At 71.4% G+C, this 55,256-nt stretch carries 51 protein-coding genes, 1 tRNA gene and 1 pseudogene (1 of these 53 running past the window's edge); 29 read left to right on the top strand and 24 right to left on the bottom strand.

From position 1 onward, the window contains the following. Positions 1 to 48 precede the first annotated feature (48 nt). The 3 genes and pseudogenes from ACZ32T_RS10195 to ACZ32T_RS10185 form a co-directional block, all read right to left on the bottom strand. A pseudogene (locus tag ACZ32T_RS10195) lies at positions 49 to 221 on the bottom strand (VOC family protein); the annotation flags it as partial. Positions 222 to 1,415: 1,194 nt separating this feature from the next. Then, on the bottom strand, positions 1,416 to 1,574 hold the full coding sequence (locus ACZ32T_RS10190) for a hypothetical protein (protein ID WP_467366202.1): 159 nt from the start codon (positions 1,572 to 1,574) through the stop codon (positions 1,416 to 1,418). Between the two features lie 185 nt (positions 1,575 to 1,759). Further along, positions 1,760 to 2,521, bottom strand: coding sequence for a phosphoglyceromutase (locus ACZ32T_RS10185; RefSeq protein WP_356707992.1), 762 nt, complete (start codon positions 2,519 to 2,521; stop codon positions 1,760 to 1,762). 216 nt (positions 2,522 to 2,737) lie between these two features. On the opposite strand from ACZ32T_RS10185, the gene ACZ32T_RS10180 reads away from it, so the two are divergent. After that, a complete protein-coding gene (locus tag ACZ32T_RS10180) occupies positions 2,738 to 4,009 on the top strand; it encodes an MDR family MFS transporter (protein ID WP_467366200.1) in 1,272 nt (423 codons plus the stop codon). Positions 4,010 to 4,141: 132 nt separating this feature from the next. On the opposite strand, the gene ACZ32T_RS10175 is transcribed toward ACZ32T_RS10180, so the two are convergent. Then, positions 4,142 to 4,285 carry a hypothetical protein gene (locus ACZ32T_RS10175; RefSeq protein ID WP_467272695.1) on the bottom strand — a complete coding sequence of 48 codons (144 nt, stop codon included), beginning with the start codon at positions 4,283 to 4,285 and terminating at the stop codon, positions 4,142 to 4,144. Between the two features lie 182 nt (positions 4,286 to 4,467). Further along, complete coding sequence (gene phoU, locus ACZ32T_RS10170) at positions 4,468 to 5,145, bottom strand: phosphate signaling complex protein PhoU (RefSeq protein ID WP_467272693.1); 678 nt, start codon at positions 5,143 to 5,145, stop codon at positions 4,468 to 4,470. 195 nt (positions 5,146 to 5,340) lie between these two features. Here phoU and phoR point away from each other — a divergent pair, with 195 nt between their 5' ends. Together phoR and phoP are read left to right on the top strand one after the other, a co-directional pair. Continuing rightward, positions 5,341 to 6,609, top strand: a complete 1,269-nt coding sequence (gene phoR, locus ACZ32T_RS10165) for a two-component system sensor histidine kinase PhoR (protein WP_467272691.1) — start codon at positions 5,341 to 5,343, stop codon at positions 6,607 to 6,609. A 5-nt stretch (positions 6,610 to 6,614) separates the two neighbouring features. Then, positions 6,615 to 7,286 (top strand): two-component system response regulator PhoP, encoded by a 672-nt coding sequence (gene phoP, locus ACZ32T_RS10160; RefSeq protein ID WP_465269737.1) that lies wholly within the window; start codon positions 6,615 to 6,617, stop codon positions 7,284 to 7,286. 60 nt (positions 7,287 to 7,346) lie between these two features. On the opposite strand, the gene ACZ32T_RS10155 is transcribed toward phoP, so the two are convergent. Beyond that, positions 7,347 to 8,033: a DUF461 domain-containing protein gene (locus ACZ32T_RS10155; protein WP_467273001.1), complete on the bottom strand. Its 687-nt coding sequence runs from the start codon at positions 8,031 to 8,033 to the stop codon at positions 7,347 to 7,349. Between the two features lie 661 nt (positions 8,034 to 8,694). Between ACZ32T_RS10155 and ACZ32T_RS10150 the strand changes: the two genes are divergently transcribed. The 10 genes from ACZ32T_RS10150 (at position 8,695) to ACZ32T_RS10105 (ending at position 20,524) form a co-directional block, all read left to right on the top strand. Next, positions 8,695 to 9,177: a CarD family transcriptional regulator gene (locus ACZ32T_RS10150; protein ID WP_006380568.1), complete on the top strand. Its 483-nt coding sequence runs from the start codon at positions 8,695 to 8,697 to the stop codon at positions 9,175 to 9,177. Positions 9,178 to 9,645: 468 nt separating this feature from the next. Continuing rightward, positions 9,646 to 10,410: a 2-C-methyl-D-erythritol 4-phosphate cytidylyltransferase gene (ispD, locus tag ACZ32T_RS10145; RefSeq protein WP_467273002.1), complete on the top strand. Its 765-nt coding sequence runs from the start codon at positions 9,646 to 9,648 to the stop codon at positions 10,408 to 10,410. Further along, entirely contained in the window at positions 10,400 to 10,915 is a 516-nt protein-coding gene (gene ispF / locus ACZ32T_RS10140; RefSeq protein ID WP_467273003.1) for a 2-C-methyl-D-erythritol 2,4-cyclodiphosphate synthase, read from the top strand. Before ispD ends, ispF begins: the two co-directional genes overlap by 11 nt. Before the next feature lie 124 nt (positions 10,916 to 11,039). Continuing rightward, entirely contained in the window at positions 11,040 to 11,639 is a 600-nt protein-coding gene (locus ACZ32T_RS10135; RefSeq protein WP_467366313.1) for a GNAT family N-acetyltransferase, read from the top strand. 27 nt (positions 11,640 to 11,666) lie between these two features. Then, positions 11,667 to 13,184: an ABC transporter substrate-binding protein gene (locus tag ACZ32T_RS10130; RefSeq protein ID WP_467366198.1), complete on the top strand. Its 1,518-nt coding sequence runs from the start codon at positions 11,667 to 11,669 to the stop codon at positions 13,182 to 13,184. Between the two features lie 4 nt (positions 13,185 to 13,188). Then, a complete protein-coding gene (locus ACZ32T_RS10125; protein WP_467366197.1) occupies positions 13,189 to 14,901 on the top strand; it encodes an ABC transporter permease subunit in 1,713 nt (570 codons plus the stop codon). Continuing rightward, the gene (locus ACZ32T_RS10120; protein WP_467366196.1) at positions 14,898 to 16,178 is read left to right on the top strand and encodes an MDR family MFS transporter; all 1,281 of its coding nucleotides are present in this window, start codon (positions 14,898 to 14,900) and stop codon (positions 16,176 to 16,178) included. Before ACZ32T_RS10125 ends, ACZ32T_RS10120 begins: the two co-directional genes overlap by 4 nt. 60 nt (positions 16,179 to 16,238) lie before the next feature. After that, entirely contained in the window at positions 16,239 to 17,636 is a 1,398-nt protein-coding gene (gene cysS, locus ACZ32T_RS10115; protein ID WP_467366194.1) for a cysteine--tRNA ligase, read from the top strand. Positions 17,637 to 17,741: 105 nt separating this feature from the next. Then, a complete protein-coding gene (gene rlmB / locus ACZ32T_RS10110) occupies positions 17,742 to 18,698 on the top strand; it encodes a 23S rRNA (guanosine(2251)-2'-O)-methyltransferase RlmB (RefSeq protein ID WP_401512485.1) in 957 nt (318 codons plus the stop codon). A 206-nt stretch (positions 18,699 to 18,904) separates the two neighbouring features. Next, a complete protein-coding gene (locus tag ACZ32T_RS10105) occupies positions 18,905 to 20,524 on the top strand; it encodes a DoxX family membrane protein (RefSeq protein WP_467366192.1) in 1,620 nt (539 codons plus the stop codon). A 95-nt stretch (positions 20,525 to 20,619) separates the two neighbouring features. On the opposite strand, the gene ACZ32T_RS10100 is transcribed toward ACZ32T_RS10105, so the two are convergent. The 4 genes from ACZ32T_RS10100 to ACZ32T_RS10085 all read right to left on the bottom strand — a co-directional run bounded on the left by ACZ32T_RS10100 (position 20,620) and on the right by ACZ32T_RS10085 (position 24,888). Then, on the bottom strand, positions 20,620 to 21,339 hold the full coding sequence (locus ACZ32T_RS10100; RefSeq protein WP_467273009.1) for a nucleotidyltransferase family protein: 720 nt from the start codon (positions 21,337 to 21,339) through the stop codon (positions 20,620 to 20,622). 36 nt (positions 21,340 to 21,375) lie between these two features. Beyond that, positions 21,376 to 21,789 (bottom strand): hypothetical protein, encoded by a 414-nt coding sequence (locus tag ACZ32T_RS10095; protein WP_356707977.1) that lies wholly within the window; start codon positions 21,787 to 21,789, stop codon positions 21,376 to 21,378. 225 nt (positions 21,790 to 22,014) lie between these two features. Beyond that, complete coding sequence (locus ACZ32T_RS10090) at positions 22,015 to 23,151, bottom strand: ABC transporter ATP-binding protein (RefSeq protein ID WP_467273010.1); 1,137 nt, start codon at positions 23,149 to 23,151, stop codon at positions 22,015 to 22,017. A 336-nt stretch (positions 23,152 to 23,487) separates the two neighbouring features. Then, on the bottom strand, positions 23,488 to 24,888 hold the full coding sequence (locus ACZ32T_RS10085; RefSeq protein WP_467366190.1) for an RNA-guided endonuclease InsQ/TnpB family protein: 1,401 nt from the start codon (positions 24,886 to 24,888) through the stop codon (positions 23,488 to 23,490). A 157-nt stretch (positions 24,889 to 25,045) separates the two neighbouring features. On the opposite strand from ACZ32T_RS10085, the gene ACZ32T_RS10080 reads away from it, so the two are divergent. Then, a tRNA-Thr gene (locus ACZ32T_RS10080) sits at positions 25,046 to 25,119 on the top strand. 289 nt (positions 25,120 to 25,408) lie between these two features. Beyond that, positions 25,409 to 27,367 (top strand): restriction endonuclease, encoded by a 1,959-nt coding sequence (locus ACZ32T_RS10075; RefSeq protein WP_467366188.1) that lies wholly within the window; start codon positions 25,409 to 25,411, stop codon positions 27,365 to 27,367. 28 nt (positions 27,368 to 27,395) lie between these two features. Here ACZ32T_RS10075 and ACZ32T_RS10070 read toward each other — a convergent pair whose 3' ends face one another. Then, complete coding sequence (locus tag ACZ32T_RS10070) at positions 27,396 to 27,983, bottom strand: TetR/AcrR family transcriptional regulator (protein ID WP_467273013.1); 588 nt, start codon at positions 27,981 to 27,983, stop codon at positions 27,396 to 27,398. A 237-nt stretch (positions 27,984 to 28,220) separates the two neighbouring features. Here ACZ32T_RS10070 and ACZ32T_RS10065 point away from each other — a divergent pair, with 237 nt between their 5' ends. Genes ACZ32T_RS10065 through ACZ32T_RS10050 form a run of 4 tightly spaced genes read left to right on the top strand, consistent with a single transcriptional unit; the run spans position 28,221 to position 33,073 of the window. Continuing rightward, positions 28,221 to 28,820, top strand: a complete 600-nt coding sequence (locus ACZ32T_RS10065; RefSeq protein WP_467273014.1) for a 2Fe-2S iron-sulfur cluster-binding protein — start codon at positions 28,221 to 28,223, stop codon at positions 28,818 to 28,820. After that, positions 28,817 to 29,809: an FAD binding domain-containing protein gene (locus ACZ32T_RS10060; RefSeq protein WP_467366186.1), complete on the top strand. Its 993-nt coding sequence runs from the start codon at positions 28,817 to 28,819 to the stop codon at positions 29,807 to 29,809. Before ACZ32T_RS10065 ends, ACZ32T_RS10060 begins: the two co-directional genes overlap by 4 nt. Beyond that, positions 29,806 to 31,935 carry a xanthine dehydrogenase family protein molybdopterin-binding subunit gene (locus ACZ32T_RS10055; protein WP_467366184.1) on the top strand — a complete coding sequence of 710 codons (2,130 nt, stop codon included), beginning with the start codon at positions 29,806 to 29,808 and terminating at the stop codon, positions 31,933 to 31,935. Before ACZ32T_RS10060 ends, ACZ32T_RS10055 begins: the two co-directional genes overlap by 4 nt. Next, positions 31,928 to 33,073, top strand: coding sequence for an XdhC family protein (locus tag ACZ32T_RS10050; protein ID WP_467366182.1), 1,146 nt, complete (start codon positions 31,928 to 31,930; stop codon positions 33,071 to 33,073). Before ACZ32T_RS10055 ends, ACZ32T_RS10050 begins: the two co-directional genes overlap by 8 nt. 30 nt (positions 33,074 to 33,103) lie before the next feature. Here the strand turns inward: ACZ32T_RS10050 and ACZ32T_RS10045 are convergent, their stop codons facing one another. After that, positions 33,104 to 34,504 carry an NAD(P)/FAD-dependent oxidoreductase gene (locus ACZ32T_RS10045; protein WP_467273018.1) on the bottom strand — a complete coding sequence of 467 codons (1,401 nt, stop codon included), beginning with the start codon at positions 34,502 to 34,504 and terminating at the stop codon, positions 33,104 to 33,106. A 74-nt stretch (positions 34,505 to 34,578) separates the two neighbouring features. Here ACZ32T_RS10045 and ACZ32T_RS10040 point away from each other — a divergent pair, with 74 nt between their 5' ends. Together ACZ32T_RS10040 and ACZ32T_RS10035 are read left to right on the top strand one after the other, a co-directional pair. Next, a complete protein-coding gene (locus ACZ32T_RS10040) occupies positions 34,579 to 35,490 on the top strand; it encodes an aminoglycoside phosphotransferase family protein (RefSeq protein ID WP_467366180.1) in 912 nt (303 codons plus the stop codon). Positions 35,491 to 35,527: 37 nt separating this feature from the next. Further along, complete coding sequence (locus ACZ32T_RS10035) at positions 35,528 to 36,004, top strand: GNAT family N-acetyltransferase (RefSeq protein WP_467273020.1); 477 nt, start codon at positions 35,528 to 35,530, stop codon at positions 36,002 to 36,004. Positions 36,005 to 36,067: 63 nt separating this feature from the next. Here the strand turns inward: ACZ32T_RS10035 and ACZ32T_RS10030 are convergent, their stop codons facing one another. After that, complete coding sequence (locus tag ACZ32T_RS10030) at positions 36,068 to 37,264, bottom strand: NAD(P)-binding protein (protein WP_467366178.1); 1,197 nt, start codon at positions 37,262 to 37,264, stop codon at positions 36,068 to 36,070. A 100-nt stretch (positions 37,265 to 37,364) separates the two neighbouring features. Here ACZ32T_RS10030 and ACZ32T_RS10025 point away from each other — a divergent pair, with 100 nt between their 5' ends. Continuing rightward, on the top strand, positions 37,365 to 38,072 hold the full coding sequence (locus ACZ32T_RS10025) for a pentapeptide repeat-containing protein (RefSeq protein ID WP_467273022.1): 708 nt from the start codon (positions 37,365 to 37,367) through the stop codon (positions 38,070 to 38,072). A gap of 16 nt (positions 38,073 to 38,088) precedes the next feature. On the opposite strand, the gene ACZ32T_RS10020 is transcribed toward ACZ32T_RS10025, so the two are convergent. The 3 genes from ACZ32T_RS10020 to ACZ32T_RS10010 are packed head-to-tail and all read right to left on the bottom strand — an operon-like array spanning position 38,089 to position 40,666. Next, complete coding sequence (locus tag ACZ32T_RS10020; protein WP_033297163.1) at positions 38,089 to 38,586, bottom strand: hypothetical protein; 498 nt, start codon at positions 38,584 to 38,586, stop codon at positions 38,089 to 38,091. 53 nt (positions 38,587 to 38,639) lie between these two features. Next, positions 38,640 to 39,368 carry a response regulator gene (locus ACZ32T_RS10015; RefSeq protein WP_467366176.1) on the bottom strand — a complete coding sequence of 243 codons (729 nt, stop codon included), beginning with the start codon at positions 39,366 to 39,368 and terminating at the stop codon, positions 38,640 to 38,642. After that, entirely contained in the window at positions 39,365 to 40,666 is a 1,302-nt protein-coding gene (locus tag ACZ32T_RS10010) for a sensor histidine kinase (protein ID WP_467273024.1), read from the bottom strand. Before ACZ32T_RS10010 ends, ACZ32T_RS10015 begins: the two co-directional genes overlap by 4 nt. A 249-nt stretch (positions 40,667 to 40,915) precedes the next feature. Between ACZ32T_RS10010 and ACZ32T_RS10005 the strand changes: the two genes are divergently transcribed. After that, positions 40,916 to 41,473 (top strand): GlcG/HbpS family heme-binding protein, encoded by a 558-nt coding sequence (locus tag ACZ32T_RS10005; RefSeq protein WP_467273025.1) that lies wholly within the window; start codon positions 40,916 to 40,918, stop codon positions 41,471 to 41,473. A 33-nt stretch (positions 41,474 to 41,506) separates the two neighbouring features. On the opposite strand, the gene ACZ32T_RS10000 is transcribed toward ACZ32T_RS10005, so the two are convergent. Beyond that, positions 41,507 to 42,523, bottom strand: coding sequence for a hypothetical protein (locus ACZ32T_RS10000; protein ID WP_467366174.1), 1,017 nt, complete (start codon positions 42,521 to 42,523; stop codon positions 41,507 to 41,509). A 345-nt stretch (positions 42,524 to 42,868) separates the two neighbouring features. Next, positions 42,869 to 43,444, bottom strand: coding sequence for a TerD family protein (locus ACZ32T_RS09995; RefSeq protein WP_467273027.1), 576 nt, complete (start codon positions 43,442 to 43,444; stop codon positions 42,869 to 42,871). Positions 43,445 to 43,625: 181 nt separating this feature from the next. On the opposite strand from ACZ32T_RS09995, the gene arfB reads away from it, so the two are divergent. Then, on the top strand, positions 43,626 to 44,051 hold the full coding sequence (gene arfB, locus ACZ32T_RS09990) for an alternative ribosome rescue aminoacyl-tRNA hydrolase ArfB (protein WP_467273028.1): 426 nt from the start codon (positions 43,626 to 43,628) through the stop codon (positions 44,049 to 44,051). 31 nt (positions 44,052 to 44,082) lie between these two features. Here arfB and ACZ32T_RS09985 read toward each other — a convergent pair whose 3' ends face one another. Further along, positions 44,083 to 44,589 (bottom strand): flavin reductase family protein, encoded by a 507-nt coding sequence (locus ACZ32T_RS09985; protein ID WP_467273029.1) that lies wholly within the window; start codon positions 44,587 to 44,589, stop codon positions 44,083 to 44,085. A gap of 347 nt (positions 44,590 to 44,936) precedes the next feature. Here ACZ32T_RS09985 and cdgB point away from each other — a divergent pair, with 347 nt between their 5' ends. Together cdgB and ACZ32T_RS09975 are read left to right on the top strand one after the other, a co-directional pair. Continuing rightward, positions 44,937 to 46,589 carry a diguanylate cyclase CdgB gene (gene cdgB / locus ACZ32T_RS09980; RefSeq protein ID WP_356707957.1) on the top strand — a complete coding sequence of 551 codons (1,653 nt, stop codon included), beginning with the start codon at positions 44,937 to 44,939 and terminating at the stop codon, positions 46,587 to 46,589. 132 nt (positions 46,590 to 46,721) lie between these two features. Beyond that, positions 46,722 to 47,702, top strand: coding sequence for a carbohydrate-binding protein (locus tag ACZ32T_RS09975; RefSeq protein ID WP_467366172.1), 981 nt, complete (start codon positions 46,722 to 46,724; stop codon positions 47,700 to 47,702). 81 nt (positions 47,703 to 47,783) lie between these two features. On the opposite strand, the gene ACZ32T_RS09970 is transcribed toward ACZ32T_RS09975, so the two are convergent. The 3 genes from ACZ32T_RS09970 to ACZ32T_RS09960 form a co-directional block, all read right to left on the bottom strand. Further along, positions 47,784 to 48,716, bottom strand: a complete 933-nt coding sequence (locus ACZ32T_RS09970; protein ID WP_467273031.1) for a 1-phosphofructokinase family hexose kinase — start codon at positions 48,714 to 48,716, stop codon at positions 47,784 to 47,786. Between the two features lie 145 nt (positions 48,717 to 48,861). Further along, the gene (nagA, locus tag ACZ32T_RS09965) at positions 48,862 to 50,016 is read right to left on the bottom strand and encodes an N-acetylglucosamine-6-phosphate deacetylase (RefSeq protein ID WP_467273032.1); all 1,155 of its coding nucleotides are present in this window, start codon (positions 50,014 to 50,016) and stop codon (positions 48,862 to 48,864) included. Next, on the bottom strand, positions 50,016 to 50,909 hold the full coding sequence (locus tag ACZ32T_RS09960) for an ROK family protein (RefSeq protein ID WP_467366311.1): 894 nt from the start codon (positions 50,907 to 50,909) through the stop codon (positions 50,016 to 50,018). Before ACZ32T_RS09960 ends, nagA begins: the two co-directional genes overlap by 1 nt. A gap of 228 nt (positions 50,910 to 51,137) precedes the next feature. Between ACZ32T_RS09960 and ACZ32T_RS09955 the strand changes: the two genes are divergently transcribed. The 3 genes from ACZ32T_RS09955 to otsB all read left to right on the top strand — a co-directional run bounded on the left by ACZ32T_RS09955 (position 51,138) and on the right by otsB (position 53,696). Then, a complete protein-coding gene (locus ACZ32T_RS09955) occupies positions 51,138 to 52,415 on the top strand; it encodes an ABC transporter substrate-binding protein (RefSeq protein WP_467273033.1) in 1,278 nt (425 codons plus the stop codon). A 14-nt stretch (positions 52,416 to 52,429) separates the two neighbouring features. Continuing rightward, positions 52,430 to 52,690, top strand: coding sequence for a DUF3263 domain-containing protein (locus tag ACZ32T_RS09950; RefSeq protein WP_467273034.1), 261 nt, complete (start codon positions 52,430 to 52,432; stop codon positions 52,688 to 52,690). A gap of 160 nt (positions 52,691 to 52,850) precedes the next feature. Continuing rightward, positions 52,851 to 53,696 (top strand): trehalose-phosphatase, encoded by an 846-nt coding sequence (gene otsB / locus ACZ32T_RS09945; RefSeq protein ID WP_467273035.1) that lies wholly within the window; start codon positions 52,851 to 52,853, stop codon positions 53,694 to 53,696. A gap of 73 nt (positions 53,697 to 53,769) precedes the next feature. On the opposite strand, the gene ACZ32T_RS09940 is transcribed toward otsB, so the two are convergent. Continuing rightward, positions 53,770 to 55,146, bottom strand: a complete 1,377-nt coding sequence (locus ACZ32T_RS09940; RefSeq protein WP_467273036.1) for an alpha,alpha-trehalose-phosphate synthase (UDP-forming) — start codon at positions 55,144 to 55,146, stop codon at positions 53,770 to 53,772. A 70-nt stretch (positions 55,147 to 55,216) separates the two neighbouring features. Further along, positions 55,217 to 55,256, bottom strand: the end of a protein-coding gene (locus ACZ32T_RS09935) for a glucosyl-3-phosphoglycerate synthase (RefSeq protein ID WP_467366309.1). Its footprint extends 911 nt past the window's final position; 40 of the gene's 951 nt are visible here — the last part of the coding sequence; its start codon lies beyond the right edge, outside the window; its stop codon occupies positions 55,217 to 55,219.

Here is a 55,256-nt window from a genome sequence, read left to right as displayed (position 1 = left end):
GCCTCGGTGCCGGGCAGGTGCTCAAGCAACCGGCTGGCCGATGCCCGGCATGGCGAACTCGGAATCACCGCACCGGTACAGCAGCCCGCCGGGCCGCTCGTCGACCCGGCTCCAGGCCGAGCTCCTTTGAGGAGAAACGCCGCGCCCGCCCAAGGTCGCGCGCGGGCAGGCGGTCGCGGCTCTGCGCACCCGGCCAGAAGGTTCCTGCCGTCTGCGTCCATGCCTTCACTCTGCCGTGGGCGGGACGTGGTCCTGGTAAACGGCCCGGGCGGGGTGTTCCGTCGTTGGCGGTCTGGCACCGGCGTTGTCAGAACGGGGCGGTAAAGTACCTCCGCTCAGCGGCGCCATGCACGACGAACGAGAGCATGTGCATGTGAAATTGCGACAAAAGTCGCTTACCTCGCACCCGAGCGTGTGTACGCACCGTCACCCTTGCGTGTGATTTGCGTCACTCGTTTAATGTTGGATTAGGCTTGTGAGCTGCCCCCATGCGGGTTCTGCCGGGAAATCCGCGCAGATCAACATGTGGGCGACGGTCGCCATCCGGGTCTATGGCAGGCAAGATGGGCAGCGTCGCACAACGGGGAGCGTGACGCGTGTCACATAGCGACATTCAGCTTGCGTACGCGACAGTAACAAGCAACGGACATGGCGAAGGCCTCACCCACCGCTCGCGAGGCTTGGGGCAAGGCCTTCTTTCACACCGTCTGCAGCGTGGCCCCGGCCTTTAGGTCGGGGCTTTCGCGTTGTCAGCCCAGCGCGTCCCATCCGAGTTTGATGAGCGAGCCGATCGGGCCGAGCCAGCGAATCCACCTGTAGTGGCGATCCGCCTTCGTGCTGCAGCAGCATTTCCCGTCAGGCCGGTGAGCCATGGGATATCCCCTTCTGGGTCCACGGACTTCGCGAACTCCGCGGAGGCCAACGACGACTTGGACCCCAGGGGTAGGCGACAGAGTACCCGCGCGCAGACCCCGTCGACGCTGCCGCCGGGCGCCGACGCACACCCATGGGCTCGGCACTGAGTGCCACTCTGGGTGATCGCCCAAGATCATCTGAGTGACCGGGTAGGCGTACCAACGCCCCGGCCTGGCTCGTTGCCTGAGGTGCCGTCGGGAACGCCGTGCCGGTTCCTGGGTGACGAGTTACCTATCTCACACCATCACGCTCGAACTCCACGCAATTGCAGCCCGTGGAGTAGGGGCGAAAACCCGTCAGGACGCCTCTGACAAAGGGCGGTTACCCGTGCGTACGGCGCGCGCGGTGCGGCCACACCGGGACACCGCGGACGCAGAAACGGGCGGCCCGGGAGGGCCCCGGACACGGGCCTGGCCGCCCGGGCATACGCCATCGCCGCGGCCGGGCCGGCACGAGGCGGGGGGAGCGGGGGGAACAGCGCGATCGTCCTCCGCGAAGTGTCAGACTGAGGACTGGCTGCCGCGGTCGTTCCAGGCCAGTCGGTGTGCGCCGCTCACCGTCACCGGCACTATCCCGGCGAGTTCGTCCACGACGGCCGCGCGGCGCCGCACTTCCAAGAGGGGCGCCGCTGCCAGGGCATCCCACATCGAGTTACTCATCCCCGAAGGCACTCCACCGCCTAGACAAACCCGTCGCCACTGTGACGCCGCCACCTGCCTATGGCCGGCACGGGGGCAGGAACCATGGGCTCGGCGTATGAATCCTCCAGGCCCGGCGGCCGACCGCACGGAGAAGCCCCCCACCACGCGGAGAACCCGCAGATGGGGGGCTTGTTCAGCTCTGCTTACTTCTTCTTGCCCTGGTTCTTCACAGCCTCGATCGCGGCCTTCGCCGCCTCCGGGTCGAGGTACGTGCCGCCCGGGTTCAGGGGGCGGAAGTCGGCGTCCAGTTCGTATGTGAGCGGGATGCCGGTCGGGATGTTCAGGCCCGCGATGTCGGCGTCGGAGATGCCGTCGAGGTGCTTGACCAGGGCGCGCAGGCTGTTGCCGTGGGCGGCGACCAGGACCGTGCGGCCCGTCAGCAGGTCCGGGACGATGGCGTCGTACCAGTACGGCATCATGCGGATGACGACGTCCTTGAGGCACTCCGTGCGCGGGCGCAGCTCCGGCGGGATCGTCGCGTAGCGGGCGTCGTCGCTCTGCGAGAACTCGGTGCCGTCCTCGAGGGCGGGCGGCGGGGTGTCGTACGAGCGGCGCCAGAGCATGAACTGCTCCTCGCCGAACTCGGCGAGGGTCTGGGCCTTGTCCTTGCCCTGGAGGGCGCCGTAGTGGCGCTCGTTCAGGCGCCAGGAGCGGTGCACGGGGATCCAGTGGCGGTCCGCGGCCTCCAGCCCGAGCTGGGCGGTGCGGATCGCGCGCTTCTGGAGGGAGGTGTGTACGACGTCGGGGAGCAGGCCGGCGTCCTTGAGCAGCTCACCGCCGCGGACCGCCTCCTTCTCGCCCTTGTCGGTGAGGTCTACGTCCACCCATCCGGTGAACAGGTTCTTCGCGTTCCATTCGCTCTCGCCGTGGCGGAGGAGGATCAGCTTGTACGGTGCGTCGGCCATGGGTCCGAGCGTAATCGAACCCGCGCGCCCCACGCGCGCGCGGCCGAAGGGCGGACCGGGGGAGGTCCGGAGCGTGGGCCGGGGAGCGACTGTTGACGGGCGGCGTCAATCGAGTGGCAGGCGGGGACTCCGCTTTCGTAATGTTCGGACAGCCGTCGGGCCGCTTACACAGGCCGGCGGATGATCCGTACACGCACGTCCCGGGGGAGTGGCCCTATGTCTGTCGCTGGTCTCAGAAAGGCGGCACACGAGACGGTCGCCGGTCTCCCCAGGGAGTTCTGGTGGTTGTGGACCAGCACGCTGGTCAACCGCCTCGGGGCGTTCGTCGCCACGTTCATGGCGCTCTATCTGACCCTGGACCGCGGCTACTCGGCCTCGTACGCCGGTCTCGTCGCCTCCCTCCACGGGCTCGGCGGGGTCGTGTCGTCCCTGGGTGCCGGGGTGATGACGGACCGGCTCGGGCGCCGCCCGACCATGCTGATCGCGCAGCTCTCGACCGCCGTGTCCGTGGCCGTGCTCGGCTTCATGGTCCATCCGGTGGCGATCGCCGGTGTGGCCTTCGTCGTGGGTATGGCCAGCAACGCGTCCCGGCCGGCCGTGCAGGCGATGATGGCCGACATCGTCCGGCCCGAGGACCGGGTGCGGGCCTTCTCGTTGAACTACTGGGCCATCAACCTGGGGTTCGCCGTCTCGTCGGCCGGGGCGGGGTTCATCGCCGAGTACAGCTATCTGGCCGGGTTCCTGGGTGAGGCGGCTCTGACCCTGCTCTGCGCCGTCGTCGTCTTCCTCCGGGTGCCGGAATCCCGCCCCGAGGCGGCGCCCCGGGCCGCCGGGACGCGGGCACCGGATGACGTGAGGCTGGGTACGGTCCTGCGCGACGGGCGGTACATGGGTGTCGTCGGGTTGTCGTTCCTGGTCGCGCTGATCTTCCAGCAGGGTTACGTGGGCCTGCCGGTGGCCATGGGCACGGACGGGCTGTCCAGCTCCGACTTCGGCACGGCCATCGCCGTCAACGGCGTGCTGATCGTCGCCCTGCAGATCCCCGTCACCCGGTTCATCCAGCATCGCGACCCGCGCCGGCTGCTGATCCTCTCGTCCCTGATCGCGGGCTACGGATTCGGGCTGACCGCCTTCGCGGGATCGGTCGGAGTGTACGCCCTGACGGTGTGTGTCTGGACCCTGGCCGAGATCGTCAACGCGCCGACGCAGACGGGCATCGTCGTGCAGTTGTCACCGGCCCACGGCCGGGGCCGCTACCAGGGCATGTACACGATGTCGTGGTCGGTGGCGGCGCTCGTCGCCCCGCTGATGTCCGGCTTCGTGATCGACCACTACGGCGCCGCCTGGCTGTGGGGGACGTGCGCGGTCCTGGGGACGGTGGCCGCGTTCGGCTACTGGCTGCTGATGCGGAACCTGGACCTGCCGGAGCCCATGGTCGCCGCCTCGCCGGTGCCCGAGGGCCGGGCGGTCACCGAGCCCGCGGCCTGAGGGACGGAAGCCGGCCTGAGGAACAGAAGCCCGCTGCCCGAGGAACGGGAGCCCCGGGTATGCGGAACGCGGCGCCGCTGCCCCGCGACGGACACGTCCGTCGCGGGGCAGCGGCGCCGGATTCGGCCGGACTCAGCCGCCGCACTGGCACGGCGCGCCGGACTGGCAGCCGCACCCGCAGCCCGATCCGCAGCCGCAGGCTCCCAGCAACGGCAGACGCACCACTTCGGTCGGGGGCTCCTGCTGCTGGGGTTCGGTCATGGGGGAATCGGCCATGGTCCCTCCTCAGGGAGTACGACTCGACGGCGTACGGCACATGTACGGGGCACACATGCCGACGGCGGGGGCCGCAGGCATGCCGCGCCGCCCCCGCACCCCTTGCATGCCCAGCCCGGAGGGCGCATCAACGGCGCACGAGCGCGGGAACGGATGTGCGGCCGCCGGGAGGGCCGCGCCCCCTACGCCCCCTCGACCGGCGTCGCAGCCTGGATCTCGTCGGCGTGCTCGCCCGTGACCAGGTAGACGACCCGCTTGGCGACCGAGACGGCGTGGTCGGCGAAGCGCTCGTAGTAGCGGCCGAGCAGGGTGACGTCGACGGCGGTCTCGATGCCGTGCTTCCAGCGGTCGTCCATCAGGTGCTGGAACAGCGTGCGGTGCAGCAGGTCCATCTCGTCGTCGTCCTGCTCCAGCTGGAGCGCCAGGTCGACGTCCTTCGTGATGATCACCTCGGCGGCCTTCGCCATCAGCCGCTGGGCGAGCTGGCCCATCTCCAGGATGGTGGCGTGCAGGTCGTGCGGTACCGCCGACTGGGGGAAGCGCAGCCGCGCCAGCTTGGCGACGTGCTGGGCGAGGTCGCCCGAGCGCTCCAGGTCGGCGCTCATCCGCAGCGAGGTGACGACTATCCGCAGATCGGTCGCGACCGGCTGCTGGCGGGCCAGCAGCGCGATGGCACGGGCCTCCAGGTTGTGCTGGAGGTCGTCCACCTTCTGGTCCGCGGCGATCACGCTCTCGGCGAGCTTGAGATCGGCGTCGAGCATGGACGTCGTGGCCCGGCCGATCGCCGAGCCGACGAGCCTGGCCATCTCGACCAGGTCCTCGCCGATCGAATCGAGTTCCTCGTGATAAGCGTCGCGCATGGAAGTCCCTCTCCAGATCCTGAGGCCGGGGTCTTGGGGCCGACCCCCACGTTGCCACGGTGCGGGGCCAACGCGTCGGGATCCGTCCCCCGAAGTGAACCGTCACTATCCCCTTGGTGAACTCTGGGCGACGAGTGTTCGAGATGGCACCCGGATGGCTGGGAGAGTGTCGGCGCGCCCGCATAACCTTGAGGCATGGACGTGAACGCGGCGGTCGCCGCAGCTGCCGCGATCGCCGGTCTCTGTACCGGTGTGATCGCGATGCTGGCGTTCCGCTGGAGCGAGCGCGAGCAGAAGCGGCCCACGCGTACGTCCCTGCGGCCCGACGGCAATGCCGCGCTGCCCCCGGGGGTGGACACGGTCCTCTCCGTGCTCAGCTCGTCGGCCGTCGTGCTCGACGAGAGCGACAGCGTCGTCAAGGCCAGCTCCGCCGCTTACGCGCTGGGCCTGGTCAGGGGCGGGCGCCTGGCGGTCGAGCCGATGCTCCACATGGCCAGGGACACCCGGCGCGACGGTGAGATACGGCAGGTCGAGCTGGACCTGCCCCGTCGTGGCACGGGCAGGGGCGAGGCGCTCGCCGTGTCGGCCCGCGTCGCCCCGCTGGGCTCACGCCTGGTCCTCCTGCTGGTCGAGGACCTCACGGAGGCCCGTCGCATAGAAGCGGTGCGGCGTGACTTCGTCGCCAACGTCAGTCATGAGCTGAAGACGCCGGTCGGAGCGCTCTCGCTGCTCTCCGAAGCCGTCATGGACGCCTCCGACGACCCGGAGGCGGTGGAGCGGTTCGCCGGCCGCATGGAGATCGAGGCGACCCGGCTGACCAACCTGGTGCAGGAGCTGATCGACCTCTCCCGCGTGCAGAACGACGACCCGCTGGAGGACGCCGAACCCGTACGGGTGGAGGATCTGGTCGACGAGGCGATCGACCGGTGCCGTCAGCAGGCCGGTTCGAAGCAGATCACCATGGCCTCGGGCGGCACCGCGGACCTCTTCGTCTGGGGCAACCGGAGCCAGCTCGCGGCCGCACTCGGCAATCTCGTGGAGAATGCCGTCAACTACAGCCCCGCCCGCACACGCGTCGGCATCGCCGCCCGGAAGCTGTCCGCGCCCGGCGGGGATCTGATCGAGATAGCCGTGACCGACCAGGGCATCGGCATCTCCGAGAAGGACCGTGAACGCGTCTTCGAGCGGTTCTACCGCGTCGACCCGGCCCGCTCTCGGGCCACCGGTGGCACCGGTCTCGGCCTCGCCATCGTCAAGCATGTGGCCGCCTCGCACGGCGGGGAGGTCACCGTATGGAGCTCGGAGGGACAGGGCTCCACGTTCACCCTGCGACTGCCCGAGTCGGGCGTCGTACGGGGTCGTACCACCGGCGGACCCCTCGTCGTCAACGGTGCTGTTGACGACGACGGGCCGTACGAGACCGATTCTTTTGAACCATTTCCTGCCCCGGAGGCCCTTCCGTGACCCGAGTGCTTGTCGTCGAGGATGAGGAATCCTTCAGCGACGCCCTGTCGTACATGCTCCGTAAGGAAGGCTTCGAGGTGGCCATCGCGGCCACCGGCCCGGACGGCCTCGACGAGTTCGAGCGCAACGGCGCCGATCTCGTGCTGCTCGACCTGATGCTGCCGGGTCTGCCCGGCACGGAGGTCTGCCGGCAGCTGCGCGTCCGGTCCAACGTCCCGGTGATCATGGTCACTGCCAAGGACAGCGAGATCGACAAGGTCGTGGGCCTGGAAATAGGAGCCGACGACTATGTGACCAAGCCCTTCTCCTCGCGGGAGCTCGTGGCCCGCATCCGCGCGGTCCTGCGCCGCCGTGGGGAGCCGGAGGAGGTCACCCCGGCGGCTCTGGAGGCCGGTCCGGTCCGGATGGACGTGGACCGCCACGTCGTCACGGTCTCCGGAGGCAAGGTCGACCTCCCGTTGAAGGAGTTCGACCTCCTCGAGATGCTCCTGCGCAACGCCGGGCGCGTGCTGACGCGTATGCAGCTGATCGACCGGGTCTGGGGCGCGGACTACGTGGGCGACACCAAGACCCTGGACGTCCACGTCAAGCGGTTGCGCGCCAAGATCGAGCCCGACCCGGGGGCGCCGCGCTACCTGGTGACGGTGCGGGGCCTGGGTTACAAGTTCGAGCCGTAAACCGGGGGCCGCGGGCTGCGTGGGGGGTGTCTCCGGCGGAGACACCCCCCACGCACGCGATCAGTGCTCGGCGGCCGCGTCGTCGGCCGGCGGGACCGTGTCGGCCGTCTCGCCCGCGGAGCTTCCGGACTGCTCGCCCTCCTGGGCACCCGGCGTCTCGGAGGCACCGGGCGTCTCGGACGCACCGGGCGTCCCGGACGCGGAGTCCGAGGGGGTGGGCTTCGCCGACGGCAGTGTGCTCGGGCCGAAGTCCTTGAAGAAGCCGGTCGCCGGGACGACGGACGCGCCCAGCGAGATCTCGCCGGTCTCGCTGAACGTGAAGGCGACGTTCTGCACGTTGCCGGCCGCCCCTGCCTGGCGTCCGTTCTCGATCACGGCCGAGGCGTTGTTCTTCCCGCCGATGATGAGCCGTCCGCCGGCCGGGACCACGAGCGGTCCCTTGCCCTTGGCGGGCTTCAGTTCCACCGTCGCGTCGGTGCCCGGCAGGGCGATCGTCTCCACGACCTCGCGCTTCGGTCCGTCGTTGAAGAGGGTGGCGGCGATGACCGCGGGGCCCTCGGCGTCCGGTTCGGGCTGGGTGATGACGTTCAGGTTCTGGATCTTGATGGAGTCGACAGCGGTGGCTGCGTTGTCCGGCCTGACCTGAAGCGTCTGCGCGTTGTTGCCGGCACCGCACGCGGACAGGGCGGCGATCGAGAACACGAGGGCAGTGGCGGCGAAGGCGCCGTGTCGAAGGCTGCGGCTCACGGCGGCGGCAACTCCTTGAACGTTCGGACTGCGGACTTCGGACTCTGCGGACAGGAAGGCCCGAGCGGCCGTAAAGCCGCCCTAAGTGTGTGTCAGCGGGCTCAGGTTACCGAGCCGCCGTCCTGGGCCCGCACCCGACCCGCCCCTGAGGACGTCCGGGCTGCGGACCGGGGCCGTTCGGCGGGTGTCCGGCATCACCCGGTCGCGTCGTGGCCGTCTCCCCGGGCACGACGATTCGCACGGAGTTCACAAAACGCGGGTGAGCGGCGCGCTGATGCGCCGATGATCGATTTCCGGCGGTGGCGCATTTCCCGCGCATAATCCGCCCGGTCCCACGTTGTTGATCAATTTCAATGACCACGGACGCTAAGAGCCGTACGGGTGATCGAGGGCCGAACGGAGTAGAGAAAGTTCACCATCCGGAATCCGGCAAAACGGGACGTTCGGCCCCTTCTGGAGGGCTTCCGGCACCTGTGACGCGCGTGTTTCGGCTCGGTCGTATGCCCGCTCCGACCTGCGAAAATCGCCTCCCGGAAGGCTTCCGCAGCACGTTCCTGTCTCAGTTGTCAAGCCCCGAGATATGCCCTGACCTGCGAAAACGCCATTCAGGAGAAGCCGTTCTCGTGTTACTCTGGATAGCCACGGAAGGGGTACCTGTCACATGACGTTCAAGGTTGGCGACACCGTGGTCTATCCCCATCACGGGGCCGCGCTGATCGAGGCTATCGAAACTCGCCAGATCAAAGGCGTGGACAAGACCTACTTGGTGCTCAAGGTCGCCCAGGGCGACTTGACGGTTCGTGTACCGGCGGACAATGCGGAGTTCGTCGGTGTGCGTGACGTAGTCGGGCAGGAGGGCCTGGACCGGGTCTTCGAGGTGCTGCGCGCGCCGTACGCCGAAGAACCGACGAACTGGTCCCGACGCTACAAGGCAAATCTCGAGAAGCTCGCCTCAGGCGATGTCATCAAGGTCGCCGAAGTGGTGCGTGACCTGTGGCGTCGCGAGCGCGAGCGTGGACTCTCCGCAGGTGAGAAGCGCATGCTCGCCAAGGCCCGCCAGATCCTGGTGAGCGAGCTCGCTCTCGCGGAGAACACGAACGAGGACAAGGCCGAGGCCCTGCTCGACGAGGTCCTCGCGTCCTGAACGGGACGACACCGGTGACCAAGGTGACCGGACACCGGTAACCGGACCTCGCCGGCGACCGGATGGCGCCGACCAGCCGTATCCGGCGTCGACAAATTATGCAGCGGTGCCCGCTGACCAGCCGTTTTCACGGCAGTCGTCGGGCGCTGCTGCATGTTCGGGCGCTGCGGCGCGCCCGACCCGAGCGGCGTGTGCCCGGCGGTGTGTTCCGGATCCCGGGAAACGGACCCGAGAAGAAGATCCGTCCGGGAAGATCCGTCCGGAAAGCCGCCGACGCACCCGGTGCCGTCCCCTCGGCAGCCTCCACCGGGCCCCGCTGCGGCTCGGCCGACCGGGGGTCACGGAAGGGGTCCCGGTCAAGTCGAGGCGTCGCGCCCGGCTCGTCCCCCGGCCTACGGTCGGGGCACGCCCAGGCCATACCCATGTGGGCCGTGGAAACAAACCTGCCGAAGCTTCGGAGTGCAACCGATGTCACCGATGTCACCGATGCCCGCTGAACCGAGTCCGTCCCGCACCGCCGCCGTGATCCCCGCGGCGGGCCGTGGGGTCCGGCTGGGCCCCGGCGCCCCTAAGGCGCTGCGCGCGCTCGGCGGTACCCCCATGCTGATCCACGCCGTACGGGCCATGGCCGCTTCCCGGGCCGTCAGCCTCGTCGTCGTGGTCGCGCCCCCGGACGGGGCGCCCGAGGTCAAGAACCTCATCGACGGGCACGCGCTGCCCGAGCGCACCGACTACGTCGTCGTCCCCGGCGGTGCGACACGCCAGGAGTCGGTGAAGCTCGGCCTCGACGCCCTGCCGGACGACGTCTCCGTCGTCCTGGTCCATGACGCCGCCCGGCCCCTCGTGCCGGTCGACACCGTGGACGCCGTCATCGAGGCCGTTCGGGACGGGGCTCCGGCCGTCGTTCCCGCGCTGCCCCTCGCCGACACGGTCAAGGAGGTCGAGCCGGGGGAGCCGGGTGCTCCGGAGCCGGTCCTCTCGACCCCCGTGCGGGCGCGGCTGCGGGCCGTACAGACGCCCCAGGGCTTCGACCGGTCCACGCTCGCCGAGGCGCACAGGAGTGTGGCCGTCGACGGCGAGGGTGCGACCGATGACGCGGGCATGGTCGAGCGGCTGGGCTCGCCGGTCGTCGTGGTGCCCGGGCACGAGGAAGCGTTCAAGGTGACCCGCCCCCTGGACCTGGTCCTCGCGGAGGCCGTTCTCGCACGCCGGAGGGCGAACGATGGATTCTGAGACACCGATGCGACAGCCCGCTCCCCTGATCCCGCGCGTCGGTATCGGGACCGACATCCACGCCTTCGAGGAGGGCCGCGAACTCTGGTGCGCGGGCCTGCTGTGGGAGGGCGAGGGGCCTGGCCTCGCCGGCCACTCCGACGCCGACGTGGTCGCGCACGCCGCCTGCAACGCCCTGTTCTCGGCCGCCGGACTCGGTGACCTGGGGCAGCACTTCGGGACCGGGCGCCCCGAGTGGTCGGGCGCCTCCGGTGTCACCCTGCTCACCGAGGCCGCCCGGATCGTCCGCGCCGAGGGCTTCGCGATCGGCAACGTCGCGGTGCAGGTCGTCGGCCTCCGGCCGAAGATCGGCAAGCGGCGCGACGAGGCCCAGAAGGTGCTCTCCGACGCGGTCGGCGCCCCCGTCTCGCTCTCGGCCGCCACCTCCGACGGCCTCGGCTTCACCGGCCGCGGCGAGGGCATCGCGGGCATCGCCACCGCCTTGGTCTACCGCGCCGCCGGCTGAGCTCCCGACCCCGCCCGCCTTATTGCGCATCGCTTGCACGTACGCTGGTACGGCAAGTGATGTGCCGTACGGCCGAGAGCGAGGGTGAGCGTCAGTGGTGAGCGCGACCGCCGGGGCGACAACGATGCCGGAAGCGCCGGCCGGAGCGGACGGATACGTCCTGCGGACCGCCACGGGCCAGGACATCGGCGGCGCGCGTGCCGTCATGCTGGACACCGTCTACCACGACCTGCGCTCGGGCTACGTACCCCGCTGGCACGCCGACATCATCGACCTCGAAGGCGTCTATCTGCGCCCCGCACGCTGCACCCTCCTGGTCGTGGCGCGCGGCGACGAGGTCGTGGCGACGGGAGCGGTACGCGACCGGGGGCCGCAGGCGCCGCCCAATCCGCAGTGGGTCGCGGACCGCTTCCCCTCCGGGTCGACGGCGCAGCTGTGCCGGATCTACGTACGCCCCGACCACCGCAGGCACGGGCTCGCCCGCAGGCTGGTGCGGGAGCTCGGGGACTTCGCCGCCCGGGCGGGTGGCTACACCTCGCTCTATCTGCACACCGATCCGGCCGTGCCGGGCGCCGAGCCCTTCTGGCGGTCGCTCGCCCACGAGGTCTGCGACGAGCGCGCCCTGCCGGGCGGCGGACAGGGCATCATCCACTTCGAGCTGCCGATGCCCGCACCTCTGGGGCCCGCGGGGTCGGTCCGGATGGCCACCCCGAATATCAGATGACAATCGTTTTCACATAGGGTCTCCGTCATGCCAACGTCCCGAAGCCGCCGCTTCCCGCTGCCGGTCATAGCCGCCACGGCCGCCCTGCTGCTCCCGCTCGCCGCCTGCTCCTCGTCGAACGGCTCAGGAGCGACCGGCGACGCGCAGCGGCTCAGGGTCGTCATGGCCTTCCCGCCCGCCCAGGCCATGTCCCCGTACGGCGACGACGCCGTCACCCTCAGCCGGCTCGCCGTCATCGAGGGCCTCACCACCCTGGACGGGAACGGCGCCGCCAAGCCCGCCCTCGCCACGTCGTGGAAGCAGGACAACCCCACCACCTGGACGTTCACCCTCCGCGACGCCGTCTTCCAGGACGGCGCGAAGGTCGACGCCAACGCGGTCGCCCGGTCCCTCACCGCCGCGGCCAAGGCATCCCCGCTGCCCCGGGTCCTCTCCGACACCACCCTGAAGGCCACCGCCGCGGGCAAGGACACCGTACGGATCGTCACCGACGAGACCGACCCCCTGCTTCCGCAGCGGCTCGCCAACCCGTCCCTCACGATCCTGTCCGCCGGCGCCTACGAGAACGGCAAGGTGAACCCCGCCGGGCACGCCACCGGCCCGTTCACCCTGACCGACGTCAAGGGCGCCGTGGCCGCCACACTCGAACGCAACGCCGACTACTGGGGCGACAAGGCCGAGGCCCCGGGAGTCGACGTCACCTTCGCCGCGGACGGCACCGCACGCGCCAACGCACTGCGCACCAAGACCGTCGACGTGGCCGAATACGTACCGATCGCCCAGGCCTCCCTGCTCGGCGACGCGTACGTCCACGAATTCCCATCGGCCCGGACCAACGGCCTCTCGCTCAACACCGAGCGCGGTGTCTTCGCCGACCCGGCCATGCGCGCCGCCGCCCGCGAGGCCATCGACTCCAAGGCCCTGGTCGACGGGGTGTACGAAGGCCGCGCCGACACCGCACAGGGTCTCCTCGGCCCCGGCATCCCCTGGGCCGCCGAGAAGCGCACCCCGCCCACCGGCCGCACCCCGGCGGCGACCCGCGCCGAGGTGGCGAAGACGAAGGAGATCGTCCTCGCCACCTACACCAACCGGCCCGAACTCCCCGAGGTCGCGACGCTCGTCCAGCAGCAGCTGGAGAAGCGCGGTTTCACCGTCGAGCAGGTCGTCCGCGACTACGCCCAGATGGAGGCCGACGCGCTCGCCGGGAAATACGACGCCTTCATCCAGGCCCGCAACACCCTCCTGGACACCGCCGACCCCCTCTCCTACCTGGCCTCCGACTTCACCTGCGACGGCAGCTTCAACATCTCCCAGCTGTGCGACGAGCGGGTCGACAGCGCGGTCGGCAAGGCCGCCTCGCTGACCGGCACCGACGCCCGGCACACCGCCGAGATGACCGCCGAGGCCGCCGTCCTCGGCGCCGACGCCCTCGTACCGCTCGTCCACGAACGCTTCGTCCAGGGCTACGACGACGCCCGCGTCGAAGGCGTCGCACTCGACCCCATGGAACGCACCCTCATCACCGCCGACACCCGCGTCGGGTGACCGCGTGAAGTACCTGGCCGGACGGCTGGGCGCACTCCTGGCCGTCCTCGCCGTCATCGGTCTGCTGCCCAGGCTGACCCGCACCGATCCGGCGCTGACCATCCTGCACGCCCGCTACGCGGACCGACCGCCCACACCGGCCGTGCTCGACGCCATCCGCGCCGAGACCGGCCTCGGCGGCGGCCCCCTGCACGTACTCGGCGACTGGGCGTCCGGAGTGCTCCGCGGCGACCTGGGGGAGTCCTGGGTCTCCGGACAGCCGGTCGGCCCCGACGTGACCTCCGCGCTCGGTGTCTCCCTCACCCTCATGGGCGCCTCGCTCGCCGTCGCCGTGCTCCTGGCACTCGCGCTCGTCACCGGAACGCTCCGGCGGGGCGCCCGCCGCCGGCTCGTCACCACCCGGGCGGGCGTCGGCGCGGCCGTGCTCGCCGCACTGCCGGAATTCCTCCTCGCCGCCGTCCTGGCCACCGTCCTCGCCGTACAGCTGGGCTGGTTCCCCGCCCTCGGCTGGGGCGGGCCCGAACAGCTCGTCCTGCCCGCCCTCGCCATGGGCGTCCCCGCCGGCGCGCTCCTCGGACGGCTGCTCGACGACGCGCTGCCCGCCGCCTTCGCCGAACCCTGGGCACGCGCCGCCACCGCCCACGGGATGCCCGCCCGCCGGATCGCCGCCCACGCCCTGCGCCGCACCCTGCCCGCACTGCTGCCCCAACTCGGCCTCGTCGTCGTCGGACTCACCGGTGGGGCGGTCACCGTCGAGACTCTCTACGCCATTCCCGGCCTCGGCGGTACGGCCCTGGCCGCCGCCCTGGCCCAGGACCTGCCCGTCCTCCAGGCCTGCGTGATGCTCCTGCTCCTCCTGGGCGTCGCGGCCGGGCTCACGGCCCGGCTCGCCTCCAGGGCCCTGCTCGGCCCCGCCCGGGCCGACGGTGCCCTCCCCCCGCTCGTCGCGCCGCCCCTCCCCGCCCGCCGCACGGTGGCCGCCGGAGCAGCGGTCCTGGGAGCCCTCCTCGTCGCCGTCGTCCTCACGGGCCTCCTGCGCGACCCCCTGTACGCCGACACCGCCGCCCGCCTCGCGCCCCCCTCGGCCGCCCACCCGCTGGGCACCGACTCCCTGGGCCGCGACGTCCTCGCCCGCCTCGGGCACGGGGCGGCCCGCACCGTGCTCACCGCGATCGCCGTCGGCGCCGCCACGCTCCTCCTGGGACTGCTCGCCGGGGCAATGCGCGCCGGAGCCCTCACCGAGACCGCCAACGCCCTGCCCGCGATCCTGGCCGGCCTCGTCGTCGCCGGGATCGCGGGACCCGGCCCCTGGGGCGCGGCCGCCGCCGTCGCCGCCGTCGCCTGGGCACCGCTCGCCGCCCACACCTCCGCGCTGTACGCCCAGGAACGCGCCGCCCCGCACATCGCCGTCGCCCGCGCACTCGGCGCCGGACCCTGGCACCGGCTGCGCCGCCACATCCTGCCCGGCGTGCTGCCACCCGTCGTACGCCACGCCGTCCTGCGGATCCCCGCCATCGCCCTGGCACTCGCCTCCCTCGGCTTCCTGGGCCTCGGCACCCCGGCCCCCGCGCCGGAGTGGGGCCGCATGCTCTCCGAGAACATGCCCTACGCCGAACGCGCCCCCTGGGCCGTCCTCGCCCCCGCCGCCGCCCTCGCCGCCCTCGGCGCACTCGCGGTGCTGACCTCGGCGGCCGTACGCGGCAGGCGCCACCGATGACGACCTCCGAGGGCCGTGTGCTGACGACCTCCAAGGCCCGTGTCCGGACCGGCACCGCCCGGGGGCTCACGCCCTACCTCCGGCTCCTGACCGCCACCCAGTTCGCCTTCAACACCGGCTTCTACGCCGTCCTGCCCTACCTCGCCGCACACCTCGGCGACGGCCTCGGCATGGCCGGGTGGCTCGTCGGCCTCGTGCTCGGCCTGCGCACCTTCAGCCAGCAGGGTCTCTTCGTCGTCGGAGGCGCCCTCACCGACCGCTACGGCCCCCGGCCCGTCGTCCTCACCGGCTGCGTCCTGCGCATCGCCGGATTCTGCTGGCTCGCCCAGGCCGGCACCACCGCCACCGTCATCGGCGCCGTCCTCCTCATCGGCTTCGCCGCCGCCCTCTTCTCACCCGCCGTCGAATCCGAGACCGCACGGGCCGCCGTCGCCCACGAGACCAGGACCGGGACGCCACGCGCCCAGGTGCTGGCCGTCTTCTCCGCCGCCGGCCAGGCCGGAGCATTCCTCGGCCCCCTCCTCGGCAGCCTGCTGCTGCTCCTGGGCGGAGACTTCCGGACGGCGTGCCTGGCCGGGGCCGTCGTCTTCGTCGGCGTACTCGCCGGACACGCCCGCCTCATGCCCCGCCGGCCCCGCAGCGCCCGCACCGAACGGACGGGCGCAGTCCCCCTGCGCCACGTCTTCGCCAACCGGCCCTTCCTCGTACTCTGCCTCGCCTACAGCACCTATCTCGTCTCCTACAACCAGCTCTACCTCGCCCTGCCGTTGGAGGTGGAGCGGGCCACCGGCTCCCAGAGCGCGCTCGGCGCACTCTTCGCGCTCTCCTCCCTGCTCGTCGTCGCCGCCCAGCTGCCCCTGACCCGCTGGTCCGCCCGCCGCGTCGCGCCCCGGACGGCGCTCGTCGCGGGGCTCGCCGTCGTCGCCGCCGGATTCGCCGCACTGCCCCTCGCACCGGACGGGCCCGCCGGGCTCCTCCCCGGGGCCGTCCTCGTCGTCCTGCTCACGCTCGGCCAGATGCTGCTGGTCCCCGCCGCCCGCGGCCTCGTACCCGACCTGGTCGACGACCGGCGGCTCGGGCTCGCCACCGGCGCCCTGTCCTCCGTGTCGGGCCTCGCCGTCCTCGTGGGCAGCGCCGCCACCGGAACGCTCCTCGACGCCCCCGGACCCGTCCTCTGGACGGTGCTCGCCGCCGTCCCCCTCGCCGGCGCCGCGCTCTCCCTGACCCTGCCCACCGGACAGCGAACGCCGGAGCCCGTCACCACCGTCACCGATTAGTTGTGACACGTTTTCCACAGGGGGCGCTGGGCACGGGTGCGGGCCCACTACCCTTGAGGGGTGACTATTCGCCTGCATGACACCAACGCCCGGCAGATTCGTGACTTCGTCCCGCTCACAGCGGGCTGTGTCTCGATCTACCTCTGTGGCGCGACTGTCCAGGCCGCCCCGCACATCGGGCACATCAGGTCCGGGCTGAACTTCGACATCATGCGCCGCTGGTTCGAATACCGCGGGTACGACGTGACGTTCGTCCGGAATGTCACCGACATCGACGACAAGATCATCAAGAAGTCCGCCGAGCAGGGCCGCCCCTGGTGGTCCATCGGCTACGAGAACGAGCGCGCGTTCAACACCGGCTACGACGCCCTGGGCTGCCTCCCGCCCACGTACGAGCCGCGGGCCACCGGACACATCACCGAGATGGTCGAGATGATGCGCGGCCTCATCGAGCGCGGCCACGCCTACGAGGCCGACGGCAACGTCTACTTCGACGTCCGCTCGTACGAGGGATACCTCGAGCTCTCCAACCAGGACCTCGACGACCTGCGGCAGCCCTCCGGCGACAACGAGACCGGCAAGCGGGACAAGCGCGACTTCGCCATGTGGAAGGCCGCCAAGCCCGGCGAGCCGAGCTGGGAGACGCCCTGGGGCCGCGGCCGGCCCGGGTGGCACCTGGAGTGCTCCGCCATGGCGCACAAATACCTCGGCACCGCCTTCGACATCCACGGCGGCGGCATCGACCTGATCTTCCCGCACCACGAGAACGAGATCGCCCAGGCCAAGGCCTTCGGCGACGAGTTCGCGAAGTACTGGGTGCACAACGGCTGGGTCACCCTCGCCGGCGAGAAGATGTCGAAGTCCCTCGGCAACTCCGTGCTGGTCAGCGAGATGGTCAAGCAGTGGCGTCCCATCGTCCTGCGCTACTACCTCGGAACCCCGCACTACCGCTCCATGATCGAGTACAGCGAGGAGTCGCTGCGCGACGCCGAGTCCGCGTTCGCGCGGATCGAGGGCTTCGTCCAGCGGGTGGTCGAGAAGGCCGGACCCGTCGAGGCCGCCCCGGAGGTGCCGCCCGCCTTCGCCGAGGCCATGGACGACGACCTCGGAGTCCCGCAGGCACTCGCGATCGTCCACACCACCGTCCGGCAGGGCAATTCCGCCCTCGCCGCCGACGACAAGGAAGCCGCCGTCGCCCGCCTCGCAGAGGTCCGCGCGATGCTCGGCGTCCTCGGACTCGACCCCCTCGACCCCCACTGGGCCGGCGAGAGCGACCGCGGCGAGGACCTCCACGGCGTCGTCGACACGCTCGTACGCCTCGTCCTCGACCAGCGCCAGTCCGCGCGCGAACGCAAGGACTGGCCCGCCGCCGACGCCATCCGCGACCAGCTCAACCAGTCCGGCCTCGTCATCGAGGACAGCCCCAGCGGCCCCCGGTGGACACTCGGACCGCGCTGAGCGGACAGCGCACCATGCGTGAGCAGCGCAAATGTGCCGCCCGGCCGTCCGGGCGGCACACTTTCACTTGACGACGTCTTTCTGAAGCAACGAAACAGGTAGGTCATGGCCGGGAACAGCCAGCGCAGGAACCGCCGCACGTCCAACAAGAAGGGCATGCAGGTCGGCAGCGGTGGGCAGCGTCGCCGTGGCCTCGAAGGCCGGGGACCGACGCCGCCCGCCGAGGAGCGCAAGAAGCACAAGAAGAACCGCATGGCCACCGCCAAGGCCAAGCAGGCCGCCAACCGCCGCCCCGCCCCCCGGCGCGGTGGCGTCAAGGGCACCTCGGAGATGGTCGTCGGCCGTAACCCCGTCTTCGAGGCCCTCCGCGACGGCGTGCCCGCCACCACCCTCTACGTCCAGCAGTACATCGACAACGACGAGCGGGTCCGCGAGGCCCTCCAGCTCGCCGGTGAGCGCGGCAACATCCACCTCATGGAGGCCCCGCGCCCCGAGCTCGACCGGATGACGAACGGCCTGAACCACCAGGGCCTCGTCCTCCAGGTCCCGCCCTACGAGTACGCGGACCCCCAGGACCTCACGGCCGCCGCCTACGACAACGGCGAGGACCCCCTCATCGTCGCCCTCGACGGTGTCACCGATCCCCGCAACCTCGGCGCCATCGTCCGCTCCGTCTCCGCCTTCGGCGGCCACGGCGTCGTCGTGCCCGAACGCCGCGCCGCCGGCATGACCGCCGGAGCCTGGAAGTCCTCCGCCGGCACCGCCGCCCGCACGCCCGTCTCCCGGGTCACCAACCTGACCCGCGCGCTCGAGGCGTACAAGAAGGAAGGCATCGCGATCGTCGGCCTTGCCGCCGACGGCGAGCACACAGTCGAGGACCTCGAAGCCCTCGGCGGCCCCGTCGTCGTCGTCATCGGCAGCGAGGGCAAGGGCCTCGGCCGCCTCGTCGGCGAGACCTGCGACTACCGGGTCCGCATCTCCATGCCGGGCGGCGCCGAATCCCTCAACGCCGGCGTCGCCGCCGGCATCGTGATGTACGAGGTCGCACGCCGCCGGGCGTGACCCCCGCCGTACGGGACCGGGCCCCGCGGCCGGAGACGCCACGCGGGGCACCCCGGCCGGGCCGGGTACGCCCGCCGGCGGACCCACGTCCCCACCCCAGGGACGTGCGGGAGTACGCGGACCCACGTACCGGTGAGGACTGTTGACGGGTCTCGGACACTTCGGACGCGTCAAGGCAGTGTCCTAATCACACATCACTCGGTTAGATGAGTGTGGACACCAGAACGCCTCGGTTCGACGACCAACCCGCCCTGAGCATGACGAAGGTGGACAGCGACCCCGCGCAGGTCATCGTCAGCCACGCCAGCTTCCGGGTGCAGCTCGCCCCGGGCCAGCGCACCCGTCTGCGCCCCGTGGGCCCCGCCGGACCGGCCAGGATCCCCGCCATGAGCGGCGCGGGCGGCCGCAGGCGGGCCCCCGTCGTCTGGAGCGGCAGGTCCCAACCGGGCGACCCCGGAGCGACCGGACTCCTGCAGGCCGTACGGAACTCCACCGCCGGCCACCTCGACTCCCGCACCGGCGGCGACTTCGGCGCGGGCCACGACGACGCGGGCGGCGGGACACAGGTCATCCCCCGCCTCGACGAGACCCAGCCCAACCCCGTGCTCCGGCCCGGCGGACGCACCGGCCCGCTGCTGCCGCCCATGCGGCAGGCCGTCGGAGCGTACGACACCGTCGACACCCCGGCCCGCGACGCGTACGACATCACCTACGACGAGCCCGACACCGAGGACCAGGACGGCACCTCGGCCGGGGAACGACGCCACGCCGGCGACACCGTCCGCCACGCCTACTACCCCGGCCGCCGGATGAACCTCGGCGTCGTGCTCCTCCCGCTGCGCGTCATCCTCGGCTTCCTCGCCATCTACGCCGGCATGGGCAAGCTCTGCGACCCCGCCTACTTCGACGGCGGCGACCGCGGCTCCATGGTCAAGTGGCTGACCTCGATGCACCCCTGGACCGCCGCCGAACCCCTGCGCGACTTCGCGCTCGGCCATCCCGTCGCCGCCGGCCTCTCCGTCGCCTTCCTCCAGGTCGTCGTCGGAGTCCTCACGGTCCTCGGGCTCTGGCAGCGCGTCGCGGCGGCCTTCGGTGCCCTGCTCTCCGCCGCCATCCTCGTGACGGTCAGCTGGCGCACCGCCGCCGCCTACGACACCCCCGACATCATCCTGCTGGCCGCCTGGAGCCCGCTCGTCATCGCCGGCGCCCCCGTCTACTCCCTCGACGGACGCCTCGCAGGGGAGGCCTGGCGCACCCTCGGCCCGCGCTCCGGCATCTGGGACCTCCGCCGCCGCGTACTGCGCCGCGGCAGCGCCGTCGCCACCGTCGTCGTCGGCCTCACCCTGCTGGTCGGTTCCATGCTCGGTGGAGCGGTCCGCTCCACCGAGGTCGTCACCGTGCCGGGCCCCGACAGCTACCCGACCAATCAGCTGCCCGGCTCCCCCCTCCCCGAGAAGTCCGAGGACAGGAAGGGCAAGCCCTCCAGGACCCCGGAGAACCGCACCCCGGAGACCTCCCCCTCCAGCGCCCCCGGCACGCCCTCGGCCGAGGAGTCCACCCCGGGCGCCGACACAGGGCGGGACTCCAGCCCGACGGCCGGAGCGAGCACCGGTCAGCCCAGCCAGACCCAGGGCACCGGCCAGGCGCCCCCGCAGGAACCGGCCCCGCAGCAGCCCCCCACCGGCGACGCGGGCCTCAGCTCATCGGGAACCGACGGCTCGGGCGGCACCACCGGCGGCTCGGACGACGGCGGTTCCACCGGCGGATCCGACGGCGGCTCGTCCGGCGGCGCCGGACAGAACCCCATCGGCGGACTGCTCGGCTGACACCGGCACCACACACCACGAGGACGGTCACCGGAGCCCGGTGGCCGTCCTCGCCTACGTACGGGGGCGGGCCTCAGCCGCCCTACGGGTGCGGGTCAGCCGCCCGCCTGGGCGCCCAGCTCCTTCGCCGCCTCCGTGAGGTCCTTCGCGGTGTCGATCGCCCGCCAGTACGCCCCGTGCGGCAGCGGGAACCCGGCCAGCCGCCGCTCACGGGCCAGCCGGGGGAAGGTCGTCCGCTCGTGGTCGCCACGGTCCGGAAGCATCGCGGTGAACGCCGGCGCGAAGACGTACACGCCCGCGTTGATCAGATACGGCGACGGCGGCGACTCGATGAAGTCGGTGATGTGCCCGAACGCGTCGGTCTCCACGGCCCCCCACGGGATCCGGGGACGGGCGAGCGCGAGCGTCGCGGTGGCGTCCCGCTCGGCGTGGAAGGCGGCCATCTCCCGCAGCGAGAAACGGGTCCAGATGTCGCCGTTCGTCGCGTACCAGGGCTCCGACGGATCGGGCAGCCGAGCCGCGGCATGCTTGAGACCGCCGCCCCGGCCCAAGGGCTCGGTCTCGACGACGGTCGTGACACGCAACGGAAGAACGGCCGAGTCCAGCCACTCCCGCAGCACATCGGCGAGATGGCCGCACGAGATCACGGCGTCCGTGACGCCCTCGGCGGCCAGCCAGGACAGCTGATGGCCGATGATCGGGGTCCCGGTCCCCGGGATCTCGACCATCGGCTTGGGGCGGTCATCGGTGTACGGGCGCAGCCGCGAGCCCTGACCACCCGCCAGGATCACGGCCTGCGTCGGATACGTATGCATGCCAGGCACGATATGCCGTGCCCGGACACGCCCGGCTCAGCTGAACTGCGCGACCCCGGACGCGAACGAGGTGTCGCAGACCGGACGCGAGAAGCGGTGGGCACGCGTCGGACCGTACTGGTCCACGGCGGCCTTGCCCAGCGCCTTGGCGATCGACATGCAGTGCTTGGCCAGGGAGGGCCGTCCCTCGACGGTGCGCTGGAGACTCGTCAGCGCGACGCCCGGGTCCTTCTCACGGAGCTCCAGCAGGAGCTTGTCCCGCAGAACGTCCTGAGGTGCCCGGGCCTTCGCCCGCTTGGACACGGTCTCCGAGGCGGCGGTCAGCAGCTGGGTCTCGGTGTCCTGCCCCGACCACTGCACACGGGTGACCGCGAGGGTCCCGGACAGAACCATGACGACGGGCAGTACGAGAGCTAGGGTTCGGCCGATTCGGCGCGCGGTGTGGGTCACGCAGGCGAGCGTAGCGGTCAGTGATGACTTGGCGACATTTCGTCACCCTTGCGGGGGATGGTTCGAGGGAGCTTTTCGAATTACGCGTTGACGCCCTGGGCCCAAACGACCGGTGTGCCAGGGTATTCGCCGCCCGTCCGGTCCGAAACCCGATCCTGCCCGCGACACGCGAACGGCCCCGCGTCCCTCGGAGGGAGCGGGGCCGTAGCGGCTGGATCGTGAGGATCAGGCGGTCAGACGCTCACCGGTCGAGGTGGCGAAGACGTGCAGCTCGTCCGGGCGCGGCACGACGTGCAGCTCGGTGCCCTTCTCCGGGACGGCGCGGCCGCCGACGCGGACGACCAGGTCCTTGTGCTCGCCGCCGACCTGCGCGGCACCGTAGACGAAACCGTCGGCGCCGAGCTCCTCGACCACGTTGACCGAGACGGCCAGACCGGCCGGGGCGTCGGAGGAGGTCTTGGAGAGACCCGTCGCGGCGGCGCCACCGTGCTCGACGATGTCGAAGTGCTCGGGGCGGATGCCGACGGTGACGGTGGTGTCACCGCGGTTCGCGGCGGCGGTGAGCGCCTCCCGCGAGACCGGGACGACGCTGTTGCCGAACTTCACGCCGCCGTCGGTGATCGGGACCTCGACGAGGTTCATCGCCGGGGAGCCGATGAAGCCGGCCACGAAGAGGTTCGCCGGGCGGTCGTACATGTTGCGCGGCGAGTCGACCTGCTGGAGCAGACCGTCCTTGAGGACCGCGACGCGGTCGCCCATGGTGAGGGCCTCGACCTGGTCGTGGGTGACGTACACGGTGGTGATGCCGAGGCGGCGCTGCAGCGAGGCGATCTGCGTACGCGTCGAGACACGGAGCTTGGCGTCGAGGTTCGACAGCGGCTCGTCCATGAGGAAGACCTGCGGCTCACGCACGATGGCACGGCCCATCGCCACACGCTGACGCTGACCACCGGAGAGCGCCTTCGGCTTGCGGTCCAGGTAGTCCGTGAGGTCCAGCATCTTGGCGGCCTCTTCGACCTTCGCCCGGATGTCGGTCTTGTTCACGCCGGCGATCTTGAGGGCGAAGCCCATGTTGTCCGCGACGGACATGTGCGGGTAGAGCGCGTAGTTCTGGAACACCATGGCGATGTCCCGGTCCTTCGGCGGCAGGTGCGTGACGTCGCGGTCACCGATGCGGATCGCACCGCCGTTGACGTCCTCGAGACCCGCGAGCATGCGCAGGGAGGTCGACTTGCCGCAACCGGAAGGACCGACGAGGACGAGGAACTCGCCGTCCTCGATGTCGATCTCGAGCTGGTCCACAGCCGGCTTCGTGGAGCCGGGGTAGACGCGGGACGCCTTGTCGAACGTGACACTGGCCATGACGATGCTTCTCCTCAACCGGCAGGAACGTGCCGGACGATCCGAGTAGGGAGTGGTGTGGTCCACTGGAGTGAACCTGAGGTGACGCTACCTGGCGTTTTCGAATATGTCAGTAGTCCGAAGGTCACGAAAAATTCGTGGGCAGAGCAACGCACTTTTGACCGCGTGCGGCCCCTGGGCAGAGCACCAGCTTTCTGGCTCCTGCACCAGTGGTGGCACTTCCTGCTTCAGTGCCCGCCGCCGACCGGACGCACCTCTGAGAGGCACATCCGCCCGGTCTTACATGGGCTCCACAGGCATCACGACCGACGGCCCGTCGGTCCGTACCGGACTTCCTCACGCAGCCAGCAGCACGTCTGCCGGCTCCGATGCCTTGATCACGGGCGGAGACACCCGCCCAGGTGGCAGAGCGGAGGCCACCAGCCAGTACAGTCGTATCCCCTCATCCCGCAGGTTCCGCGTCGCATTCACATCCCGGTCATGCACGGCGCCGCACTCCGCGCACGTCCACTCCCGCACCGACACATCGAGCGACAGTCCCTTGGCTCGGCAGTCGGAGCACCGGCGCGTCGACGGGAAGAAACGGTCGACGATCACCAGCGTCCGGCCGTACCACTCGCACTTGTAACGCAGCTGCCTGAGCAGCTCCCCCCAAGCCGCGTCCCTGATCGACCGACTCAGCGCCGCCTTCCTCCGGCGGCCCTTTCCCACGGCCGGCCGCAGCAGATTCGTGATCGCCAGATCTTCCACCACGAGCACTTGGTTCTCGCGCACGAGGCGGGTGGTCAACTGGTCCAGCATGTCCCTGCGCACATCGCTGATCAGTGCATACAGCCGGGCGATACGCTCCCGGGCTTTCCCCCGGTTCGCCGACCCCTTTTTCTTTCGGTGCAGCCCTCGCTGCAACCGCGCCAGCCCCTTCTCGTACTTACGCGACAGTTGCGGATGATCCACCTTCGTACCGTCGTCCAGCGTCACCAAAGCCGCCAGACCCAGATCGATCCCGACTGCCCGCGGTTCACGACCATCCGGCAGGAACACGGCAGGCAACGGCTCGATCCGCTCTTCGATTAGCACCGAGACGAAATGACGCCCCGCCCGGTCCCGCGTCACCGACAGCTTCACCGGCTGCACGCCCACCGGCAACGGTCGCGACCATCGCACATCGAGCGGCCCCGACTGCTTGGCCAGCGTCAACCGCCCCGTACCCGGAAACCTCGGATCCTCCACCCACCGGAAGCCCGTCCGCACATACGTCGCAGAGTCCCGCGAGCGGTGTTTCCTCTTCCGCTGCGGATACTCCGCCGAGTGCTTGAAGAAACGCGTGAACGCCCCGTCCAGATGCCGCAACGACTGCTGCAACACCGTCGACGACACCTCACGCAGCCAACCTGTCTCCGACGCCTGCCGCCACCCCGTCAACGCCCGGCACGACTCGGCAAACCCCACCGACACCCGATGCCGCTCCCAGGCACCGACGCGCAGGGCCAGCCCTTCGTTGTAGACCCAGCGGCAGGCTCCGAAGGTCTTCTCCAGCTGCTCGGCCTGCGACGGAGTCGGATAGAAGCGGTAGCGGTACACGCGCTGCCGAGTGCCGGGCTCCGTGGCCCGGCTCCTCGTGGCGGTGGATGCGCGACCGCGGTGCTTCTTACGGTCGGCGATGCCCAGGGTGTCACGCTTGATGCGCTTGGCCTCTTCGCCCGTCACCCGTACCGGCTGGTCCACCGTGTCCGTCATGCCCGCTCCCCCCGACTGTCCGATATACGGAACAGCACGTCAGTCCTCTTAACGCATAGGTGGTCGGATGGTCACGGTGGCGGCGGAACTTCGTGGATCGGTGGGCGAGGCGCTGTGTAGAGTGAGGGCTTGCGCGCGCGGTTTTGGCGTGTGCTGTGCCGCCTTAGCTCAGTTGGCCAGAGCAGGTCACTTGTAATGATCAGGTCGTCGGTTCGATTCCGACAGGCGGCTCAAAACACCAGGTCAGCGCCATGCTGGCCTGGTTTTTTTGTCGGCTGAGCCGCTGTGTCGCCCCAGATCTGCCACTCCGAAGACATGAGTGTTTCCCTCCGTGTAAGACATGTGCAGGAAGTGTGGAGACGGGTGGGGAGTGCGGTAGATGAGTCGTCGGTCAAATGGCCTTGTCGGTGCGTGGGCGGAGTCTCAGCGGCAGCTTCAGCGGCAGCATGAAGCACAGCACCGGGCCGCTGTTCAGGGTGCGCGTGAGCAGGAGCGTTTGCAGCGGGCCCACGAGCGGGACATGGCGCGGTTGCATCGGGAGCAGCAGGCCGAGTACCGGCGGCGGCGTGAGGCGGACGCGGCGCGGCGAACGGATGAGCTTGAAGCTCGGGTAGGTGTGCTGGAGGGCTTGCTGGCGGCCGGTTCGCGGGTGCCTGCGTTCCGGGCCGCGTCGCTGGAGCGTGCGGAGAGCATCGAGCCGTTCGCGCCGGGGCAGTTGGCGCACCCCGTTCCCATGCCTGACATGAACCGCTATCAGGCGCAAGGTGGTTGGACTGCGGGGAGGCGGGCGCAGGCGCAGCACGAGGCGCAGGCCCGGTTCCAGCATGACTGGCAGGCCGCGCAGGCGGCGGAGGCGCAGCGCCAGCAGCAGCTTGCGCTACACCGGCGTCAGTACGACGACTGGGCGCAGGGGCAGTTGAGGGAGATCCGTCGGCACAATGCCGGGGTCGCGGAGATGGCTGTGGCGCTCCGTCGGGGTGATGCGGATGCGGTGGTCGAGTATTTTTCGGCGGCGTTGTACGCGTCGTCGGCGTGGCCGGCGGAGTTTCCTCGTCAGGTGACGGCTGCGTTCGATCCGGCGGGTGGGCAGTTGGTGCTGGACTGGGAGTTGCCGGGTCTGTCGGTGGTTCCTGAGTCGAAGATCGTGCGGTATCTGGTGGGGTCGGACCGGGAGAAGGAGACGCCTCGGCCGGTGGGGCAGCGAAGGGCTCTGTACCGGGATGTTCTGGCTCAGTGTGTGTTGCTCGTGTTGCGGGATGTGTTCGCCGCGGATGAGTTCGGGGTGGTGGAGTCTGTCGCGTTGAACGGTTTCGTGGATGACGTGGACCCGGTGACGGGGCGGCAGGCTGTGGTCTTCCTGAGCACGGTGATGGTTTCGCGGGCTGATTTCGGTGGGCTGAACCTGGAGCAGGTGAGTGCTGTGGACTGCCTGACGGAGGGGCTGCGGGGGCAGTTGTCGGCTCGTCCGGATCAGCGGGTGGCTGTGCGGCCGGGGAGGGTTCCGGCGGATCTGGGTTCAGGGGCTGTGTCGCACGGTGGCGGTGAGGAGCCGGATCTGCTGGAGATGGATCCGATCGAGTTCGAGGGGCTGGTGGCCGAGTTGTTCCGGGCGCGGGGGATGCGTGCGGTGACGACGCGGCGCTCGAATGACGGCGGTGTCGACGTCGAGGCGCTGGATCCGGATCCGATCAGCGGCGGGAAGATCATCGTGCAGGTGAAGCGCTACCGGAACACGGTTCCTCCGAGCGCGGTGCGCGACCTGTACGGCACGGTGCAGGGAGCGGGCGCCAACAAGGGGGTGCTGGTCACCACGTCCGGTTTCGGGCCCGGTTCGTACGCGTTCGCCAACGGAAAGCCGTTGACGCTCGTGTCGGGTGCTGAGCTGGTCGACCTTCTGGGGCGTTGTGGTCTGCGGGGGAGGTTGTCGGCCGGCGCGGGTGATGCGAGGGTGCCCGCTCAGCGGTCGTCGCCGGACGACGGGGACGGGCCCGGCGGGGATTACAACGTGCTGGGCATGACGTGGGCGGGTGGTGTGGCGCTGGACGTATGTGTCCTGGTGTGCCGTGGTGGCCAGGTGTTGAGTGACGACCACTTCGTGTTCTTCAACAATCCGCAGACCCCTGAGGGCGCGGTGCGGGCGGTGCCCGGGTTCGCGGGGGACCGGGCTGCGGTGCGGGTGTCGTTCGACGCGTTGCCTGGGGAGGCGGATCGGGTGGTGCTGGTGGCCGCGGTGGATCCTGAGGTCGATCCCGCCGGAGACCTCGCGGGCTTCACCGAGGCCGGGATCCGGTTGAGGGACGCGAGTGGTGTGGAGCTGGACCGGTTGGAGGTGTCCGACGGTCGGGAGGGTGAGGTGGCGCTCGTCCTGGGGTCGTTCCGGCTGCGGGCTTCCGGCGACTGGGAGTTCGTGTCTGGGGGGAAGGGGTACCCGGGTGGGCTGGAGGCTTTGGTGCAGGAGTACGGCATCGAAGTGGCGTAGCCGCTGAGCGGCGGGGCCCGCGAGGTCCCTACCGCTGTTTCCCGCCCGGGGCCCCCGCCCGCAGCCCGTCCATGACCAGGTCCAGGAGGCGGGTGGCACGGGATTGCCAGTCGCCGTCGGGGTCGAGTTGCCAGAGGCCGGCGATGGCGAGGACGAAGTCGTCGGCGGTCACTCCCGGGCGGATGGTGCCCGCCTCCTCGGCGGTGCGGAGCAGGAGTTCCGCCGCTGACGTGATCGGGGTGGGGTCCGGCTTGGCGGGGCTGTCCGGGGCGCTGGTGGCCTGGCGGATCGCGTTCGCCAGGCCTGCCTTCGTCATGGCGAACCGGGCGAGGTGGTCCATCCACGCGCGCAGGGCCCGGTCGGGCTCGTGGGTTCTGATCAGGCCGGTCGCGGCGTCGGCGACCTGTTGCATCTCGTGGCGGTAGATCTCGAGGACCAGGGACTCGCGCTTGGGGAAGTTGCGGTAGAACGTGCCCTGTCCGACGCCCGCCTTCCTGGCGATCACGCTGAGCGGGACGTCCGCGCAGAGCGTCAGTTCCGTCAGGGCCACTTCCAGGATGCGCTCGCGGTTCCGCTGCGCGTCCGAGCGCAGAGGCGCGTCCTTCTTCTGCTGCACTCGTCCTCCTCGCGGGTTCGTGGCCGAATCCCACCCTTGATAAGTGGACAACTGTCCACTACGTTTTCCAGTGAACGGACAGTTGTCCACTTAGGTACACCTTAGCGGTGGATGGCCCGGGTGGACAGCCGGTGGTACGCACCGGCCTCCCTCTACGTCTCTGCGACTTCCGTCTCCCCCTGCCTGCCGGACCGTGTCCCTCGCGATGTGGTCCGGGAAAGCGAAAGAAGGCTGATCATGGCCCCTACGCCCTCGTCGACGTACAGCGCCGTCACTCTGAACATCAACGGCGAGAAGCACACGCTGACCGTCGATCACCGCACCACCCTGCTCGACGCCCTGCGTGAGCGTCTCGATCTGACCGGTACGAAGAAGGGCTGCGACCAGGGGCAGTGCGGTGCGTGCACCGTCCTGCTCGACAAACGCCGGGCCGTCGCCTGTCTGCAGCTGGCGGTGGCGGCCGAGGGGCGGGAGATCACCACCATCGAGGGCATCGCCGAGGGTGAGGAACTGCACCCCGTGCAGCAGGCGTTCCTCGACCTCGACGGCTTCCAGTGCGGTTACTGCACGCCTGGCCAGATCTGCTCGGCCGTCGCGGTGATCGAGGAACACGCCGCCGGCTGGCCGAGCGCCGTCACCGGTGATCTGAGTCCCGAGGCGGGGCCGCCGCCGCTGACCGCCGATGAGGTGCGGGAGCGGATGAGCGGCAACCTGTGCCGCTGCGGTGCCTACGTGTCGATCGTGCAGGCGGTCGAACGCGCGGCCGGGATCCACGCGGAGGCTGTCCGCGCCGATGGGAGTACGCAGGACGGCAAGCGCGAGGGGGCCTCGGCATGAGGGAGTTCGGATATGAACGCGCGGTCGACGTCTCCGGCGCCCTGGCGCTGCTCGACACCGACCCCGACGCCCGGTTCCTCGGCGGCGGCACCAATCTCGTCGACCTGATGAAGACCGGTGTCGAGCGGCCCGGCAGGCTCGTCGACGTACGTGAACTCCCGCTGGACCGGGTCGAGGTGACCGAGGACGGCGGGCTGCGCATCGGCGCGACCGTCACCAACAGCGACCTCGCGGCCCACCCGGCCGTGCGGCGGAGCTACCCGGCGCTGACGCAGGCGGTGCTGGCCGGTGCCTCCGGGCAGTTGCGCAACATGGCGACCGTCGGCGGGAACCTGTTGCAGCGGACCCGCTGCGGTTACTTCGCCGATGTGTCCAAGCCGTGCAACAAGCGCGTTCCCGGCAGTGGCTGCCCCGCGATCGAGGGCGAACACCACAACCACGCGATCCTGGGCGCCTCCGGCCACTGTGTGGCCACCAGCCCTTCCGACCTGGGTGTGGCGCTGACGGCCTTCGACGCCGTCGTCGAGTACGAGACGGCCGACGGGCCGGGCCGGGTACCGCTCGCCGAGTTCTATCTGCCGGTGGGGGACACCCCGCACCGGGAGACCGCCCTTCCGGCGGGGGCGCTGATCACCGGGGTGACCCTGCCGCCCGCCCCGGTGGCGGTGAACTCCCGCTACCGCAAGGTGCGCGAGCGTGCGTCGTACGCCTTCGCGATCGGCTCGGTCGCCGCCGCGCTCGACGTCCGGGACGGTGTCGTGCAGGAGGTGCGGCTGGCCTTCGGGGCCGTCGCGTCCCGGCCGTGGCGGGCGGTCGCCGCCGAACGGGCCCTGACCGGTGGGCCGGCCTCCGCCGCGGCCTTCGCCGCCGCGGCCGATGCCGAACTGGCGGCCGCCCGGCCGCTGCCGGACAACGCGTACAAGGTGACGCTGATGCGCAATCTCGTCGTCGCCGTGCTCAGCGAACTCACCGAGGAGGCCGCCCGATGACCACCACCACGACCGGTACGAGGGCGGCCAAGGCCGTCGGCACGGCGCACACCCGGGTGGAGGGCCGCGACAAGGTCACCGGGGCGGCCCGTTACGCGGGCGAGATCCCCTTCGCCGGGCTCGCGCACGGATGGCTGGTGCTGTCGACGATCACCCGTGGCCGTATCCGCTCGGTGGAGACGGAGGCGGTGACGGGCCTGCCGGGCGTCCTCATGGTCCTGCACCACGGGAACGCCCCGCGGGTCGACACGGACTACACCGGCCTGCTCGACATGCCGCCGGACCCGACCGTCGCCGTCTTCCAGCACGACCGGGTGCCGCACGCGGGCTGGCCGGTCGCGTTGGTCGTGGCCGAGACCTCCGAGCAGGCCCGGGAGGCCGCCGAGGCGCTGGTGGTGCGGTACGAGGAGGAGCCGCACGAGGTCACCTTCGCCGGTGAGTACCCGGACGCGTACGCGGCGCCCGGCCCCAGTGGCGCGGGAGTGGAGGCTAAGGGGGACCTGGAGGCCGAACTCGCGGCGTCCGACGTCGTCCTGGACGCCGTGTACTCCACGCCGGAGGAGCACCACAACTCGATGGAGCCGCACGCGGCGACCGCCCTGTGGGACGGCGGGCGGCTGGAGGTCGTGGACTCCAACCAGGGCACGGTGTGGGTGGCGGGTGAGCTCGCGAATCTGTTCTCGCTGGATCCGGCGTCGGTGCGTGTGCGGTCCGAGCACGTCGGTGGTGGGTTCGGGAGCAAGGGCGTCCGTGCGCACCAGGTGGCGGCGGTGATGGCGGCGACCGCCCTGTCGCGTCCGGTGCGGGTGGTGATGACGCGGCGGCAGATGTTCTCGCTCGCGGGCTACCGGAGCCCCACGATCCAGCGGGTCCGGCTCGGCGCCGATGCGGCGGGGCGGCTGCGGGCGCTGGGGCACCGTTGCGTGAGTCTGACCTCGACGGTGTACGAGTTCGTCGAGTCGGGGGCCGGCCCGGCCCGGGTGATGTACGACGCGCCCGCGCACCACACGGCGAACCGGCTGGTACGTCTCGATGTGCCGAGTCCGACGTTCATGCGCGCGCCCGGTGAGGCGCCGGGGTCGTTCGCGCTGGAGTCGGCGCTCGACGAGCTCGCGGAGAAGTGCGGTATCGACCCGGTCGAGCTGCGCCTGCGCAACGAGCCCGAGGTGGGTCCGGTCTCCGGGCTGCCGTTCGCGACGCGTAACCTGCCGGCGTGTTTCCGGGAGGGCGCCCGGAGGTTCGGCTGGGCCGGCCGGGATCCGCGTCCGGGTGTGCGCCGGGACGGGCGCTGGCTGCTCGGTACGGGGACGGCGGCGGCTTCCTTCGGCGCGGGGGCGATGCCGTCGACGGCGGCTGTGACGGCTGAGGCCGATGGCACCTTCACCGTGCGGATCAACGCGGCGGACATCGGCACGGGGGCGCGGACGGCGCTCACCCTGGTCGCGGCGGACGCCCTGGAGGTGCCGACCGGCCGGGTGCGCGTACGGATCGGTGACAGCGATTTCGGCCCGGCGATGATCGCCGGGGGCTCGATGGGCACCCGGTCGTGGTCGTGGGCGGTCACCGCCGCGGCGGAGGAGCTGCGGGAGCGGCTCGCGCTGAGTGGTGTCGTTCCGGCGGAGGGCATCACGGTGCGGTCGGACACGACGGAGGCGATCGGGGCGCTCGCGCAGAAGGAGCGGCATTCGTTCGGGGCGCAGTTCGCCGAGGTGGCCGTGGACGTGTCGACGGGGGAGGTGCGGGTGCGCCGCATGCTCGGAGTCTTCGCCGCCGGGCGGATCGTCAACCCGCTGACGGCGCGCGGTCAGTTGGTGGGCGGGATGACCTGGGGCATCTCGATGGCCTTGCACGAGGAGGCGGTGAGGGACAGGAACACGGGCGCCCTCTACGGTCCGGATCTGGCGGGTTATCACGTCTCCACGAACGCCGATGTGCCGGTCGTGGAGGCGGCCTGGGTGGATGACCCGGACCCGGACGACCCGGTGGGGATCAAGGGCATCGGTGAGATCGGGATCGTGGGTGCGGCGGCGGCGATCGCCAACGCCGTCTGGCACGCGACGGGTGTGCGTCATCGTTCCCTGCCGATCAGGCCCGACCGTGTTCTCACGGCTGGTCCGCATGCTTGACATCGCCGGTGAGCTGGCCCGTTGGGCCGAGGAGGGAAGGGAGTTCGCCGTCGCGACCGTCGTGGCGGTCGGCGGCAGCGCACCGCGTGGTCCGGGTGCGGCCCTGGCCGTCGACAGTGAGGGCACGGCTGTCGGTTCGGTCTCCGGCGGGTGTGTGGAGGGGGCGGTGTACGACCTGTGCGTCCAGGCGTTGGAGGACGGTGGGACCGTGGTCGAGCGGTTCGGTTACAGCGACGAGGACGCCTTCGCGGTCGGTCTGACGTGCGGTGGTGTCATCGATGTGATGGTCACCCCGTTCGGTGCGCGGTCGCCTGCCCGTGAGGTGGTCCGGTCGGCGCTGGCGGCCGCCGCCGCGGGTGAGCCGACGGCCCTGGCCCGGGTCGTCCGCGGTCCGGCCGGACTCCTGGGCGGGGCGCTGCTGGTGCGCGCCGACGGGTCGTACGAGGGGTCGTACGGCGGTGGCTCGGCGGAGCTGGACCGGACGGTGGCGGCGGAGGCGCGGGCGATGCTGGACGCGGGAGTCACCGGCACCCGGGACCTGGCGGAGGACGGAACGCACTGTCCGGGCGGCCTCACGCTTCTCGTGGAGTCGAATGTGCCGCCGCCTCGCATGATCGTGTTCGGTGCGATCGATTTCGCGGAGGCGCTGGTGCGTGCGGGCAAGTTCCTCGGTTATCACGTCACGGTGTGTGATGCCCGTCCTGTCTTCGCGACCCGGGCCCGTTTTCCCGAGGCGGACGATCTGGTCGTGGACTGGCCGCACCGCTATCTGCGGCGTACCGCGACGGACGGGCGGACGGTCCTGTGCGTGCTCACGCACGATGCGAAGTTCGATGTCCCTCTGTTGAAGCAGGCGTTGCGGATGCCGGTCGCGTTCGTCGGGGCGATGGGGTCGCGTCGGACGCATGCGGACCGTGACCGGAAGTTGCGGGAGGCGGGGCTGAAGGAGGGCGAGCTGGCGCGGCTCAGGTCGCCGATCGGCCTCGACCTGGGGGCGCGTACGCCGGAGGAGACGGCCCTGTCCATCGCGGCGGAGATCGTCGCGGCCCGGCGGGGCGGGACGGGTGTTCCTCTCACGGGTGCGGCGACGCCGATCCACCACGACGGGAGGCGGCCGGCCGGGGCGGAGGCCGCCTGAGGTCCGGTGGCGGATCGTGTCGCGGGCCGGTCAGTGCCGGCCGGCGATGCGGTCCGCCACCTTGGCGAGGCGGTCGGTGCCCAGGCGCGGTGAGGCGGCTTCGCGGCGGTCGGCGGCGCGGTAGGCGGCGTAGAGGCTGTGGACGCCGAGCCAGCGGAGGGGTTCGGGTTCCCAGCGGCGGACCTTGTGGTTGACCCAGGGCAGGGCTGTGAGGTCGGTGGGTCCGGCCTGGCCGGAGTCCTGCTGGATCAGGTCGCGCAGGGTGCGGGCCGCGAGGTTGGCGGTGGCTACGCCGGAGCCGACGTAGCCGCCGGCCCAGCCGAGGCCGGTGGAGCGGTCCAGGGTGACGGTGGCGCACCAGTCGCGGGGGACGCCGAGCACGCCGGACCAGGCGTGGTCGACGCGGGTCCCGGCGGTGGTGGGGAAGAAGCGGACGAGCAGGTCGCGGAGGGCCTCGACGGTGGCGGGCCGGGTGCGCCCGTCGTGGTCGGTGGCCGAGCCGTAGCGGTAGGGGACGCCCCGGCCGCCGAGGGCGATGCGGTCGTCGGCGGTGCGCTGGGCGTACATGTAGGCGTGGGCCATGTCGCCGAGGGTTTCGCGGCCGTCCCAGCCGATGGTGTCCCAGAGGGCTTCGGGCAGGGGCTCGGTGACGATCATGGAGGAGTTCATGGGGAGCCAGGTGCGCTTCTGGCCCTTGAGCCCTGCGGTGAAGCCTTCGGTGCAGCGCAGCACGTAGGGGGCGCGGACCGTGCCGTAGGGGGTGACGGCGTGCTTGGGTTTGATCGCGGTGACGGGCGTCGACTCGTGGATGGTGACGCCGAGGGCTTCCACGGTGTCGGCCAGGCCCTTGACGAGTTTGGCGGGGTGCAGGCGCGCGCCGTGCGGGGTCCAGCTGGAGCCGATGGCTCCGGAGACGCGGATGCGTTCGGCGGTCTCGCGGGCTCCGCGCAGGACGCGGTCCCTCTCGCCGAAGGCGATCTCGACGGAGTGGAAGTCCTTGAGGCGGGCGAGCTGGGAGGGGGTGCGGGCGACTTCGAGGACACCGCCGTGGTGGATGTCGGCGTCGATCTTCTCGTCGCCGGCGATGCGGATGACCTCGCCGACGGTGTCGTTCATGGCCTTCTGGAGGCGGACGGCGGCGTCGTGGCCGTGGAGCCGGGCGTAGCGGTCGCGGCCGGCGATGCCGTTGTAGAGCCATCCGCCGTTGCGGCCGGAGGCGCCGTATCCGCAGAACTTGGCTTCCAGGACGGTGATGTTGAGGAAGGGGACGGCCTTCTTGAGGTAGTACGCCGTCCAGAGCCCGGTGTAACCGCCGCCGACGATGCAGACGTCGGCGCTCGTGTCGCCGGGCAGGGGTTCGCGTGGGGCGGGGGTGCCCTCGTCCGCGTACCAGAACGATATGCCGCCGTTGACCGTACTGACGGTGCTCATGTGTCCCCTGCTTGTCCGTGTGCAGACCGGTCGCTGGAGGGTACCTCTAGTCGTGAACGGCCTAGGCTCGGGGTGTGATCGATGTTCCGGACGAGCTGGCCGTGAATCTGAGTGAGCACAGCGGCGCGGAGGGGCGGGCGTTCGCCGCCGGGTTGCCCGCGCTTGCGGGGAGGTTCCTGGACGAGTGGGGTCTGCGGCTCGACGGGGCCCCGATGTGCGGGATGTGCGCGCTGGTGCTTCCGGTGGTGCGGGAGGCGGACGGCCGTGGGGCGGCGCTGAAGCTTCAGATGGTGGACGCGGAGACGGTGGGTGAGCCGGTCGCGCTGCGGGTGTGGGGTGCGGCGGGTGCGGGGGCGGTGGGTCTGCTGGAGTACGACGCGGCGACGGGGGCGATGCTGCTGGAACGGCTGGACGAGCGGCGCCCGTTGACGGAGGTGCCGGACGCGCGGGTGGCGGTGCGGGTGCTCGCTGAGTCGTTGGCCCGGCTGGTGCGTGTGCCGGCTCCGCCGGGGATGCGGCGGCTGGGGGATCTGGCGGCGCTGATGCTGGCGGAGACGCCCGGGGCGGCCGGGGTGCTGGAGGACGCGGGGGAGCGGCGGCTGCTGCTGGACTGTGCGGCGGCGGTGCGGGAGGTGGCGGGGGAGCCGGGGGACCGCCTGCTGCACTGGGACCTGCATTACGCCAACATCCTGGCCGGGCGCGCCGGGGAGGGCCGGGCGGGGGAGTGGGTGGCCCTGGACCCGAAGCCGCTGGCGGGCGATCCGGCGTTCGACCTCTTTCCGGCGCTGGACCAGAGGTGGGACGCGTCGGAGGTGCTGTGGAGGTTCGGTCTGCTGTGCGGGGTTCTGGAGCTTGACCGGGAGCGGGCGAGGGCGTGGACGCTGGGGCGGGTGCTGCAGAACGCGCTGTGGGGGATCCGCCGGGGGAGGCCGCGGCTGTACGCGGACCATGCGGAGATCGCCCGGCAGTTGCTCGGGCGGGACTGAGGCGCGAGGGGCCGGGCCGTTTGTCTAGGCTGCCCCCATGATTCGCGTAGCCACTCCCGAAGACGTCCCCGCCATGCATGCGATGGTCCGTGAGCTCGCCGAGTACGAGAAGGCGCTCGACGAGGCGAAGGCCACCGAGGAGCAGCTGCGCGAGGCCCTGTTCGGTGAGCGCCCCGCCGCGTACGCGCACGTCGCGGTGGCGGACGACGACGGCGAGGTGGTCGGCTTCGCGCTGTGGTTCCTCAACTTCTCGACGTGGCGCGGGGTGCACGGGGTGTATCTGGAGGACCTGTACGTGCGCCCCGGGCGGCGTGGCGGCGGTTACGGGAAGGCGCTGCTGACGGAGCTGGCGCGGATCTGTGTGGAGCGCGGTTACGGGCGGCTGGAGTGGTCGGTGCTGAACTGGAACGCCCCGTCCATCGCGTTCTACGAGTCGCTGGGGGCGCGTCCCCAGGACGAGTGGACGGTGTACCGGTTGACGGACGGGGCGCTGGCGGAGCTCGGAGCGGCCTGAGGGCGGTGCACGCCGGCCGGGCCCACGGCGACGCGGGCGCCGGGCCCCCGGGCGCGCTCGAGGTCAGGGAGCTTCCGCCGCGTGGGGGCTCACCTGTGCTGTCCTGCCGACGAGCTTCAGGGCCAGGACCGCTGCTTCGATGCCGCTGTTGAACGCGACTTCGCTGAGGAGCCCAGGGGCGGCGACCTGGTCGCCCGCGAGCAGGATCCCGTCGCCTCGGTCGACGGCGGGCCGGTCGCGCCAGGTGGTCCCGGGCTTGTCGACGGCACCGGTGCGGCCGGCCGCGAGTGCTTCGCGGCGCCAGGTGGTGCGGTCGCGCCATCCGGGGAAGCCGAGGTCGAGCAGGTCTTCGGCGCGGCGTACGGCGTCGGCGCGCGGGGTGCCGGGGGCGAGGGGGATCTGCGCCTGGATGAGCTGTTCGCCGGCCGGGGCGAGGGTCGGGTCCTGGGCGGTGAACCGTTCGACCCAGCCGGGGGTGTCGAGGTCGGAGACGATGAACGGGTCGCCGCGCCGGGTCCGCAGGGCGAGGTCGAGCAGGGCGGTGCGGCCGCTGTCCCAGGTGAGGGTGGGGTCCTCCAGCAGGGTGCGGGCGGAGTCCAGATGGGTGGCGACGATCACCGGCCCGCTGTCGCGGAGGCCGGCCAGGTCGCGGGGGCCGATGCGGTCGGCGGTCTCGATGCGGACGCCGAGCTTCCAGGCCAGGGAGGCCATCCGGTCGACGAGCTGTGCCCAGCCGCCGACGGGGTAGTGGGCCTCGGGCGGCAGCGTGGTCGCGCGGCGCAGGCGCGGCTGGACGAAGGCGGCGGAGAGCGCACCGGGGTCGTGGTGGAAGAGGGCCACACCCATATAGTGCGCCGCCGCGCGGGCGCCGGCCTCGCCCACCTGGCCGGTGGCCCAGCTGAGGAAGTCGGTGTCGACGGGCGCCGTGCGGGCGCTGCGACGGGCGAGGCGCAGCATGGCGAGGGGCGGGGTCCTGCGCAGGGCGCCGTCGCGGCGGAAGAGGAAACGGGTGCCTTCGAGGGGCGGTACGGAGGCCATCGGGCCGAGGAGTTTCCGCTGTTCGAGCCAGGTCCGGTGCGGTCCACGGCGGTACAGGGCGTGCGGGCCCTCGTTGGTGAGGTAGGGGCCGTCGGAGGTCCTGGCCCGTCCGCCGAGGGTGTGGTGGGCCTCGTGGAGGGTGACCTGGGCCCGGGACTCGGCGGCCGTGATGGCGGCGGTCAGTCCGGCGAGGCCGCCGCCGACGATGTGGATGCGCTGCATGGCTGGGTCTCCTTGCTGTGGGGCGCTTCTGCAGGGAGGACGGTTCGGTCTTCTCGTTCCGTGACACCGGGCCGGGGCGATGTCGGTGCTGTGCGTCACGATGGGGGGCATGGCACGTACAGGCAACAGGAACAGCAGGAGCGCGGGCGCCAGGGACGGGGTGGCCGAGGCGCGACGGCCGGAGGTCCGGCTGCCGCCCCTCGTGGAGTACGAAGGGGAGGGTCTGGAGCCGGACGGGGACTACGACGGGGTGCGGTTCGGGGAGACGGACCTGGCCGACGCGTCGGGTCCGGGGGCGCGCTTCATGGACTGCGAGCTGCGCGGCTGCGCCTTGGACCGTACGGAGCTGGTGCGGGCCAGGTTCATCGACTCGGTGCTGTCGGGGGTGCGGGGTGTGGGCACCGATCTCGCGGGGGCGTCGCTGCGGGATGTGGAGGTCCTTGACGCGCGGCTGGGCGGGGTGCAGCTGCACGGCGCGGTGCTGGAGCGGGTGCTGGTGCGGGGCGGGAAGATCGATTACCTGAATCTCCGCAAGGCGCGGCTGAAGGACGTCGTCTTCGAGGGGTGTGTGCTCTCGGAGCCGGACTTCGGGGAGGCGCAGCTGGTCCGGGTGGAGTTCCGGGACTGTGTGCTCAAGCGTGCCGACTTCAGTGCGGTGCGGATGGAGTCCGTCGATCTGCGGACGGTGGCGGAGCTCGACATCGCGCGGGGTGTGGAGCGGCTGGCGGGGGCGGTGATCAGCCCGTCGCAGCTGATGGAGCTGGCTCCGGCGTTCGCGGCGCAGATCGGGGTGCGGGTCGAGGCGTAGCGGCCGGCGGGTCTGCTCAGAGTCGGGGGAAGCGGGCCTGGAGGTCCCAGACGACGGGGTTGTCGGCGAGGCCTTCGTGCATGTCGGCCAGGTCGGCGATGAGGTCGTGCAGGAAGTCGCGGGCCTCGCGGCGCAGCAGGGAGTGGCTGAAGGTGAGCGGGGGTTCGTCGCCGGGCATCCAGTCGGCCTCGACGTCCACCCAGCCGAAGCGGCGCTCGAAGAGCATGCGGTCGGACGATTCGGTGAAGTCGAGTTCGGCGTACTGCTGGCGGTGTGAGCGGTTGCCCCGGGGGTCGCGGTCGATCTGCTCGACGATGTCGCAGAGTGCCCAGGCGAAGTCGAGTACGGGAACCCATCCCCAGGCTGTGGACACCTCGCGGTCGGCCTTGGTGTCGGCGAGGTAGACGTCCCCGGAGAACAGGTCGTGCCGCAGGGCGTGGACGTCCGCGCGGCGGTAGTCGGTCTGCGGGGGGTCCGGGAAGCGCCGGGAGAGGGAGTAGCCGATGTCGAGCACGGTTCGATGGTGTCATGCCGCGCGGTCGCCCCGCGCCGCTGGTCGGCGGGGGCTCACGGGAGCAGGCGTTGCTCGTTGGCTACGGCGACCGCCCCGGCCCTGGTGTCCACGCCGAGCTTCTCGTAGATCCGGCCCAGGTGGGTCTTGACGGTGGCCTCGCTGATGAAGAGGGCCCGCGCGATGTCACGGTTGCCGAGGCCCCGGGAGAGCTGGCCGAGGATGTCGAGTTCGCGTTCGGTGAGGGTGGGCCGGGGGCTGCGCATCCGGGCCATGACCCGACTGGCGACCGGCGGGGAGAGCGTCGTGCGGCCTTGCGCGGCGGCGCGGATCGCGGCGAAGAGCTCCTCCGGGCGTTCGGCCTTCAGCAGGTATCCGGTGGCCCCGGCCTCGATGGCACGGGTGATGTCGGCGTCGGTGTCGTACGTGGTGAGGACGAGCACGTTGGCGGTGCCGGTGCCGGTGCCGGTGCCGGTGTCTGGGCCTGTGCCTGTGCCGGTGTCTGCTCCGGCTTCGGTTCGGGTTCCCCTTCCGGTTCGGGCTCCGGTTACGGCGGTGATGCGGCGGGTGGCTTCGACGCCGTCGATCCCGGGGCCCAGCTGGAGGTCCATGAGGACGACGTCGGGGCTGAGCCGGGCGGCCAGGGCGACGGCCTCCTCGCCACTGCCGGCCTCGCCCACGACCTCGATGTCGGGTTCTCCTCCGAGGAGGGCGAGCAGCCCGGCCCGTACGACGGCATGGTCGTCGCAGAGCAGGATCCGTACGGGCCTTGCGGGCGGGGTCACGCGCGTTCCTCCGGTGCCGAGGGGGCCGACGGTGCGGGCGGGGCGGTCTGGGGCAGCGGCACGGCGGCGGACAGGACGGTGCCCTCGCCGGGCGCCGACTCGACGGTCAGGGTGCCGCCGAGCTGCTGGACCCGGGCCCGCATCGCGGGCAGCCCGTGGCCGCGTACGCCTTCGGCCGGGCGGGGAGCCGCCCGGCCGGGACTGAAGCCCCGGCCGTTGTCGGCGATGTCGAGGGCGACCCGGTCACCGAGGTGGGTCAGGGTCAGCGCGGCGGCGGTGGCCTCGGCGTGCTCGGTGACGTTCGCGAGGGCGCCCTGCGCGATCCGCAGCAGCGCCGACTGCACCCGGTCGGGCAGCGCGGCGGCCGGCACCCCCTCGACATGGCAGCGGACGGTGAGGCGGCCTCCGGCCTGGGCGGTCTCCCGGGCGGCGAGCGCGTGCAGCGCCGCCTCCAGTCCGCCGCCCTCCGCGAGGTCGGCCGGGGCCAGGTCGTGGACGAAGCGGCGTGCCTCGGCGAGGTTGCGCTCGGCGATGCCCGTCGCCGTCAGGACGTGGCGGCGGGCGGCGGCCGGGTCGGTGTCCCAGGAGCGGTCGGCGGCCTGGAGCAGCATCTGCTGGCTGGAGAGACCCTGGGCGAGGGTGTCGTGGATCTCCATGGACAGCCGCTGGCGTTCGGCGAGGGTGCCTTCCCGGCGTTCGGTGGCGGCCAGTTCCCGCCGGGTGCGCAGCAGGTCGTCGATCAGTTCGCGCTGCCGTGCGGCCAGGTCCCGCTGGCGTACGGCCTGGCGCCGCATGTGGACGAAGACGGCGGTGGCGACGGCGGCGACCGCGGGCGGGGCCAGGACGAGATTCGGGTCGAAGCCCGTGGCGAGCCGCAGCTGGGCGGCGACCACGAAGACGGTGAGCAGGGCGACGAGTGCCAGGGCGGCGCGCGGCGGCAGGATCCGCAGCCCCGTGTAGAAGAGCGGGACGGCGCACCAAGCGAAGCTCGGGGCGAGGACGACCAGGACCATCCACACCACGACGAGGACGCCGAGCCAGGCCAGCCGCCGGGGGGTGGGACGGGAGCCGAGCACCGGGCCGACGAGGTACAGCAGGGCGAGCACGGCCGACAGGGCGATGATCCAGGGGGTACGGGTCTCGCCGGGGTGGCGCATCAGGAAGCGCGCGAGGGAGGCGCCGAGCAGCAGGAAGAACGCGGCGTGCATGAGGAGGGCCATCCACCGGGCGTCCGGGTCACCCGCCGTGTCCGGCGCCGCCGTCCGCTCCGTGTCCGGGCCGCTTCCGTTCCGCCGCACCTCGTACCCCGCGCTCCATCGACCGTGACCTGTGCTGCCCCAGCACCGCGCGGCTGACCTGCGCGGACACCCCATGGTCGCCCCGCCGGGCCACCGGCGCATCAACCGATCGGCTGACGGGGCGGTCAGCCGTCCCGGGCGCGGCTTCCAGCCGGTACGCCGACCGAGCGGGCCCGGATACGGCCGGAGGATCGATAGCAGGAAGCCGGACGGTTCGAGACAGAGCCGAGAACACCTGAGGAGACGACCATGAAGAAGATGTCGCTGCGCACCCGAGTCCTGACCGGTGCCGTCGCCGCAGCCGCCCTGGGCGCCGGAACCTTCGGCGCGATGTCCGCGAACGCGTCCACCCCGGCCGCCGCGCCCGCCGCCGCCGTGAAGGCCGACGCCTCCGACCGGAATCTCCAGCAGTCCACGCACCTGACCGTCTCCGCCGCCACCAAGGCGGCGCAGGCCGCCCTGGACGCCGCGAAGAAGGAGAACCAGCGGATCTCGGTGGCCGTCGTCGACCGTAACGGCAACACCCTCGTCACCCTGCGCGGCGACGGCGCGGGCCCGCAGTCCCCCGAGTCGGCCGTGAAGAAGGCGTACACCGCCGTGTCCTGGAACGCGCCCACCTCCGAGCTGGTCAAGCGCCTGGAGCAGGCCCCGAACCTGAAGGACATCCCCGGCACCCTGTTCCTGGCGGGCGGCTCGCCCGTGCAGGCCAAGGGCGCTCCGGTGGCGGGCATCGGCGTCGCGGGGGCCCCGAGCGGTGACCTGGACGAGAAGTTCGCGGCTGCGGGCGTCGCCGCGCTCGGCCGATAGCGGAGCGGCCCTGCCCCCGGAGAGGTCCCGGGGTCAGCCGCAGTCGAGTGCCGCGCGCGCGGCCGCGGCGAAACGGTCCGTCACGTCGGATGCCTTGAACAAGGCCGCCGCGGCCCTTTCGTCCGGAGTGTCCGGGGAGTGGACGTAGGCGGCGGGGCCCGTCGCGAAGTAGGTGTCCCTGCCACCGCAGACGGCATGGTCGAAGCGTTGCTTCTCCGCCGCGGCCAGCAGTTCGGGGTTGCGGATGATCGCGAGGCGGACGAAGGGCTCGCGGTCGTCGTCCCTGGGCAGGCCCGTGGTGGGCCGTTCCAGGGAGAGGTCGCAGTACCAGGCGTCGTCGCGGGAGCCCGAGGCCTGTTCCTTCAGCGGGCTCCCCGCAGGGGCCTCGGCGCCGAGGGTGAAGCCGGACAGGCCGCACACCTCGGCCGGCTCGCTCCTGGCCGGTGCGGACGCTTCGATGAGGTCCGTGCCGGCGCTCTGCGGTGATGAGGCGGTAGGTGCGCAGTCGTGATCGGCGGCGAGCTTACGGGCGGCCGACCGGGTCAGCCGGGCCAGTTCTTCCGGGTCGGCGTTCCCTTGATCGACGAAGACGCTCAGGACCGTGTGGTCGCCCTCGGCCCATGCGGTGCCCAGGGGGCCGCAGTCGGACGGCAAGGACACCCACCCGTTGCCATGCTGGTCGAAGGCGCCGGGCAGCTCGCCCCGCAGGATGTTCTGGGCGCCGGAGGCCTTCCACTCGGACCGGCCGAAGGGGTGGTCGGGGGTGACGGCCGTGGCACTCAGGCGGACCTGCGCGTCCTCGGTACCCGGCAGCCAGCCGGACTGCTCCACCACACAGGCGCCGAGGTTGTCGGTCCTGGCGGTCACCCGGCCGGTGCCGTCGAGGCTGTTCCCGGCGTCCTCGCTGCTCACCAGACCATCGCACAGGGCGCTTGGTCCCAGGAGGCCGGTGTTGGTGGCCACCGTCGCACCAGCTGCCACGACCAGTGCGCAGGCGGCGGCCGCGATCAGCCATGTCCTGCGGTGCTTGCGGGGTGTTTCCGTGCTCACTCGTGCTCAGTCCCGTCCGAGGTGGACAGCGGCGTCGCCGCGCGATCCCTGCCGAGACTGTTCGATTTCCTCACAAGAGGGGGCGCAGGGGCCGTCCACACGTTGCAGATCAACATACAAGTGCGGGCGGTGGGTGAGGGGTTGCGGGTCGACGTCGGGAGCCGGCCGGCCACAGGCCGACCGGCTCCTGGCGGTGCTCGACGTCATGTAGACGGAGAGCACCTTGTTTTCGACCAGGTTGGTGTCCGACTGAAGTTTCATTCGCGTCCGCTGTGTGGAGCGGACGCACGGGAGCCCCCGGCCGACCTGAGTCGGGCGGGGGCTCCCGTGGGGAAGTCGTCCGCGTCAGAGGTTGACGCCGAAGTCCTGGGCGATGCCGCGCAGGCCCGAGGCGTAACCCTGGCCCACGGCGCGGAACTTCCACTCGGCGCCGTTGCGGTAGAGCTCGCCGAAGACCATGGCGGTCTCGGTGGCGGCGTCCTCGCTCAGGTCGTAGCGGGCGAGCTCGGTGCCGCCGGCCTGGTTGATGATGCGGATGAAGGCGTTCCGCACCTGGCCGAAGTTCTGGCTGCGAGCCTCGGCGTCGTAGATGGAGACCGGGAAGACGATCTTGTCGATGTCCGCCGGGAGACCCTCGAGGTTGACGTTGATCTGCTCGTCGTCGCCCTCGCCCTGGCCCGTGACGTTGTCACCGGTGTGGACGATGGTCTGGTCCGGCGTCGCCTTGTTGTTGAAGAAGACGAAGTGGCCGTCGGAGTAGACCTTGCCGGCGGTGTTGACCGCGATCGCCGAGGCGTCGAGGTCGAAGTCGGTGCCGGTGGTGGTGCGGACGTCCCAGCCGAGGCCGACCGTGACGGCGGTCAGGCCCGGGGCCTCCTTGGTGAGCGAGACGTTGCCGCCCTTGGACAGGCTTACAGCCATGGGAAGTCCCTTTCCTCGTCATGTGCGGGCTTCGTGCCATCACGAAAGCTACCGTCACCCGTCCTAACGCAGACGAGAGACCACGAGGTTCCTGTTCCCTTTACTTTCTTTGCCGAACTTCTGGCCGAACGCTCGCAAAACAAGGTGACGAACCGGTCGGGCACCAGGGAACATGGGTGTCATGTCCGGGCCCCATGTCATCCGCGGTTCGGTCTCCCTCCCGGAGGCCGAACTCATGTGGCGTTTCTCCCGGTCCTCCGGACCCGGCGGGCAGCACGTCAACACGAGCGACTCCCAGGTGGAGCTCCGCTTCGACCTCGCGGCGACCGAGGCCCTTCCCGAGGTGTGGAAGGCCCGGGCGCTCGAACGGCTGGCGAGCCGGCTGGTCGGCGGCGTCGTGTCCGTACGCGCCTCGGAGCACCGCTCCCAGTGGCGCAACCGTGAGACGGCCGCCGTGCGGCTCGCGGCGCTCCTGGCGGAGGCCACGGCCCCGCCGCCCAAGCCGCGCCTCAAGAAGAAGATTCCGCGCGGCATCAACGAGCGCAGGCTGCGCGAGAAGAAGCAGCGGGGCGACACGAAGCGCGGGCGCTCCGGCCGCGACTGGTGAGAGTCCCGGCGAGGGCCGGCCGGCGCGCCGGTCAGCCCAGCTGCCGGTAGCGGCCCTTGAAGTACGTCAGCGGCTCTCCGTCCGGGCTCGGCAGCGAAGCCGTCAGCACCCTGCCGATCACCAGCGTGTGATCCCCGGCCAGGACGCGCTGCTCCGTGCGGCACTCCAGGGTGGCCAGTGCGCCCTCCACCAGGAACGCCTCCGTGACCTCGCCGCGTATGCAGGGGATGGTCTCGAACAGCAGCCGGTCGCTGATCCTCCCCTTCATGGCGAACCGCCCGGCGACGCTCCGCTGGCTCTCGGCGAGCACCGACACCGCCCACAGCTCCTGCTCGGCCAGCAGGTCGTCCATCCGTGAGTCGTTGCGCAGGCTCACCATGACCAGCGGCGGGTCCAGGGACACCGACATGAAGGCGGTCGCCGTCATCCCGACGTCCTCGCCCCGGCCGTCCTCGTCCAGCGGCGGTTCCTGGGCGGTGACCAGCACCACCCCGGCGGCCAGTCTGGACAGGGCGGCGCGGAATTCGTCGTTGCTCACCCCTTCAGCATGGGGGACGGCTTCGGGGCGCGGGGCGGGGGGAGTCTTCTGCAGCACACGGCGCACGCTAGTGCCGCGGTACGCCCCGTCGCATCGGGCCAGGGGACCAGCCGGGTCCTAGGACCACCGCCCCAGGTGTGCGGATTTGCGTTCGATAAATAAAGGAAGTCCTCGGAGGCGCTCCGGACAGCCTTTACCAACTGTTGTGACTTGAGTCACAGAGAGCAATATTTGTTGACCCTGTGTACCGGGTGCACAGCTCACTGTGATTCAGTGGCCGGGACAGTGCAACAAGTACGTCGATATGAAACCTGGAGTTGCTGTCGAGGTCTCAGGGAGTGCGAGCAATGGAGGCCGAGTCGGAGCCGTACGTCCGCCTTGCGACCATGCGGCAGTTGCACCAGGCCGTCGCTGATCTCAACACGGCGCGGAGCCTGGCGGACACGCTGCAGTCCGTGGCCGACGGCATCGTCACCGGCCTCGGTTACGAGCTGGGCTGCGTGAACCTCGTCCGCCCCGACGGTGATCTCGTGGTCGCCGCGTTCGCCGGCAACAGTGCCGCGGAATCCCTGATCACCGGCCGTGTCGGCTCCCGTGAGTCCTGGGAGCGCAGGCTGTCGATGGGTGAGGCCTGGGACGAGCTCCGGTTCATACCCCACACCGAGGGCTGGGTGCTCCTCGACGACGACGTACCGCAGTGGCACACCGAGGGGCCCGAGCCCCGCTTCGAGGACGAGTGGCACCCCCTGGACCGCCTCTACGCCCCCATGTACGCCTCCGGCGGAGGTCTGGACCTCCTGGGGGTCATCTCGGTCGACAGGCCGCGCAACGGCCGCCGCCCCGGCGCCTGGGGCCGTGAGGCCCTCCAGATGTACGCCTCCCAGGCGGCCATTGCGATCAGTAACGCTCGCCTCAGAGCAAACATGCAGCGCGCCCTGGTCAGGCTCGAGCGCGAACAGCAGGCACTGCGCGCCAGTGAGGAATCCTTCCGCCAGGCGTTCGAGTACGCCCCCAGCGGCATGGCCATCGCCGAGATGGGCGGCGACCAGCACGGCAGGCTGCTGCGCACCAACGACGCGCTCTGCCGGCTCCTGGGGCGCCCCGCGTCCGTCCTGCGCCGCTACTCCTTCGCCGACCTGGTCCACCCCGAGGACATCGGCACCCTGCTCCGCACGTCCGCCGAGGGCGGTCGGGCGGAGCTGCGGCTCGGGCGCAGGGACGGCACGTATCTCTGGGTCTCGCTGCGCAACTCCGTCGTCGCCGACACCACCGACGGCCCGCGCTTCCTGCTCACGCACGTCGAGGACATCGAGGAGCGCAAGCGCAACGAGCTGAATCTCGCGCACCGTGCCTCGCACGACGCGCTCACCGGTCTGCCGAACAGTGCCGAGCTGCGCTCCCGGCTGGGCGCGCGGCTGTGTGAGAGGCCTCACTCGGTCACCTCCAGTGCGATAGAGGCGCTGGACGCGGCCTACGGCGATGTCGAGAGCCCGGCGCACGCCTACCGGGCGGACGGTTACGAGGGGGAGGCGGCCCCGGGTGTCGGTCCCTACGACCACCATGTGCACATCGTGGCGCCCGACGCGGACCGCGACGACGGCACCAAGGGGCTCGCGGTGCTCTTCTGCGACCTGGACGGCTTCAAGTCCATCAACGACCGCTTCGGCCACCACGCGGGTGACGCGGTTCTCATCGAGGTCGCCCGGCGGCTCACGACCTGCGTACGGGACGGTGACACGGTCGCGCGGCTCGGAGGTGACGAATTCGTCGTCCTCGCGGACGGCCTCGGGGCCGCAGATGCCGCAGATCTGGCCGTACGCTTGCGTAACGCCATCATTCCGCCCATCCGGGTGGACGGCCGGGCAGTCAGGGTCGGGGCGAGTTTCGGTATCGGCTGGGCCGAGTGCGGCATGACCGAGGAAGAGGTCCTGCACTCCGCCGACCAGCGGATGTATGTGGAAAAGCGGTCCCGGTCGAAGGTTCACCGCAGAGCCGGCTGACGTTCACGCCCTGGCTTTCCCCGTACACCGCCCGGTTTTCCGGGGGACCGAGAGCAATTCGACGCGTGCTCCGTTCGGGGTAGGCTCGGCCGGTCGGCGACGGCTGGCGACATGGTGAGGAGTGACCCAGGGATGACGGCCGGAAACAACGGCGCGAGCAAGCCCGAGGACGACGATCCGTTCGGCTATCTGTACGAGGACGGGCGGGCGGCAGGCGCACAGCCGCCCGGGCAGGGTGGATACGGCTACCCGGGTCCGGCCGCGCAGCCCGGCGTGCCCAGAACGTCGTACAACCAGGTGCGGACGGTCGGTGAGCGCCAGTACGGGCAGGTACCGCCGCAGCAGGCGTACGGCCAGCAGCCTCCGCCGCAGTACGGTCAGCAGCCGCAGTACGGCCAGCCGAACCCGCAGTACGCGGCGCCGGAGACCTACCCCGGGGGTGCGCCCCAGCACCCAGGGGACGGCAGGAACGCCGGTTCCGGCCGTGGGGGCCCCAACACCAAGGCGCTGCTGATCGCGGCCGTCGCGGTGGTCGCGGTGGTGCTCATCGGCATCGGCGCGGCGCTGATGACGGGCGACGACAGCGAGGGCAAGAAGGACGAGGCGGGGTCGTCGGCGGGTCCGGCCGACGAGGTCGAGGAGTCCCCGAAGCCGACGAAGTCCTCGCCGGCGAAGTCCCAGGAGCCGGTCGATCTGCCGGAGCAGGACGCGGCGACGCTGACGCTCGGCGGCACGGCGTCCCTGGACAACAGCGTCAAGGGCGCGAAGAGCGCCAACGGCCAGTACATCAGCCTCAACGAGGTCGGCCGGTCGGCCACCTGGACCGTCGATGTGCCGGAGAGCGGCCCGTACACGCTGTACGTGACGTACGGGGTGCCGGGCAAGGACGCCAAGACGTCCCTCACGGTCAACGACGAGGACCCGCGCTCGATCAACATGAAGAACTTCGCGAACGCCGCGGAGGGCGACCTGGAGAAGGGCTGGACGAACACGTACGCGTACGTGCAGCTCGACAAGGGGTCGAACACGCTGATGCTGTCGTGCAACGAGGGCGACTCGTGTGACGCCAATCTCGACCAGCTGTCGCTGAAGTCGGGTCACGTCAAGAACTGATCCGCCGCTCAGGAGATCCGCACCGCCGTCGTCCCGGTCATCGCCCAGCGCGAGCCGGGACGCGGTCGTTCCGGGGGCCGTTCAGGCCGCCGGCGCCTGCTGTTCGACGGCGACGCGGGTCAGCAGGTCCTCGTAGGCCGCACGGTCGAACTCGCCGGCCGCCGGGGCCAGCACGGTCGCCGTGGACAGGGCCACCGCGCGCGTCAGCCGGTCCCGCCAGCCGAGCCCTTCGGCGAGGGCGGACAGCAGCCCGGCCACGGCGGAGTCGCCCGCGCCCGTCGGGTTGCCCCGTACGGCGGACGGCGGTGCGGCGCGCCAGACGCCGTCGGGGGTGACGGCGAGGAGTCCGTCCGCGCCGAGCGACGCGACGACGCTGTGCGCTCCCCGGCGGCGGGCGTCGCGGGTGGCGCGCAGGGGTTCGCGGGCGCCGGTGAGCCGGGCGAGCTCGTCGGCGTTCGGTTTGACGAGGTCGGGGCGGGCGGCGATGCCGCGGCGCAGGGGTTCGCCGTCGGTGTCGAGGAGCACGGGCACGCCGGCCGCGCGGGCGAGCCGTACGAGTTCCGCGTACGCGCCGACGTGGATGCCGGGGGGCAGGCTGCCGCAGAGGGCGACGGCCGCGGCGCCGGGGAGCAGCTCGCCGAACGTGCCGAGGAAGGCCGTCCACTCGGCGGCGCCGATGTGCGGGCCCGGCTCGTTGAGCTGGGTGGTGTCACCGCTGGAGCGGTCGACGACGGCGAGGGTGCGGCGGGTGTTCCCCGCGACGGTGACGAGCGCGTCGGTGGGGCGGTGGGGGAGTGCGCCGAGGAGTTCGCGCAGGACCGCTCCGGTGGCGCCGCCGGCGAAGCCGGTCACCACGGTGTCGTGGCCGAGCGCGGAGAGCACCCGGGCCACGTTGACGCCCTTGCCGCCGGGGCGTTCGGTCACCTCGTCGACGCGGTGGCTGCTGTGCGGGACGAGTGCGGGGACGGCGTAGGTCAGGTCGAGTGCCGTGTTCAGCGTGACGGTCAGTATCACCTGTACCGGCCCCCGGTTCCTTTGGTCGTCCGTGCCCCCGCGCCGTCTCCCCCGGCGCCGTCCCTGGTGATCATGCCAAAGAGGCGGCGGCCGTCCCAGGTCTCCGGAACAACCGCCGTCTCTTCGTTACGTGTTCAACCGCCCGTCAGACGGCCGGGGGCTCCACGATCCACTCGCCCCGGCGCATGACGCCCTTGACCGCGAAGTCCGCGTCCAGGACCACCAGGTCGGCGTCCTTGCCGGGTTCCAGGGAGCCGATCCGGTCGGACAGGCCGAGGAGCCGGGCCGGGTTGGCGGAGATCGACCGGACGACGTCGTCGACGGGGATGCGGTCGACGGTCACGGCCCTGCGGAAGGCGGTGTCCAGGGTGAGGGTGGAGCCCGCGATCGAGCCGCCCTCCACCAGGCGTGCGACACCGTCCTTGACCTCGACGGCGAGCGGTCCGAGCTCGTAGAAGCCGTCGCCCCCGCCGGCCGCGTCCATGGCGTCGGTGATCAGCGCGACCCGGCCGGCGCCCGCGTGGTGGTAGGCGAGCTCCAGGGCGGCGGGGTGCAGATGCGTGCCGTCGTTGATCAGCTCGACGGTGACCCGCTCGTCCTCCAGGAGCGCCGCGACCGGGCCGGGAGCGCGGTGGCCTATGGCGGGCATCGCGTTGAAGAGGTGGGTGGCGACGGTGGCGCCCGCGTCGATCGCCTCGACGGTCTGCTCGTACGTCGCGTCCGTGTGGCCGACGGCGGCGATCACCCCGTGCTCGGCGAGCAGCCGTACGGAGTCGATGCCGCCGGGGAGCTCGGTGGCGAGGGTGACCATCCTGGCGCTCCCGCGCGCCGCGTCGAGCAGCTTGCGGACCTCCGCCGGGTCGGGATCGCGCAGAAGGCCTTCGCTGTGGGCGCCCTTGCGGCACGGGGAGATGAAGGGGCCCTCGAAGTGGATCCCGGCGAGCTCACCCTGCTCGACGAGCTCGGAGAGCATGCCGGCCTGCCGGGCCAGGAAGTCCATCTCGCCGGTGACGGTCGAGGCGACGACGGTCGTCGTGCCGTGCGCGCGGTGCGCCCGCACGGCGGTCAGGGCGTCCTCGGCGGTTCCGGTGGCGAAGGACGCGCCGCCGCCGCCGTGGTTGTGGATGTCCACGAACCCGGGGACCACCCAGTGGCCCGAGAGGTCGACGGTCCGGGCGTCCTCCCGCGTGCTGCCGGCGATCCGGGTGCCCTCGACGATCACCCGGCCGTCCTCGACGGTGCCGGTGGGAAGCACCACCCGGGCACCTGCGAGAACCGTGCTGTCTGCGCGTCCGGCCATCAGGCGGAAACCTCCGTGGAGAGTAGATCCCAGGCGAGCAGCCCTGCGCCCAGGCATCCGGCGGTGTCCCCGAGGGCCGCCGGGACGATGTGAGGCAGCTTCTGGAACGTGACCCGTTCCTCGACAGCCGCACGCAGTGGTGTGAACAAGGTTTCCCCTGCCTCGGCAAGACCGCCACCGATGATGAGCGTGCGGGGGTCCAGCAGGGTGAGCGCGGTGACCAGCCCCGCGGCCAGCGCGTCGACGGCGTCCCGCCACACGCGCAGGGCCGCCGGGTCGCCCGAGGCCACGGCCTTCGCGCAGTCCGCGGCGTCCGCGTCGGGGTCCCCGGACGCGGCGGCCCAGGCCCTGGACACGGCGGCGGCCGAGGCGAGGGTCTCCAGGCAGCCGCGCTGGCCGCAGCCGCAGTCCGGGCCGTCCGGGCGGACCACGATGTGCCCGATCTCACCCGCGTAACCGTGGGCGCCCGCCTCGATGGTGCCCGCGATGCCGATGGCGCCGGCGATCCCGGTGCCGAGCGGAACGAACAGGAAGCGGTCGGCTCCCCGGCCTGCCCCGATCCGTCCTTCGGCGAGGCCGCCGGTCCGGACGTCGTGGCCCAGCGCGACGGGTATGCCGCCGAGCCGTTCGCCGAGCAGCTTCCGCAGGGGCACGTCGCGCCAGCCCAGGTTCGCGGCGTAGACGGCGATCCCGCGCTCCGCGTCGACGATGCCGGGCACGGCGACCCCGGCGGCGACGGCAGACCCGCCGAGGTGCTCCTCGCCGTACGCGTGGAGGTCCTCGGCGAAGCCGAGGATCGTCTCCACGACGGCCTCGGCACCGCGGTCCCTGCCGGTGGCCCGGCGCGCCTCGTGGAGGAGGGTGCCGTCGGCCCCGACCAGAGCGGCCTTCATTCCTGTGCCGCCCACATCGAGGGCGATGACGTGTCTCACGGGAGACAGTTTCGCCCGCCGACCCCTAAAAGGTCTAGTCCACTATCGCGGTTTGTTGAGCACCCATACAAAACGGCCCTGCTAGATTGCCGCATCGATACGCAGGTGGTGTAGACCTCCGTGCGGTCGTGAGGCGGTGGAGCGGGTTCGCAGTCGGCGGCGGAGGTGTCCGCGTCGACCGAGGTAGGGATGGGCAAGGCTGTGCAGCGGCGCTATGTGGGTCTGACCGCGGCGGTGGTCGCATTCGGGATGACGGCGACGTTGTCGGGGTGCGGTTCGGACACGGGGGGCGGCGACGTCACCCTGCGGCTGGTCGCGGCCGACTACGGCACGAACGCGGAGAACAGCTCCCAGAAGTACTGGGACGACGTCGCCGGGAAGTTCGAGAAGGCCAACCCCGACATCAAGGTCGAGGTCAGCGTCTACTCCTGGAAGGACGTCGACCGCGAGGTCGCCGAGATGGTGAAGGCCGGAAAGGCCCCCGACATCGCGCAGATCGGCGCGTACGCCGACTACGCCAAGGCGGACAAGCTCTACGCCGCCGACGAGATGATCGCCATCCGCACCGGGTCCAACTTCCTGCCCTCGCTCACGGACGCGGGTGAGGTCGACAACACCCTCTACGGCCTTCCGTTCGTGGCCAGCACCCGGCTGCTCTTCTACAACAAGGGCCTCTTCGCCAAGGCGGGCCTCGGGGCGCCGCAGACCTGGGACGACATCCGGAGCGACGCCGCCGCGCTCAAGCAGCGCGGGGTGACCTACCCCTTCGCCCTGCCGCTCGGCCAGGAGGAGTCCCAGGCCGAGACGCTGATGTGGCTGCTCAGCGGGGGCGGTGGTTACACGGACGAGGTCGGCAACTACGACATCGACTCCAAGGCCAACATAGAAACCTTCAAGTGGCTGAAGGACAACCTCGTGGGCAAGGGCCTCACCGGCCCCGTCGCCCCGGGGAAGCTCGACCGGGCGAAGGCCTTCGACGCGTTCACCGACGGGGACGTCGGCATGCTCAACGGCCACCCGACGCTGATGCAGGAGGCCGAGAAGAAGGGCGTCGAGGTCGGCATGGTCCCGCTGCCCGGGGTCGAAGGGCCGAGCAAGGGCTCCATGGGCGTCGCCGACTGGATGATGGGCTTCAAACAGAACGGCCACCGGGCGGAGATCGGCAAGTTCCTCGACTTCGCCTACACGGACGAGAACGTGCTCGCCTTCGCCGACCAGTACGACCTGCTGCCCGTGACCGGCACCGCGTCCACCGCGATGGAGGCCGACGGCAAGCACGAGAAGCTGCACGAGTTCCTGTCGGCGCTGCCGAACTCGCAGCTGTACCCGTTCGGCAAGACGTCGTGGGCGCAGGCCAGCGAGAGCATCAAGGAGAAGATCGGCTCCGCGGTCGAGCCCGGCGGCAGCCCGGAGAGCGTGCTCGGGACCATAGCGACCCAGGCCCGGCAGGCGGAGAGCGCCGAGTAGGTAGGTTGGTTCATATGACCGGCCCTCCCCCCGACGACGCGGACTCCGCCGCCCCGCTCTCCGGCCAGGAACGCGCGGTGCTGGCCCTGGAGCGGCGCTCCTGGCCGGGCCCCGGCGCGAAGGAGCGGGCGATCCGGGAAGACCTGGGCATCTCGCCGGTCCGTTACTACCAGCTGCTCAACGCGCTCCTGGACGACCGGCGGGCGCTGGAGGCGGACCCGGTGACGGTGAACCGGCTGCGGCGGGTGCGGGACGCGAGGCGGGGGCGCCGCTGAGCGCGGGCTGCCGGGGCTCCGCCCGGACCCCGCGCCTCGAACGCCGACGGGGCCGGATTTCGCCCGGTGAGCGTCGGAAGGCGACGGCTGGGGGTTCGCCCGGTGAGCCGCAGGTGCCGACGGGGCTGGGTTCTGCCCCGCTCGGCGCTACGCTCGGGCCATGGGAAATCCGGCACACCCCATCCCGACCCCGTCCACCCAGGCCGGCCGCGAAGGCCTCGCCGCGCTCCTGGCCCGGCCCTCCCGTGCGGTCGTCGCGCTGGACTTCGACGGCACGCTCGCCGACATCGTCCCGGACCCGGAGCGGTCCCGGGCGCACCCCGATGTCGTCCCGGCCCTCTCCGCGCTCGCCCCCCACGTCGCCGCCGTCGCCGTGATCACCGGCCGCCCGGCCGACACCGCCGTACGGTACGGAGGCTTCGCGGGAGCACCGGGCCTCGACCATCTCGTCGTCCTGGGCCACTACGGCGCCGAACGCTGGGACGCCGCCACCGCCACCGTCCACGCCCCTCCGCCGGACCCCGGCGTCGAAGCCGTACGGGCGGAGCTCCCCGCGGTGCTGGAAGGGGCGGACAGCGGCATCTGGGTCGAGGAGAAGGGCGGTCGCGCCGTCGCCGTGCACACCCGCCGTGCCGCCGACCCGCAGGCCGCCTTCGAGGCCCTGCGCGCTCCGCTGGGCGGCCTGGCCGCGCGCCACGGCCTGATCGTCGAACCGGGCCGCCTCGTCCTGGAGCTGCGCCCGCCGGGCATGGACAAGGGCGTGGCGCTGGAGGAGTACGTGAAGGAGACCGGCGCCGAGACGGTGCTCTACGCCGGTGACGACCTCGGCGACCTCGCCGCGTACGCCGCCGTGGAGAGGCTCCGCACCCAGGGCGCCGCGGGCCTGCTGGTGTGCAGCGGCACCGAGGTCCCCGAACTCGCCGACCGGGCCGACCTGCTGCTGTCGGGCCCGGCGGCGGTCGCGGAACTGCTCCGCTCCATCGCCGGGCGGGTCACGCGGTCCTAGGGCTGGTCCGGCAATCCCCGTCCGCCCCACGACGCCCTGCGGGCGACGACGCGAATCGTCAGACAGGCCCTGGCTAGGCCCGCAGCGCGTCCAGCTGGTCCAGGAACCACTGCTGCGGGGGCAGTGCGGTCGCGGCGGCGGCCAGGCGCTTCGAGCGGGCGCCGCGCTCGTCGGGGTCCATCGTGAGCCCCTCGTGCAGCGCCGCCGCCGTCGCCGACACGTCGTACGGGTTGACCACGATCGCGTCCTCGCCCAGCTCCTCGTACGCCCCCGCCTCGCGGGAGAGCACCAGCGCGCAGCCGTGGTCCGAGACGACCGGGACCTCCTTGGCGACGAGGTTCATGCCGTCCCGGATCGGATTGACCAGGGCGACGTCCGCCAGCCGGTACGCCGCCAGGGAGCGGGCGAAGTCGTCGTCGACGTGGAGCAGGACCGGGGTCCAGCCCTCCGTGCCGTACTCCGCGTTGATCGCGTCGGCGACCCGCTGTACCTCCGCCGTGTAGTCGCGGTAGACCGCGAGGTCCTGCCGGGAGGGGTAGGCGAAGGCGATGTGCACCACCCGTTCGCGCCATTCGGGGCGCTCCTCCAGCAGCGCACGGTAGGCGTGCAGGCCGCGCACGATGTTCTTGGAGAGCTCCGTGCGGTCCACCCGCACGATCGTGCGGCGGTCCGCGCCGATCTGCTCCCGCAGGATCTCCATGCGCTCGTCCACGTCCGCCTCGTGGGAGCGGCCGCGCAGGAAGTCCCCGTCGGCACCCAGCCCGTGCACCCCGATCCGGGTGTGGCCGGTACCGCCGAGGATCTCCGTGCAGCAGCCGATGAAGGCGTCCGCCCAGCGGCGGGTGAGGAACGCGGCGCGGTCGGCGCCCAGGATGCCGTTGAGCAGCTGCTCGCCGATGTCGTCGGGCAGCAGCCGGAAGTAGTCGACGGGCGCCCAGGGGGTGTGCGAGAAGTGACCGATCCGCAGGTCGGGCCGGAGCTCGCGCAGGAGGCCGGGGACCAGCGAGAGGTGGTAGTCCTGCACCAGGACCGCCGCCCCCTCGCCCGCCTCCTCGGCGAGGGCCTCGGCGAAGGCCCGGTTGTACGCCTCGAAGGAGGCCCACTGCCGGCGGAACTCCGCGTCGAAGACGGGCTCCACCGGCGTCTCGTAGATCATGTGGTGGACGAACCAGAGCACGGAGTTCGCGATGCCGTTGTACGCGTCGGCGTGGACCCCCGCGTCGATGTCGAGCATCCGGACGCCGGGCTCGGAGACTCCGCGCCGGACCGCCTCGCGGTCGCCGTCGCCGAGGGCGGCGCACACCCACAGCTTGTCGTCGACGGCGCTGAGGCCGGAGACGAGCCCGCCCCCGCCCCGTTTCGAGTCGAGCGTGCCGTCCTCCCGCCGGGTGTACGACACCGGGCCGCGGTTGGACGCGACGAGTACCTGGGCAGCGTGCTCGGAGACCATGTACCCGAACCTAGCCCGTTCGGGAAGCCGCCAAACGTGAAGCGCCCTCGGAGCCGGGCGGGAAGAACCGTTACGCCGCGTTCCGCGAGGTGTACTCCGCGATCTCCCGC

This window comes from Streptomyces sp. NPDC023573, assembly GCF_055559735.1.
The sequence above is the reverse complement of the archived record's forward strand: the minus strand, read 5'-3'. Positions and strand labels throughout refer to the sequence as shown.

Excerpts from the sequence above, each read along its gene's own strand:
- rlmB (WP_401512485.1), top strand. The coding sequence starts at position 17,742 with ATGGCCGGGAACAGCCAGCGCAGGAACCGCCGCACGTCCAACAAGAAG.
- ACZ32T_RS10135 (WP_467366313.1), top strand. The coding sequence starts at position 11,040 with ATGCCGGAAGCGCCGGCCGGAGCGGACGGATACGTCCTGCGGACCGCC.
- ACZ32T_RS09995 (WP_467273027.1), bottom strand. The coding sequence starts at position 43,444 with ATGGCTGTAAGCCTGTCCAAGGGCGGCAACGTCTCGCTCACCAAGGAG.
- ACZ32T_RS10105 (WP_467366192.1), top strand. The coding sequence starts at position 18,905 with ATGAGTGTGGACACCAGAACGCCTCGGTTCGACGACCAACCCGCCCTG.
- ACZ32T_RS10065 (WP_467273014.1), top strand. The coding sequence starts at position 28,221 with ATGGCCCCTACGCCCTCGTCGACGTACAGCGCCGTCACTCTGAACATC.
- ACZ32T_RS10180 (WP_467366200.1), top strand. The coding sequence starts at position 2,738 with ATGTCTGTCGCTGGTCTCAGAAAGGCGGCACACGAGACGGTCGCCGGT.
- arfB (WP_467273028.1), top strand. The coding sequence starts at position 43,626 with ATGTCCGGGCCCCATGTCATCCGCGGTTCGGTCTCCCTCCCGGAGGCC.
- ACZ32T_RS09955 (WP_467273033.1), top strand. The coding sequence starts at position 51,138 with ATGGGCAAGGCTGTGCAGCGGCGCTATGTGGGTCTGACCGCGGCGGTG.
- ACZ32T_RS10060 (WP_467366186.1), top strand. The coding sequence starts at position 28,817 with ATGAGGGAGTTCGGATATGAACGCGCGGTCGACGTCTCCGGCGCCCTG.
- ACZ32T_RS10090 (WP_467273010.1), bottom strand. The coding sequence starts at position 23,151 with ATGGCCAGTGTCACGTTCGACAAGGCGTCCCGCGTCTACCCCGGCTCC.
- ACZ32T_RS10055 (WP_467366184.1), top strand. The coding sequence starts at position 29,806 with ATGACCACCACCACGACCGGTACGAGGGCGGCCAAGGCCGTCGGCACG.
- nagA (WP_467273032.1), bottom strand. The coding sequence starts at position 50,016 with ATGGCCGGACGCGCAGACAGCACGGTTCTCGCAGGTGCCCGGGTGGTG.
- ACZ32T_RS09950 (WP_467273034.1), top strand. The coding sequence starts at position 52,430 with ATGACCGGCCCTCCCCCCGACGACGCGGACTCCGCCGCCCCGCTCTCC.
- ACZ32T_RS10185 (WP_356707992.1), bottom strand. The coding sequence starts at position 2,521 with ATGGCCGACGCACCGTACAAGCTGATCCTCCTCCGCCACGGCGAGAGC.
- ACZ32T_RS10150 (WP_006380568.1), top strand. The coding sequence starts at position 8,695 with ATGACGTTCAAGGTTGGCGACACCGTGGTCTATCCCCATCACGGGGCC.
- ACZ32T_RS10175 (WP_467272695.1), bottom strand. The coding sequence starts at position 4,285 with ATGGCCGATTCCCCCATGACCGAACCCCAGCAGCAGGAGCCCCCGACC.
- phoR (WP_467272691.1), top strand. The coding sequence starts at position 5,341 with ATGGACGTGAACGCGGCGGTCGCCGCAGCTGCCGCGATCGCCGGTCTC.
- ACZ32T_RS10050 (WP_467366182.1), top strand. The coding sequence starts at position 31,928 with ATGCTTGACATCGCCGGTGAGCTGGCCCGTTGGGCCGAGGAGGGAAGG.
- ACZ32T_RS10035 (WP_467273020.1), top strand. The coding sequence starts at position 35,528 with ATGATTCGCGTAGCCACTCCCGAAGACGTCCCCGCCATGCATGCGATG.
- ACZ32T_RS10100 (WP_467273009.1), bottom strand. The coding sequence starts at position 21,339 with ATGCATACGTATCCGACGCAGGCCGTGATCCTGGCGGGTGGTCAGGGC.
- ACZ32T_RS10120 (WP_467366196.1), top strand. The coding sequence starts at position 14,898 with ATGACGACCTCCGAGGGCCGTGTGCTGACGACCTCCAAGGCCCGTGTC.
- ACZ32T_RS10085 (WP_467366190.1), bottom strand. The coding sequence starts at position 24,888 with ATGACGGACACGGTGGACCAGCCGGTACGGGTGACGGGCGAAGAGGCC.
- ACZ32T_RS10030 (WP_467366178.1), bottom strand. The coding sequence starts at position 37,264 with ATGCAGCGCATCCACATCGTCGGCGGCGGCCTCGCCGGACTGACCGCC.
- ACZ32T_RS10190 (WP_467366202.1), bottom strand. The coding sequence starts at position 1,574 with ATGAGTAACTCGATGTGGGATGCCCTGGCAGCGGCGCCCCTCTTGGAA.
- ACZ32T_RS09975 (WP_467366172.1), top strand. The coding sequence starts at position 46,722 with ATGACGGCCGGAAACAACGGCGCGAGCAAGCCCGAGGACGACGATCCG.
- ACZ32T_RS10025 (WP_467273022.1), top strand. The coding sequence starts at position 37,365 with ATGGGGGGCATGGCACGTACAGGCAACAGGAACAGCAGGAGCGCGGGC.
- ACZ32T_RS09940 (WP_467273036.1), bottom strand. The coding sequence starts at position 55,146 with ATGGTCTCCGAGCACGCTGCCCAGGTACTCGTCGCGTCCAACCGCGGC.
- ispF (WP_467273003.1), top strand. The coding sequence starts at position 10,400 with ATGGATTCTGAGACACCGATGCGACAGCCCGCTCCCCTGATCCCGCGC.
- ACZ32T_RS09960 (WP_467366311.1), bottom strand. The coding sequence starts at position 50,909 with ATGAAGGCCGCTCTGGTCGGGGCCGACGGCACCCTCCTCCACGAGGCG.
- ACZ32T_RS10005 (WP_467273025.1), top strand. The coding sequence starts at position 40,916 with ATGAAGAAGATGTCGCTGCGCACCCGAGTCCTGACCGGTGCCGTCGCC.
- otsB (WP_467273035.1), top strand. The coding sequence starts at position 52,851 with ATGGGAAATCCGGCACACCCCATCCCGACCCCGTCCACCCAGGCCGGC.
- cdgB (WP_356707957.1), top strand. The coding sequence starts at position 44,937 with ATGGAGGCCGAGTCGGAGCCGTACGTCCGCCTTGCGACCATGCGGCAG.
- ACZ32T_RS10130 (WP_467366198.1), top strand. The coding sequence starts at position 11,667 with ATGCCAACGTCCCGAAGCCGCCGCTTCCCGCTGCCGGTCATAGCCGCC.
- ACZ32T_RS10045 (WP_467273018.1), bottom strand. The coding sequence starts at position 34,504 with ATGAGCACCGTCAGTACGGTCAACGGCGGCATATCGTTCTGGTACGCG.
- ACZ32T_RS10075 (WP_467366188.1), top strand. The coding sequence starts at position 25,409 with ATGGCGCGGTTGCATCGGGAGCAGCAGGCCGAGTACCGGCGGCGGCGT.
- ispD (WP_467273002.1), top strand. The coding sequence starts at position 9,646 with ATGTCACCGATGTCACCGATGCCCGCTGAACCGAGTCCGTCCCGCACC.
- phoU (WP_467272693.1), bottom strand. The coding sequence starts at position 5,145 with ATGCGCGACGCTTATCACGAGGAACTCGATTCGATCGGCGAGGACCTG.